Source organism: Photobacterium lucens (assembly GCF_009873615.1).
GTDB classification, from domain to species: domain Bacteria; phylum Pseudomonadota; class Gammaproteobacteria; order Enterobacterales; family Vibrionaceae; genus Photobacterium; species Photobacterium lucens.
On sequence record NZ_SSMG01000439.1, the window covers coordinates 1 to 50,394 of the forward strand.

General features: G+C 42.8%; 49 protein-coding genes and 1 tRNA gene. 34 read left to right on the plus strand and 16 right to left on the minus strand.

Annotation, left to right across the window (positions count from 1 at the left end):
* Positions 1 to 104 precede the first annotated feature (104 nt).
* Positions 105 to 189: transfer RNA gene (locus tag E5A76_RS17760), tRNA-Leu, on the plus strand.
* Between the two features lie 140 nt (positions 190 to 329).
* On the opposite strand, the gene E5A76_RS17765 is transcribed toward E5A76_RS17760, so the two are convergent.
* Positions 330 to 1,490 (minus strand): 2-octaprenyl-3-methyl-6-methoxy-1,4-benzoquinol hydroxylase, encoded by a 1,161-nt coding sequence (locus E5A76_RS17765; RefSeq protein WP_161119739.1) that lies wholly within the window; start codon positions 1,488 to 1,490, stop codon positions 330 to 332.
* A 164-nt stretch (positions 1,491 to 1,654) separates the two neighbouring features.
* Between E5A76_RS17765 and mtgA the strand changes: the two genes are divergently transcribed.
* The 7 genes from mtgA to E5A76_RS17800 all read left to right on the plus strand — a co-directional run bounded on the left by mtgA (position 1,655) and on the right by E5A76_RS17800 (position 9,027).
* Positions 1,655 to 2,374: a monofunctional biosynthetic peptidoglycan transglycosylase gene (gene mtgA / locus E5A76_RS17770; RefSeq protein WP_107167412.1), complete on the plus strand. Its 720-nt coding sequence runs from the start codon at positions 1,655 to 1,657 to the stop codon at positions 2,372 to 2,374.
* Between the two features lie 161 nt (positions 2,375 to 2,535).
* Positions 2,536 to 3,963, plus strand: coding sequence for a tRNA (N6-isopentenyl adenosine(37)-C2)-methylthiotransferase MiaB (gene miaB, locus E5A76_RS17775; RefSeq protein WP_107167413.1), 1,428 nt, complete (start codon positions 2,536 to 2,538; stop codon positions 3,961 to 3,963).
* A 97-nt stretch (positions 3,964 to 4,060) separates the two neighbouring features.
* Positions 4,061 to 5,158: a PhoH family protein gene (locus E5A76_RS17780; protein WP_045065027.1), complete on the plus strand. Its 1,098-nt coding sequence runs from the start codon at positions 4,061 to 4,063 to the stop codon at positions 5,156 to 5,158.
* Positions 5,158 to 5,622: an rRNA maturation RNase YbeY gene (ybeY, locus tag E5A76_RS17785; protein WP_008986302.1), complete on the plus strand. Its 465-nt coding sequence runs from the start codon at positions 5,158 to 5,160 to the stop codon at positions 5,620 to 5,622. The genes E5A76_RS17780 and ybeY overlap by 1 nt, the downstream gene beginning before the upstream one ends.
* Before the next feature lie 87 nt (positions 5,623 to 5,709).
* Complete coding sequence (gene corC / locus E5A76_RS17790; RefSeq protein WP_053986501.1) at positions 5,710 to 6,582, plus strand: CNNM family magnesium/cobalt transport protein CorC; 873 nt, start codon at positions 5,710 to 5,712, stop codon at positions 6,580 to 6,582.
* A 3-nt stretch (positions 6,583 to 6,585) separates the two neighbouring features.
* Positions 6,586 to 8,139, plus strand: coding sequence for an apolipoprotein N-acyltransferase (gene lnt / locus E5A76_RS17795; protein WP_161119740.1), 1,554 nt, complete (start codon positions 6,586 to 6,588; stop codon positions 8,137 to 8,139).
* 159 nt (positions 8,140 to 8,298) lie between these two features.
* On the plus strand, positions 8,299 to 9,027 hold the full coding sequence (locus E5A76_RS17800; RefSeq protein WP_161119741.1) for a lipid-binding SYLF domain-containing protein: 729 nt from the start codon (positions 8,299 to 8,301) through the stop codon (positions 9,025 to 9,027).
* Between the two features lie 73 nt (positions 9,028 to 9,100).
* On the opposite strand, the gene E5A76_RS17805 is transcribed toward E5A76_RS17800, so the two are convergent.
* The gene (locus tag E5A76_RS17805; RefSeq protein WP_008986298.1) at positions 9,101 to 9,583 is read right to left on the minus strand and encodes a zinc ribbon-containing protein; all 483 of its coding nucleotides are present in this window, start codon (positions 9,581 to 9,583) and stop codon (positions 9,101 to 9,103) included.
* Positions 9,584 to 9,754: 171 nt separating this feature from the next.
* Between E5A76_RS17805 and leuS the strand changes: the two genes are divergently transcribed.
* The 12 genes from leuS (at position 9,755) to lipA (ending at position 22,856) form a co-directional block, all read left to right on the plus strand.
* Complete coding sequence (leuS, locus tag E5A76_RS17810) at positions 9,755 to 12,328, plus strand: leucine--tRNA ligase (protein ID WP_161119742.1); 2,574 nt, start codon at positions 9,755 to 9,757, stop codon at positions 12,326 to 12,328.
* A 142-nt stretch (positions 12,329 to 12,470) separates the two neighbouring features.
* The gene (locus E5A76_RS17815; protein WP_053986496.1) at positions 12,471 to 13,136 is read left to right on the plus strand and encodes an LPS-assembly lipoprotein LptE; all 666 of its coding nucleotides are present in this window, start codon (positions 12,471 to 12,473) and stop codon (positions 13,134 to 13,136) included.
* The gene (gene holA / locus E5A76_RS17820; protein ID WP_053986495.1) at positions 13,133 to 14,158 is read left to right on the plus strand and encodes a DNA polymerase III subunit delta; all 1,026 of its coding nucleotides are present in this window, start codon (positions 13,133 to 13,135) and stop codon (positions 14,156 to 14,158) included. Before E5A76_RS17815 ends, holA begins: the two co-directional genes overlap by 4 nt.
* Positions 14,159 to 14,385: 227 nt before the next feature.
* On the plus strand, positions 14,386 to 14,703 hold the full coding sequence (rsfS, locus tag E5A76_RS17825) for a ribosome silencing factor (protein WP_023933315.1): 318 nt from the start codon (positions 14,386 to 14,388) through the stop codon (positions 14,701 to 14,703).
* Positions 14,704 to 14,710: 7 nt separating this feature from the next.
* Complete coding sequence (gene rlmH, locus E5A76_RS17830) at positions 14,711 to 15,181, plus strand: 23S rRNA (pseudouridine(1915)-N(3))-methyltransferase RlmH (protein ID WP_008986293.1); 471 nt, start codon at positions 14,711 to 14,713, stop codon at positions 15,179 to 15,181.
* A 6-nt stretch (positions 15,182 to 15,187) separates the two neighbouring features.
* On the plus strand, positions 15,188 to 17,152 hold the full coding sequence (gene mrdA / locus E5A76_RS17835; protein ID WP_161119743.1) for a penicillin-binding protein 2: 1,965 nt from the start codon (positions 15,188 to 15,190) through the stop codon (positions 17,150 to 17,152).
* Positions 17,149 to 18,270, plus strand: a complete 1,122-nt coding sequence (gene mrdB, locus E5A76_RS17840) for a peptidoglycan glycosyltransferase MrdB (RefSeq protein WP_053986493.1) — start codon at positions 17,149 to 17,151, stop codon at positions 18,268 to 18,270. The genes mrdA and mrdB overlap by 4 nt, the downstream gene beginning before the upstream one ends.
* Positions 18,271 to 19,149: a septal ring lytic transglycosylase RlpA family protein gene (locus E5A76_RS17845; RefSeq protein WP_107167418.1), complete on the plus strand. Its 879-nt coding sequence runs from the start codon at positions 18,271 to 18,273 to the stop codon at positions 19,147 to 19,149. It abuts the gene before it with no gap.
* 238 nt (positions 19,150 to 19,387) lie between these two features.
* The gene (locus tag E5A76_RS17850) at positions 19,388 to 20,563 is read left to right on the plus strand and encodes a serine hydrolase (RefSeq protein ID WP_161119744.1); all 1,176 of its coding nucleotides are present in this window, start codon (positions 19,388 to 19,390) and stop codon (positions 20,561 to 20,563) included.
* A gap of 213 nt (positions 20,564 to 20,776) precedes the next feature.
* On the plus strand, positions 20,777 to 21,052 hold the full coding sequence (ybeD, locus tag E5A76_RS17855) for a DUF493 family protein YbeD (RefSeq protein ID WP_053986490.1): 276 nt from the start codon (positions 20,777 to 20,779) through the stop codon (positions 21,050 to 21,052).
* A 185-nt stretch (positions 21,053 to 21,237) separates the two neighbouring features.
* A complete protein-coding gene (gene lipB / locus E5A76_RS17860) occupies positions 21,238 to 21,888 on the plus strand; it encodes a lipoyl(octanoyl) transferase LipB (protein WP_107167420.1) in 651 nt (216 codons plus the stop codon).
* Positions 21,885 to 22,856 (plus strand): lipoyl synthase, encoded by a 972-nt coding sequence (lipA, locus tag E5A76_RS17865; protein ID WP_053986488.1) that lies wholly within the window; start codon positions 21,885 to 21,887, stop codon positions 22,854 to 22,856. Before lipB ends, lipA begins: the two co-directional genes overlap by 4 nt.
* An 86-nt stretch (positions 22,857 to 22,942) precedes the next feature.
* On the opposite strand, the gene bamC is transcribed toward lipA, so the two are convergent.
* Together bamC and dapA are read right to left on the minus strand one after the other, a co-directional pair.
* The gene (bamC, locus tag E5A76_RS17870) at positions 22,943 to 23,953 is read right to left on the minus strand and encodes an outer membrane protein assembly factor BamC (protein ID WP_161119745.1); all 1,011 of its coding nucleotides are present in this window, start codon (positions 23,951 to 23,953) and stop codon (positions 22,943 to 22,945) included.
* 31 nt (positions 23,954 to 23,984) lie between these two features.
* Positions 23,985 to 24,863 carry a 4-hydroxy-tetrahydrodipicolinate synthase gene (gene dapA / locus E5A76_RS17875; RefSeq protein WP_053986486.1) on the minus strand — a complete coding sequence of 293 codons (879 nt, stop codon included), beginning with the start codon at positions 24,861 to 24,863 and terminating at the stop codon, positions 23,985 to 23,987.
* Between the two features lie 350 nt (positions 24,864 to 25,213).
* Between dapA and E5A76_RS17880 the strand changes: the two genes are divergently transcribed.
* Both E5A76_RS17880 and bcp read left to right on the plus strand, forming a co-directional pair.
* Entirely contained in the window at positions 25,214 to 25,753 is a 540-nt protein-coding gene (locus E5A76_RS17880; protein ID WP_161119746.1) for an ACT domain-containing protein, read from the plus strand.
* An 87-nt stretch (positions 25,754 to 25,840) separates the two neighbouring features.
* Complete coding sequence (gene bcp / locus E5A76_RS17885; RefSeq protein WP_008986282.1) at positions 25,841 to 26,305, plus strand: thioredoxin-dependent thiol peroxidase; 465 nt, start codon at positions 25,841 to 25,843, stop codon at positions 26,303 to 26,305.
* Between the two features lie 65 nt (positions 26,306 to 26,370).
* Here bcp and E5A76_RS17890 read toward each other — a convergent pair whose 3' ends face one another.
* Positions 26,371 to 27,447: an AI-2E family transporter gene (locus tag E5A76_RS17890; protein WP_043129017.1), complete on the minus strand. Its 1,077-nt coding sequence runs from the start codon at positions 27,445 to 27,447 to the stop codon at positions 26,371 to 26,373.
* The gene (locus E5A76_RS17895; protein WP_053986483.1) at positions 27,441 to 27,680 is read right to left on the minus strand and encodes a sulfurtransferase TusA family protein; all 240 of its coding nucleotides are present in this window, start codon (positions 27,678 to 27,680) and stop codon (positions 27,441 to 27,443) included. The genes E5A76_RS17890 and E5A76_RS17895 overlap by 7 nt, the downstream gene beginning before the upstream one ends.
* A gap of 165 nt (positions 27,681 to 27,845) precedes the next feature.
* Between E5A76_RS17895 and bepA the strand changes: the two genes are divergently transcribed.
* The 4 genes from bepA (at position 27,846) to E5A76_RS17915 (ending at position 30,785) form a co-directional block, all read left to right on the plus strand.
* Positions 27,846 to 29,306, plus strand: a complete 1,461-nt coding sequence (gene bepA / locus E5A76_RS17900; RefSeq protein WP_161119747.1) for a beta-barrel assembly-enhancing protease — start codon at positions 27,846 to 27,848, stop codon at positions 29,304 to 29,306.
* 89 nt (positions 29,307 to 29,395) lie between these two features.
* Positions 29,396 to 29,746, plus strand: a complete 351-nt coding sequence (gene arsC / locus E5A76_RS17905; protein ID WP_161119748.1) for an arsenate reductase (glutaredoxin) — start codon at positions 29,396 to 29,398, stop codon at positions 29,744 to 29,746.
* Positions 29,746 to 30,324, plus strand: a complete 579-nt coding sequence (gene wrbA, locus E5A76_RS17910; protein WP_161119749.1) for an NAD(P)H:quinone oxidoreductase — start codon at positions 29,746 to 29,748, stop codon at positions 30,322 to 30,324. Before arsC ends, wrbA begins: the two co-directional genes overlap by 1 nt.
* A gap of 29 nt (positions 30,325 to 30,353) precedes the next feature.
* Positions 30,354 to 30,785, plus strand: coding sequence for a DUF2069 domain-containing protein (locus tag E5A76_RS17915; protein ID WP_053986480.1), 432 nt, complete (start codon positions 30,354 to 30,356; stop codon positions 30,783 to 30,785).
* Between the two features lie 58 nt (positions 30,786 to 30,843).
* On the opposite strand, the gene E5A76_RS17920 is transcribed toward E5A76_RS17915, so the two are convergent.
* A complete protein-coding gene (locus tag E5A76_RS17920) occupies positions 30,844 to 32,007 on the minus strand; it encodes a DUF2066 domain-containing protein (protein WP_161119750.1) in 1,164 nt (387 codons plus the stop codon).
* 302 nt (positions 32,008 to 32,309) lie between these two features.
* Here E5A76_RS17920 and E5A76_RS17925 point away from each other — a divergent pair, with 302 nt between their 5' ends.
* On the plus strand, positions 32,310 to 33,563 hold the full coding sequence (locus tag E5A76_RS17925; RefSeq protein WP_107167429.1) for a uracil-xanthine permease family protein: 1,254 nt from the start codon (positions 32,310 to 32,312) through the stop codon (positions 33,561 to 33,563).
* A 121-nt stretch (positions 33,564 to 33,684) separates the two neighbouring features.
* On the opposite strand, the gene upp is transcribed toward E5A76_RS17925, so the two are convergent.
* Entirely contained in the window at positions 33,685 to 34,311 is a 627-nt protein-coding gene (gene upp, locus E5A76_RS17930) for a uracil phosphoribosyltransferase (RefSeq protein ID WP_008986273.1), read from the minus strand.
* Positions 34,312 to 34,504: 193 nt separating this feature from the next.
* Between upp and purM the strand changes: the two genes are divergently transcribed.
* Positions 34,505 to 35,545, plus strand: coding sequence for a phosphoribosylformylglycinamidine cyclo-ligase (gene purM, locus E5A76_RS17935; protein WP_008986272.1), 1,041 nt, complete (start codon positions 34,505 to 34,507; stop codon positions 35,543 to 35,545).
* A gap of 4 nt (positions 35,546 to 35,549) precedes the next feature.
* Positions 35,550 to 36,191 (plus strand): phosphoribosylglycinamide formyltransferase, encoded by a 642-nt coding sequence (gene purN, locus E5A76_RS17940; protein ID WP_161119751.1) that lies wholly within the window; start codon positions 35,550 to 35,552, stop codon positions 36,189 to 36,191.
* Between the two features lie 79 nt (positions 36,192 to 36,270).
* Here the strand turns inward: purN and E5A76_RS17945 are convergent, their stop codons facing one another.
* From E5A76_RS17945 to dauA, 3 genes are all read right to left on the minus strand, one after another.
* Positions 36,271 to 37,062, minus strand: a complete 792-nt coding sequence (locus tag E5A76_RS17945) for a class II glutamine amidotransferase (RefSeq protein WP_053986475.1) — start codon at positions 37,060 to 37,062, stop codon at positions 36,271 to 36,273.
* Positions 37,063 to 37,125: 63 nt separating this feature from the next.
* Entirely contained in the window at positions 37,126 to 37,707 is a 582-nt protein-coding gene (lpcA, locus tag E5A76_RS17950) for a D-sedoheptulose 7-phosphate isomerase (protein WP_008986269.1), read from the minus strand.
* 98 nt (positions 37,708 to 37,805) lie between these two features.
* Complete coding sequence (gene dauA / locus E5A76_RS17955; RefSeq protein WP_107167432.1) at positions 37,806 to 39,497, minus strand: C4-dicarboxylic acid transporter DauA; 1,692 nt, start codon at positions 39,495 to 39,497, stop codon at positions 37,806 to 37,808.
* 504 nt (positions 39,498 to 40,001) lie between these two features.
* On the opposite strand from dauA, the gene fadE reads away from it, so the two are divergent.
* Positions 40,002 to 42,458: an acyl-CoA dehydrogenase FadE gene (gene fadE / locus E5A76_RS17960; protein WP_161119752.1), complete on the plus strand. Its 2,457-nt coding sequence runs from the start codon at positions 40,002 to 40,004 to the stop codon at positions 42,456 to 42,458.
* 90 nt (positions 42,459 to 42,548) lie between these two features.
* Here the strand turns inward: fadE and E5A76_RS17965 are convergent, their stop codons facing one another.
* Together E5A76_RS17965 and dnaQ are read right to left on the minus strand one after the other, a co-directional pair.
* A complete protein-coding gene (locus E5A76_RS17965; RefSeq protein WP_237459003.1) occupies positions 42,549 to 43,787 on the minus strand; it encodes a TIGR03503 family protein in 1,239 nt (412 codons plus the stop codon).
* Between the two features lie 7 nt (positions 43,788 to 43,794).
* Positions 43,795 to 44,520, minus strand: coding sequence for a DNA polymerase III subunit epsilon (dnaQ, locus tag E5A76_RS17970; RefSeq protein WP_161119753.1), 726 nt, complete (start codon positions 44,518 to 44,520; stop codon positions 43,795 to 43,797).
* 51 nt (positions 44,521 to 44,571) lie between these two features.
* Here dnaQ and rnhA point away from each other — a divergent pair, with 51 nt between their 5' ends.
* Positions 44,572 to 45,036, plus strand: a complete 465-nt coding sequence (gene rnhA, locus E5A76_RS17975) for a ribonuclease HI (protein WP_161119754.1) — start codon at positions 44,572 to 44,574, stop codon at positions 45,034 to 45,036.
* On the opposite strand, the gene E5A76_RS17980 is transcribed toward rnhA, so the two are convergent.
* The gene (locus tag E5A76_RS17980) at positions 45,033 to 45,794 is read right to left on the minus strand and encodes a methyltransferase domain-containing protein (protein WP_181319909.1); all 762 of its coding nucleotides are present in this window, start codon (positions 45,792 to 45,794) and stop codon (positions 45,033 to 45,035) included. The genes rnhA and E5A76_RS17980 overlap by 4 nt on opposite strands.
* A gap of 43 nt (positions 45,795 to 45,837) precedes the next feature.
* Between E5A76_RS17980 and gloB the strand changes: the two genes are divergently transcribed.
* The 3 genes from gloB (at position 45,838) to E5A76_RS17995 (ending at position 48,916) form a co-directional block, all read left to right on the plus strand.
* Positions 45,838 to 46,596: a hydroxyacylglutathione hydrolase gene (gene gloB / locus E5A76_RS17985; protein WP_107167435.1), complete on the plus strand. Its 759-nt coding sequence runs from the start codon at positions 45,838 to 45,840 to the stop codon at positions 46,594 to 46,596.
* 71 nt (positions 46,597 to 46,667) lie between these two features.
* A complete protein-coding gene (locus E5A76_RS17990) occupies positions 46,668 to 48,230 on the plus strand; it encodes a LysM peptidoglycan-binding domain-containing protein (RefSeq protein ID WP_161119755.1) in 1,563 nt (520 codons plus the stop codon).
* Positions 48,227 to 48,916 (plus strand): YIP1 family protein, encoded by a 690-nt coding sequence (locus E5A76_RS17995; RefSeq protein WP_053986468.1) that lies wholly within the window; start codon positions 48,227 to 48,229, stop codon positions 48,914 to 48,916. Before E5A76_RS17990 ends, E5A76_RS17995 begins: the two co-directional genes overlap by 4 nt.
* A gap of 18 nt (positions 48,917 to 48,934) precedes the next feature.
* Here E5A76_RS17995 and E5A76_RS18000 read toward each other — a convergent pair whose 3' ends face one another.
* Positions 48,935 to 49,789, minus strand: coding sequence for an endonuclease/exonuclease/phosphatase family protein (locus E5A76_RS18000; protein ID WP_161119756.1), 855 nt, complete (start codon positions 49,787 to 49,789; stop codon positions 48,935 to 48,937).
* 102 nt (positions 49,790 to 49,891) lie between these two features.
* Positions 49,892 to 50,227, minus strand: a complete 336-nt coding sequence (locus E5A76_RS18005) for a DUF1904 domain-containing protein (RefSeq protein ID WP_053986466.1) — start codon at positions 50,225 to 50,227, stop codon at positions 49,892 to 49,894.
* Between the last annotated feature and the right edge of the window lie 167 nt (positions 50,228 to 50,394).

Sequence of the window (50,394 nt, forward strand, 5' to 3'; positions counted from 1 at the left end):
CTATCGCCAAGCGGTAAGGCAGCGGCTTTTGATGCCGCCATTCCCTGGTTCGAATCCAGGTAGACCTGCCATTATTTTAATTGATTGCTATCGCAGTCAATTATGCGGAAGTGGCGGAATTGGTAGACGCACCAGATTTAGGTTCTGGCGCCGTAAGGTGTGAGAGTTCAAGTCTCTCCTTCCGCACCATTATTTAGAGACCCACTCTTTGAGTGGGTTTTCTTTTATCTGCAAAATGTCATTACACAATGATAATTGTTCAGATAAATAAAAAGCCGAGTGACAATGTCTCTCGGCTTTTTGCTATCTCGATTATCAATAATTATTATCTAAATGCCCATTGCATACTTCAATACTTGCTTTTTCATTACACCAGCATGATCGGCAATACGTAATCCTGCATTTCGTAAAAACTTAATTGGCGCTAAATTATTACTAAAAGCAACGTAGAAAAAATCCATTCCCGTTTGCATCACAAGATTATCAGGACGACGACGTTGCTCATACTTATGTAGCACCTTAGTCTCAGTCCATAGCTCACCAGCAGCCTCTATTTCCTGTAGTAGTACATCTACGTCTTTAAAGCCTAAATTCACGCCTTGCCCAGCTAATGGGTTAATGGTGTGAGCTGCATCTCCTAGTAATACCACATTGGGTTTATAGTAAGTTTGTGCATGGCGACGCGTTAATGGGAAACAGCCATGATTAATTACCTTAAACTCACCTAATTCATCAGGAAAAACCGCTGATATTTCGGCATGAAGCTGAGTCGCTGTCATATGCGATAAACGTCTGATACGCTCAGGACTGTCATACCAAACCAGTGAACCTTGATGTCCAGGTAAAGGTAAGAATGAACGAGGGCCTACTGGTGTAAATTGCTGCCAAGTAATGTCTTGTTGTGGCAAGGCAGTTTCAACATTGATCAACATACAGTGTTGACGATAATCCCATGCAGTCACTCCGATCCCTGCTTGTTGGCGCACTTGAGAATTCGCACCATCAGCACCGACTAATAATCGACACTGTAATGTTTGTTTGTCTTCTAGCTCAACAATATAACCGCCTTCAGTATGCGTCGCAGATACCATCTTAGCTGGGCATAACAAAGTTAGGTTATCGATACTTTCAAACTGTTGCCACAATGCTAATTGCAAAACACGGTTTTCAACGATATAGCCTAGTTGCGCTAAGTTCATTTCATCTGCATTAAAACGTGTTCGGCATTCAGGACTTTCCCATGTTTCCAGACGCTTAAATGGACACAAGCGCATCTGTTTAACTTCATTCCAAGCGCCTAAACGTTCAAGTAAAGCAACTGAATTAGGTGAAATTGCGGAAACACGCAAGTCCATTGGCTGTGAGTCTGTATATGACTGAGGAGCAAAGCCTTCTAAAACTGCAACTTCGAGCCCTAATTTTGCTAAGCCAAGTGCTGTTGCTGCACCAACCATGCCGCCACCAGCAACAATGACATCGTATTGTTCCATTATTTACCTACCTATTACGTTCAGGCTTATTATTTGGTTATAATCCAAGAAAACATCATATTGACTCGAATTGTATAAGAAAATTCAATAAACAGGGAATGTAACCACACTTAACATTCTTTCTTTTTGTGCTGCTATTTTTATCTAAGGGAACAATATTCATCATGCTTAAGCGCTTTTTTTTAAAACTCTTTTTATTTGCTCTGTTGTTCCCAATTGTTCTCGTTGTCATCTTCAAGTTTGTAAACCCACCATTCTGGGGCTGGGAGATCAGCCGAACCTTGTTCCCACCTCAAGGTTATCCTGAGCATATTCAACATGAATGGGTCAATTTAGATAAAATCTCTAAGAATATGCAGTTAGCTGTCATTGCCTCAGAAGATCAAACCTTTCCTGAGCACCACGGTATTGATGTGCAAGCAACCCTAGCTGTATTAAAACACGCAGGCAAAAATGGCCCCGATCGCGGCGCAAGTACGATTAGCCAGCAAGCGGCTAAAAATATGTTTTTATTCCCTGTGCATTCATTTATTCGTAAAGGCGTCGAACTGTATTTCTCACTATTAATGGAAATCGTTTGGGGTAAGGAACGTATTCTAGAAGTGTACTTAAACATTATTGAGTTTGGCCCTGGGATCTATGGTGTTGAAGCTGCTAGTGAGCACTTCTTCCATATTCCAGCGAGTCGTTTAAGCGCACAACAAGCAGCACAGTTGGCTGCGGTATTACCGAACCCTTATAAGATCAAAGCCTCACCAATGAGCAATTATGTTTACCAACGTACTCTATGGATCCGTCGTCAGATGCGTCAACTGGGCATGGTAACGCTAGATAAAGTCTATAATGAACAATCACTTTTTAAATCATTCCATCTTTATCCTTAATTAAGAATAAACCCACAATTTATTCGGGGTGGTGATGATCTAGTCAGAGCGTGTTTAAAGCAGTACAATACGCGGCTTGCTACAGGTAACGACAATCTATGTCCCCTGTCAGCCCGTAATCTGAATGTAATGAAATCAACACTACGAGCGAAGAGTTAGAGATGGCGAAGAAACTGCTGATCAAAACCTGGGGCTGCCAGATGAACGAATATGATTCATCTAAAATGGCAGATCTTCTTAATGCAGCTAATGGCTTTGAGTTAACGGAAATCCCAGAAGAAGCAGATGTTCTGCTACTTAACACCTGCTCGATCCGTGAAAAGGCACAAGAGAAAGTTTTCCACCAATTAGGTCGTTGGAAAACATTAAAAGATAAGAAGCCGGATCTTGTGATCGGTGTCGGTGGTTGTGTAGCAACCCAAGAAGGCGATTCTATTCGTCAACGTGCACCTTACGTTGATGTGATTTTTGGTCCACAGACTCTACACCGCCTACCAGAAATGATTAAACAGTCGCAGTCTGATGATGCGCCTGTTATGGATATCTCATTCCCTGAAATTGAGAAATTTGACAGCCTACCTGAGCCTCGTGCAGAAGGCGCAACAGCGTTTGTTTCTATCATGGAAGGTTGTTCTAAATACTGTACTTACTGTGTAGTTCCATACACACGTGGTGAAGAAGTTAGCCGTCCACTTGATGATGTACTATTTGAAATTGCCCAACTTGCAGAGCAAGGTGTACGTGAAGTTAACCTACTAGGTCAAAACGTAAACGCATACCGTGGCGTAATGCACGATGGTGAAATCGCATCATTTGCTGAACTGCTACGTTTAGTTGCAGCTATCGATGGTATTGACCGTATTCGTTACACAACAAGTCACCCAATCGAGTTCACTGATGACATCATCGAAGTGTACAAAGATACGCCAGAGCTTGTAAGCTTCTTACACTTACCAGTACAAAGTGGTTCGGATCGCATCCTAACTATGATGAAGCGTCCACACACGGCTATCGAGTACAAGTCTAAAATCCGTAAACTACGTCAAGCACGTCCTGATATTACGATCAGCTCTGACTTTATCGTGGCATTCCCTGGCGAAACCGATCAGGACTTCCAAGACACTATGAAGCTGATCCGTGACGTTGATTTTGACATGAGCTTTAGCTTCATTTTCTCTGCACGTCCTGGTACACCAGCGGCTGATTACCCGTGTGATCTATCAGAAGAAGTGAAAAAAGAACGCTTGTACGAACTACAACAACAGATCAATACTCAAGCTATGCGTTACTCACGCCAAATGCTAGGTACTGAACAACGTATCCTTGTAGAAGGTCCATCGAAGAAGAACGTAATGGAGCTTCGTGGTCGTACTGAGAACAACCGAGTTGTTAACTTCGAAGGTTCTGCTGATTTAATTGGTCAATTCGTAGATGTGAAGATCACTGACGTATTTACTAACTCACTCCGTGGTGAGCTAGTACGTACAGAAGCAGAAATGAATCTTCGTGTTGCGATGACTCCAGCAGAAATGATGGCGAAGACTCGTAAAGAAGATGAATTGGGTGTAGGCGTTTATACTCCAGAGTAAACCGTAACCGCTTTATTAAAGCATTACGTATTACTAGAGTACGTCTTCTGCCCTATGTATATGGCCGCCACTCGGCGGCCTAAATGAGAGGCAAACCTTGAGCAAAATAATTACTGTAGAATTTACCCTGGAACCTGCCGATAACCAGCGCCTTTCCAGCCTCTGTGGCCCTTTCGACGACAATATCAAACAATTAGAACGCCGTTTGGGTGTTGAGATCAATCACCGTAGCAATAACTTTAGCGTTGTGGGAAAACCGCATACAGCCGAAGCGGCTACCAATATCATTAAAGATCTTTACGTTGATACTGCACCTGTGCGTAACAACATTCCTGATATCGAACCGGATCAAATCCACCTTGCGATCAAAGAATCCGGCGTATTAGAGCAAACAACAGAATCTTCTATCCCATACGGTAAAGAAATTCACATCAAGACCAAAAAAGGTGTGATTAAGCCACGTACACCAAACCAAGCACAATACATTGCTAATATGGTGACGCACGATATCACCTTTGGTATTGGTCCTGCTGGTACAGGTAAAACCTACCTTGCCGTTGCTGCAGCTGTCGATGCGCTTGAGCGCCAAGAAATTCGCCGTATTCTATTAACGCGTCCAGCAGTAGAAGCTGGTGAGAAATTAGGTTTCCTACCGGGTGACCTAAGCCAGAAGGTCGATCCTTACCTTCGACCACTCTACGATGCGCTATTTGAAATGTTAGGTTTCGAGCGGGTAGAAAAATTAATTGAACGAAATGTGATTGAAGTTGCCCCATTAGCATATATGCGTGGACGTACCCTTAATGATGCATTTATTATCCTAGACGAGAGCCAAAACACCACGGTTGAACAGATGAAAATGTTCCTAACCCGTATTGGTTTTAACTCCTGTGCAGTGATCACCGGTGACGTGACCCAGATCGACTTACCACGAGGGGCTCGTTCAGGTCTACGTCATGCGATTGAAGTATTATCTGATGTTGATGAAATCAGCTTTAACTTCTTCCAAGCCGATGACGTTGTTCGCCATCCAGTTGTTGCTCGTATTGTTCAAGCTTACGAAACATGGGAAAGCGAAGATCAGAAACAACGCAAACTTGCAGAACAACGCCGTCGCGCTGAGCAAGATGCGAAAGAAGCCGCGTTAGTTGCTGTTGCAGCAGCGGCAAAAGTCGAATCAGAAAAGAGTAACTAATGGCTATTTACCTTGATTTACAATACGCCACTGAAAGCCAAGATGGACTGCCAACTGAAGCAGAATTCCAACAGTGGTTAGACGCAGCCGTTACCCCTTTTCAAGCTGATGCTGAAGTCACTATCCGCTTAGTGGATGAAGCTGACAGTCATGAGCTTAACCTTGAATACCGTGGTAAAGATCGTCCAACCAACGTGTTATCTTTTCCATTTGAAGCCCCTCCGGGCATTGAATTGGAACTGTTAGGTGACTTAATTATTTGCCGACAAGTGGTAGAAAAAGAAGCACTTGAGCAGAATAAGCCACTAAAAGCACATTGGGCACATATGGTTGTACATGGCAGTCTTCATCTGCTAGGTTATGATCATATTGAAGATGATGAAGCTGAAGAAATGGAAGGTTTAGAAACAGAAATCATGCAAAACATGGGCTTTGTTGATCCTTACATCTCTGAAAAGCAATAATGTTTAATACCGCGATTCATCATAAGATGGATCGCATTTCCGTGGCATCGTCCACTTAGCTGACAAGCTATTTGCTGAAAGTAAATAATGAACGAAGATAACCCCCAAACATCTGAAGGTCCGAGTAGAAAGTCCTTCTTTGAACGTATCGGCCAACTATTTCAAGGTGAACCACAAAACCGTGAAGACTTGGTTGAAGTTTTTCGAGATTCAGAAGAAAACGATCTGATCGACCACGACACTCGCGACATGCTCGAAGGTGTAATGGAAATTTCTGAAATGCGTGTACGTGACATTATGATCCCACGTTCACAAATGATCACGATTGAGCGTTCTCAGAAGTTAGAAGATCTGATTGATTTAATCGTTGAAGCCCAACACTCTCGTTACCCAGTGATCAGTGATGATAAAGACCACGTTGAAGGCATTTTGCTAGCCAAAGACCTTCTACGTTATCTGCTTCCTGATAGCGAACCTTTTGATATGGACAAAGTGCTACGCCCTGCCGTTGTTGTGCCGGAAAGTAAGCGTGTTGACCGTCTATTAAAAGAATTCCGCGAAGAGCGCTACCACATGGCGATTGTGGTTGATGAGTTTGGTGGTGTTTCCGGTGTTATCACCATTGAAGATATCCTTGAACAAATCGTTGGCGAAATCGAAGATGAATTCGATGACGAAGAAGAGCAAGATATCCGTCAGTTAAGTAAACACACCTATGCGGTAAAAGCACTGACAACCATTGAAGATTTCAATGAGCTATTCCAAACCTCATTCTGCGATGAAGAAGTCGATACCGTCGGCGGACTGGTTATGATGAGTTTTGGTCACCTACCAACCCGAGGTGAAGTTGTTGAAGTTGATGGTTACTCGTTTAAAGTGACTTCTGCCGATAGCCGTCGTGTTATCCAGTTACAAGTAACGGTTCCTGACGAAGCGTTTCAACCGACTATTACTTCTTAAAGAATGACAAAAAAATCATTACTAACGTTGGGACAGCTGCTCGCAGCTGTTCCAGCGGGTGCAATTGCCACCCTTTCTTTTGCACCTTATAACTATTGGCTACTTGCGCCATTATCTCTCATTGCCTTTTTCTTCTTACTCCAGCATAAAACGGCTAAACGCTCTGCTTTGATCGGTTTCCTTTACGGTTTAGGCATGTTTGGTACCGGTATTAGCTGGGTACACGTTAGTATTGATAACTTTGGCGGTATGCCAAAGATCGCTAGCGTATTCTTGATGAGCCTATTAATTGGCTATCTTGCACTTTATCCCGCGCTTTTCGGTTATCTCTATAATCGTATTAACCGCCATCGTCCATTCCACCAGCTGCTGCTAACAGGCCCTGTGATCTGGCTTATCTTAGATTGGATCCGTGGCTGGTTGTTTACCGGCTTTCCTTGGCTATGGATGGGTTACAGTCAAATTGATAGCCCATTAGCCTCCATCGCACCAATCTTTGGTGTCGAGGGTATTACGCTTGCTCTCGTACTCATATCAGGCGCTATTGTTGCTGCAGTTAGCTACCGCAATTGGAAACCCTTGTTAATCCCAGTTGTGATCATTGGTCTATCATTCTGGGCTGGAAAAGCACAGTGGGTGAAACCGGATCCGAAAAACAGTGTCACTGTGGCATTAATTCAGGGCAATATCCCGCAAGAAAAGAAATGGGATCCGAATGAGCGCTGGCCGACCTTAATGAAGTACATGGATCTAACCCGTGAAAACTGGGGTTCTGATCTGATCATCTGGCCAGAAGCAGCGATTCCAGCCTTAGAAGCTCACATTCCTGTGTTCTTACAAGGCTTAGATGACGCTGCCCGTGCTAATAACAGCACAGTGATCACTGGTATTCTTGATCAGAAACCAGATGGTCAGTTCTTTAATAACATTTTAACCCTAGGTGTCGATGCTGACGGCCCGTATAACTACGACACAGCAACACGATACAGTAAGCACCACTTACTGCCTTTTGGTGAGTTCGTGCCATTTGGTGATTTACTTCGCCCTATTGCACCCTTATTTAACTTACCAATGTCGTCATTTAGCCGTGGTGCTTACATACAGCCAAACATTCAAGCACATGGTTACTCGATTGCCCCTGCATTATGTTATGAAGTGGCCTTTAGTGAGCAGATGCGTGAAAACATCACTAATCACACTGAAATGTTGCTGACATTATCGAACGATGCATGGTTCGGTCGCTCTATTGGCCCTTTCCAGCATATGGAAATCGCTCAGATGCGCGCCCTAGAGCTCGGTAAACCTCTACTGCGTGCAACCAATACGGGGATCACAGCTGTCGTTAACCACGAAGGTCATATCACTAAAAAGTTACCGCAGTTCGTCACCGGCGTACTTAAAGCAACCGTTATCCCAACGATTGGTATGACACCATACACTACCCTTGGTAGCTGGCCGTTGTACTTCTATGGCTTATGGGCTTTTGCTTTATCGTGGATCCTGATCCGTCGACAACGCGGACATTTCCGTGACACTCGAGAGTTAGAAACCGAGTAAAGTGAACAAAAAGGTGAAGATTTAGGCTTCACCTTTTTTTTAATCACATGGTATGTTGGTTGAATAAATAACCAAATACTTATAAATACAACATACAAAGAACCTATGATTCGCAAGGCACTCCCCTAAAGCCTTACGTAACCTGCAAGGATCGGATTAATGAAAACGATACATAAACTATTTATTACCTTATGTACCTGTATCATGATGCTGAGCTCGACATCTGCGTTAGCACAAGATAGTGATACACAAAAAGCACTCGACTTGTTCTATCAATCACCACAAACTCAGCCTTTCTTTAAAAGCGCTTATGGTTATGCCGTTTTCCCTTCAGTTGGTAAAGGTGGTTTTTGGGTTGGTGGTGCTTACGGTAATGGTGTTGTCTTTAAAGCGAACCAAGCAACTGGCTTTGCTAAGCTATTCCAAATATCTATTGGCTTACAGTTTGGTGGACAGGCTTACAGTGAGATCCTGTTCTTCCAAGACAAGCGCGCGTACGACAATTTTGTTAGCGGTAGCTTCGAGCTAGATGCTCAAGCATCGGCTGTCGCCTTAGATGAAGGCGCATCGGCAAAAGCTGGTACAGCAGGTGCTGGTGCTGGCTCTAACGGTGAATACGCAACACGCAGCTACATTAATGGCGTTGCTATCTTCACGAAAGCCAAAGGTGGTGCCATGATTGAAGCATCACTCGCTGGTCAAAAATTCACTTTCGAGCCAATGACCGAAGCAACACGTAATGTGAAAGGCTACGACAAGATGGTACCTCAAGGGCTACAAAAACCTGCTCAAGAAGCAAAAACAGTAAAGCCAGCTGAAACCATTAAAACACCAGCAGAAGACAATGCTGTGGTGGTTGAAACCTTAGAGCGTCCAGACGATATCTAATCAAACCTAAACACTAGATATAAAAAAACGCAGCTCTCGGGCTGCGTTTTTCTTATCGACTAAAATGAACTCTTTACGGCTCAAGCGGCTGACGACTAAATTCTTTACAGCCACATTTAATACATGGCTCAATACGAGTCACATGCGTAATGGTTTGTTGATGACCGCATTTTTCACAGACTAAATGCCCAAGCCCGACTAACTCGCCTGAGTGATACACCCCTTTGTGTTTAATATCATCCATGACTTCAAGCCACTCTAACTGGGTCTTATCAGTAATTTCAGCAAGGTGCTGCCAAATAGTTTCACTTACTAACTTATAGAATGGACTTTCTTTGAAAGGCTCTGGGCTATTTTTTGCTTCTTCACTGAAGGTTTTGAGATCACTTTTTAAATACGCTTCAATTAATGCAAGCTCATCTTTAGTCATATCGCTGGCGGCTTTACCATACAGTTCAGTCGTCTCAATAAACTTCTTAAGCTCTTGTGGGCTATTTTTTAATGTCTCGGTGACTTTTTCTAATAGCGCTTCGTAATGTGCTTTTTGTTGAGTCATGATGTTTCTCCTTAGCCTATATTGACTAAAAGCGTGCTGAAATACCGCCAAATACAAGATTAAAGGTATCGAATTGCCTTCAGCTATTGTTGACACCTTTACCTTTGGTTATTCTATGCCGATTAATTTGAATGTGTTTATATCAAACTCACAATATCCCGGATGTCATCGATGCAAGAACAATATCGTCCACAGGACATTGAACAGAAAGTTCAAGAACATTGGGACAACAAAAAAACCTTTGTTGTTAGTGAAGACCCTAATAAAGAAAAATTCTACTGTCTCTCCATGTTCCCGTACCCAAGTGGTCGACTGCACATGGGTCACGTGCGTAACTACACTATCGGTGATGTTATCTCTCGCTACCAGCGCTTACAAGGTAAAAATGTAATGCAGCCAATCGGCTGGGATGCATTTGGTCTACCTGCTGAAAATGCGGCAGTGAAAAATAAGACTGCACCTGCGCCATGGACTTACGAAAACATCGAGTACATGAAGAATCAACTTAAGCTATTAGGTTTTGGTTACGATTGGAACCGTGAGTTCGCAACATGTACGCCAGAATACTACCGTTGGGAGCAAGAGTTCTTCACTAAGCTTTACAACAAAGGCCTTGTTTACAAGAAGACTTCATCTGTTAACTGGTGTCCAAACGACCAAACTGTACTTGCTAACGAGCAGGTTGAAGACGGTTGTTGTTGGCGTTGTGACACACCAGTTGAGCAAAAAGAGATCCCACAATGGTTCATTAAGATCACTGAGTACGCACAAGAGCTACTTGACGATCTTGATCAACTAGACGGTTGGCCTGAAATGGTGAAAACCATGCAGCGCAACTGGATTGGTCGCTCTGAAGGTGTTGAACTAACATTCAAAGTTAAAGACAACGACGATCTAGAAGTTTACACAACACGCCCTGACACACTAATGGGTGTGACATTTGTAAGCATCGCAGCAGGTCACCCTCTTGCAGCAAAAGCCGCTGAAAATAACCCAGCGCTTGCAGATTTCATTCACGAATGCCGTAACAACAAGGTTGCAGAAGCTGATCTTGCAACCATGGAAAAGAAAGGCATGGATACTGGTCTAACCGCTATCCACCCATTAGATGGTCGTGAAGTACCTGTATACGTAGCAAACTTTGTACTGATGGATTACGGCACAGGTGCGGTAATGGCAGTACCTGCGCACGATCAACGTGACTTCGAGTTTGCAACTAAATACAACATCGACATCATGGCAGTTATCAAGCCAGAAGATGGTAGCGAGCTAGATATCGCTGAAGCTGCATACACTGAAAAAGGTATCCTATTCAACTCTGGTGATTTCGATGGCCTAAACTTCCAACAAGCATTTGATGCTATTGCAGCAAAACTTGAAGCTGAAGGTAAAGGTAAGAAGACAGTTAACTTCCGTCTACGTGACTGGGGTGTATCTCGTCAACGTTACTGGGGTGCACCAATCCCAATGGTAACGACTGAAGATGGTGAAGTTCACCCAGTACCAGCAGATCAACTACCAGTAATTCTACCAGAAGACGTAGTAATGGATGGCGTGACTAGCCCAATCAAAGCTGATAAAGAGTGGGCGAAAACCACTTTTAACGGTGAGCCAGCACTACGTGAAACCGATACCTTTGATACCTTCATGGAATCTTCTTGGTACTACGCACGTTACTGTTCACCACAAGCTGATGATATCCTAGATCCAGAAAAAGCGAACTACTGGCTACCTGTAGACCAATACATTGGTGGTATTGAGCACGCATGTATGCACCTACTGTACTCTCGCTTCTTCCACAAACTGCTACGTGATGCTGGTTACGTAACATCTGACGAGCCGTTCAAGCAGCTACTATGTCAAGGCATGGTGCTTGCTGATGCATTCTTCTACACCACAGATAAAGGTGGTAAAGAGTGGGTTGCCCCAACAGAAGTAACTGTTGAGCGTGATGGTAAAGGCCGTATCACTTCAGCTGTTGATACTGATGGCCGTAACGTTGAGCACTCAGGCATGATCAAAATGTCTAAGTCTAAGAACAACGGTATCGACCCTCAAGAGATGGTAGACAAGTACGGTGCTGACACAGTACGTCTATTCATGATGTTTGCATCACCTGCTGACATGACACTTGAATGGCAAGAGTCTGGCGTTGAAGGTGCTAACCGTTTCCTTAAGCGTGTTTGGAAACTAGTGCGTGAACACACTGAGAAAGGCGCAGCAGAAGCAGTTGATGCAGCAGCACTAACAGCAGATCAAAAAGCACTTCGTCGTGATATTCACAAAACTATTGCAAAAGTAAGTGATGATATTGGTCGTCGTCAGACATTCAATACTGCAATTGCTGCTATCATGGAGCTGATGAACAAGCTTGCTAAGGCACCTCAAGAGTCTGTACAAGATCGTGCAATTCTTGATGAAGCACTAAAAGCGATTGTTGCCATGCTTTACCCAATTACTCCACACATCTGTTTTGAAATGTGGACGGCGCTGGGCGAAACAGACATTGATAATGCACAATGGCCACAAGCTGACGAAAAAGCATTAGTGGAAGATGAGAAACTGATCATCGTTCAAGTTAACGGTAAACTACGTGCAAAACTGACTGTTGCAGCTGACGCAACCAAAGAGCAAGTAGAAGAGCTAGGCTTAAATGATGAGAACGTGACTAAGTTCACTGATGGCTTAACGATTCGTAAAGTGATCTACGTTCCTGGTAAGCTACTTAACATTGTAGCTAACTAATCAAGGTTACTTTTCTTTGTTAGCTCGTCTAACATAGCAATAAGCTCAAGATCCCCGCTTCTGCGGGGATCTTTATAATTACAGTCATACTTTTACTTGTTGCGCTTTGCGCACTGCTTTTTACTTCAAGGAGCTGACTTTCGTGAAAAGTTTTTTCTCGGCAAACCGCCTTACTCGACTACTTATCATCACTCTTCTCGCGCTAACAACAGCTTCTTGTGGCTTCCACCTTCGTGGTAATTACATGCTGCCTGACGGCATTGCTAAACTGTCATTAACCAGCTTTGACCCATATGGCCAAATGACGCGTATGGTGCGATACCAATTTAAATTACATGGCATTAGTGAAGTTGCACCAGCAAAAGACGTACCGAATCTAAATATCAACAGTGAATCAACGGGCGAGCGTACCCTATCGCTATACCAAAACAACGGTAAAGCGGAATACGATTTAACCCTAACGGTTAACTACTCGGTGACGATCCCAAATCAAGGTCAACAGACTTACACCACGAAAGTCACTCGTACTTTCCTTGATAACCCATTAACCGCACTAGCAAAATCGGTTGAACAAGATGAGTTAGTCAATGTAATGCGTGAACAAGCTGCACAACAGATCATGCGTAAACTGGCACGTCTAACTGCTGTCTTTAAGAAAATTGAAGAAGATAAGCTCGACTCTCAACTTAAAGAGATCTTAAACGAAGAAGATAAACAAGAATCTTCAGATGACACAGGCAAAACAACAATCACAACGTTGCCAACAAAAGCATCAGAGACTCAGCACAGCAGCCATAACACACAATGAGAGTTTACCCAGAACAACTGACGCAGCAACTTGATAAAGGGCTGCGTCAGGCCTACCTATTATTTGGTAATGAGCCACTACTCAAACAAGAGTGTGGTGATAGCATCAAGCAACTAGCCCAACAGCAAGGTTTTCTTGAGCGCCATCACTTCACCATTGATAACCAGCTGGATTGGAACCTTGTGCTCGACTGCTGCCAAGCCATGAGTCTATTTTCAGCCCAGCAAATCATTGAACTAGATGTACCTGACACAGGCTTAAATGCCAATCAAGCTAAAGCATTACTAGAGGTTATCGAGCATCTAAACCCTGATATTTTATTAGTGCTTACTGGCCCTTATTTAAATAAGAAACAAGAAGCAACTAAGTGGTTTAAAGCGCTTGATGCGATTGGTTTGTATGTGCCATGTAATACCCCTGATGCCAAACAAATGCCGCGCTTTATTCAAGCTCGTTGTCGAGTATTAGGTTTAAAGCCCGATCATGAATCAGTACAAATGCTGGCACAGTGGCACGAAGGGAATTTATTGGCGTTAGCTCAAAGTTTACACAAGTTAATTTTGCTCTATCCCGATGGTGAATTGAATATTGTTCGCTTACAAGAAGCACTCAGTCGCCATAATCACTACACCCCATTCCAACTTGTTGATGCTGTATTAGCTGGACAAGCCAAACGTAGCCAACGGGTATTACGTCAGCTACAAGGAGAAGGTGTGGAAGCCACTATCTTGTTACGTACCCTGCAACGTGAGTTAACCCAACTCTACAAAATGCAGGAAATGGGTAAAAAAGGGACACCACTTAATATTATTTTTGAGCAATTTCGAGTGTGGCAAAACCGCCGTGAAATGTATATTGGAGCACTGCATCGTCTACCACTGACACGACTTGTCGGTATTATTCGTCAGCTCACCCAATTAGAGCTCCAAGTGAAAACCGACTACGACACCAATCCTTGGCCAGCGTTAAGTACGCTATGTGCTGAAATTTGTGGTTTCGACACTCACTTACACCACGCATAACCCTCGCATCTCAACGGTCATCAGTCATTGTTGACCGTTTTTTTCCTGAATCTTCCCTTAAGCGGTCGAAAAATCATCGTATGAACCTTGTCCTTTTATCGCTGTCAGATAAGAGCATGGTATACTGCCGACCTTATTGCGGTCGGAAAACTTTTTACACCTCTAATCCAATAGTAAAATAGAACTTAACGACCACACATTTTTAAACGCTTATTGAGGGAATCCCTTTGCAAGTTCAAGAACTACACGATTTCATTGTTGATAAAATTGACGATCTTAAAGCACAAGACATCGTAACTATTGATGTACAAGGTAAATCAAGCATTACTGATGTAATGGTGATCTGTACTGGTACTTCAAACCGTCACGTTTGCTCTATCGCTGATCACGTTAACAAAGAATCAAAGTTAATTGACTTCCCTCCTTTTGGTATCAGCGGCGAAGATGATGGTGAGTGGGTTATCGTTGACATGGGCAACGTGATGCTACACATCATGCAAGAAGACGCACGCCAAATGTACCAACTGGAGAAGCTTTGGAGCTAAGAGAGTCATGAAGCTTCAATTAATCGCAGTCGGCACCAAAATGCCAAAATGGGTTGAAGAAGGTTATAAAGAATATAGCCGTCGCTTCCCTAAAGATATGCCGTTGGAACTGATTGAAATTCCAGCGGGTAAGCGCGGTAAGAACGCTGATATTGCACGTATCCTTCAAAAAGAAGGTGAAGCAATGTTAGCAGCCGTTGCTAAGGGTAACCGTATCGTTACTTTAGATATTCCAGGTAAACGCTGGGATACCGAGCAGCTAGCAGGTCAACTAGAAGCTTGGAAACTGGATGGTCGCGATGTGTCAATTTTAATTGGCGGACCTGAAGGTCTTGCACCGGCTTGTAAAGCAGCCGCAGAGCAAAGCTGGTCACTATCACCATTAACACTACCGCACCCGTTAGTGCGTGTTGTTATGGCTGAAAGCTTATACCGTGCATGGAGCATCACGGCTAACCATCCGTACCACAGGGAATAACCATAGATGAGACAAAAGCGAACCCAGATCCGCGACCATCGCGCTGAGTCGGCGCTATTTTTCCGTCGAGCTCTTGTCTCATTCATTGGAATTATTGTCTTGGTCAGCGTGTTATTGTTCAACCTATTCAACATTCAGGTTGAACAACACCAAGACTATAAAACCCGTTCCAATGATAACCGGATCAAAATTGTCCCAGTATCCCCAAACCGCGGTCTTATCTATGATCGTAACGGCATACTGCTAGCTGAAAACCGCCCTATTTATAATCTCGAAGTTACCATCGAAAAAGTGCCCGATATGGAGCGTACCTATGCTGATCTAAAATCAGTATTGGGATTAACCGATGAAGACATCGAACGATTCAAAAAAGAACGTCGTCGCACCCGTCGTTTTAAATCTGTACCGATCCTTGAAGGCTTAAATGAACAACAAGTAGCATTATTTGCTGTTAATCAGCATCGCTTCCCTGGTGTTGAAGTAAAAGCTTACCTTAAACGCTACTACCCATACGGCGACTCACTGACTCATGTGCTGGGTTATGTCGCTAAAATTAATGATCGTGATCTTAAAAAGCTCGATCAAGATGGAAAGCTTAGCAACTATAAAGCCACTCGTGATATCGGCAAACTGGGTATCGAGCGTTACTACGAAGATCTCTTACACGGTACTTCTGGCTATCAAGAAGTGGAAGTGAATAGCCGTGGGCGGATTATTCGCACCTTAAAATACGTGCCACCAATTCCGGGTAAAGATATCAAACTAAATATCGATCTCGGACTTCAACTCTATGTTCAAGAGCTCTTAACTGAACGCAAGTTAGATCCGGAAACGGGCAAAGAAATCATCAAGCACAAGCGTGGCTCTGTCGTTGTACTCGATCCAAAAGACGATGCGATTTTAGCCATGGTGTCGAGCCCAAGTTACGATCCAAACCTATTTGTTAAAGGGATCTCAGGTAAAAAGTACCGTGAGTTACTAAACAACCCTGATCGCCCTCTGGTTAACCGTGTCACGCTGGGTATCTACCCACCAGCATCAACGGTTAAACCAATGATTGCAGTCGCTGCATTAACCGAAGGCGTGGTAACACCAAAAACTACCCGTAACGATCCCGGTTGGTGGCAAATTCCTAACTCAACCAGTCGTAAGTTCCGTGACTGGCTACGTTGGGGGCACGGCCCAGTTAATATTTACAAAGCGATTGAAGAGTCAGTGGACACTTACTTTTATCAAGTTGCTTACGATATGGGTATCGACAAACTGTCTACATGGATGAACCGTTTTGGTTACGGTGAATACACAGGCATTGATATTCATGAAGAAAGTAAAGCTAATATGCCAACTCGCGACTGGAAACAAGCAAGACACAAACGTCCTTGGTATCAAGGCGATACGATCCCTGTCGGTATCGGACAAGGTTATTGGACTGCAACACCACTACAAATAGCAAAAGCAACATCTGTGCTGGTTAATAACGGTGTTGTCCATCGCCCACACCTACTGAAAGATATTGTCGATGAAGAAGTAGAAAAACCAGCTGAGTTTAAAGACTTCCCACCTATATCAGAAGTCTCACCTGAGACATGGGAAATCGCCCGAGAAGGCATGCACCGTGTACTCTATGGCACCCGTGGTACAGCACGTAAAGCGTTTTACGATACGCCTTACGAAGCCGGTGGAAAATCAGGTTCAGCACAGGTATTTGGCCTTGCTGAAAACCAAAAATACAATGCCGATGAGCTAGAAGAACGCCTTCGCGACCATGCTTTATTTACCGCATTTGCGCCATTTGATAAACCTGAAGTAGTGGTCTCTATGGTGTTAGAAAATGCCGGTGGTGGTTCAAGTAATGGTGGTCCAATTGCCCGTAAAATTTTCGACCATATGCTGATCAAACCGAACCCTGAGAATAAATCTGAGTCCAACTCAGCACTCACGGTGTCAGAAACAACAGAGGTACAACAATGAGTATTATGGCGGCAACCGGTACCAAGCGAACACTAAGTGAACGCTTACATATCGATGTGCCACTATTACTAGGGATCTTAACCCTGATGGGGTTTGCCCTGATCATCATGTGGAGCGCAAGTGGTCAAAATGTTGCCATGATGGAACGTCAAGCCATGCGCATGTTGATGTCACTTGGCATCATGGTGCTGCTTGCACAAATCGCCCCACGCCATTACGAAGCTTGGGCACCTTACCTGTTTGGTGTCGGTTTACTGTTATTATTCAGTGTATTAGCATTTGGTGAGGTATCAAAAGGTGCCCAGCGTTGGCTAAATTTAGGTTTTGTTCGCTTTCAGCCGTCGGAGCTATTAAAACTCGCTGTACCTTTGATGGTGGCAAGGTTTATTGGTAATCGTCCACTACCACCATCCATGCGAAATATCTTCGTCGCATTAGTATTGATATTCACACCGACGATATTAATCGCTAAACAACCGGACTTAGGTACATCAATTTTGGTGGCAGCATCCGGCATTTTTGTTCTGTTTCTGTCAGGAATTAGCTGGAGACTGATTATCGGTGCTTTAGTATTACTCGGTGCCTTTATTCCTGTGTTATGGTTCTTCCTCATGCACGACTACCAGCGTACGCGTGTGATGACTTTGTTTAATCCAGAGTCTGATCCACTGGGAGCGGGATACCATATTATTCAATCAAAAATCGCTATTGGCTCTGGTGGCATTAGTGGTAAAGGTTGGCTACACGGTACTCAATCTCAGCTTGAATTCGTTCCTGAGCGACATACGGACTTCATTTTTGCGGTGATTGCAGAAGAATGGGGCTTAACCGGTGTAATTGGTTTATTAACAATTTATCTCTTTATCTTAGGTCGAGGATTATTGTTAGCAAGCCGAGCTCAAACAGCGTTCGGACGCATGATGGCTGGCAGTATTGTTTTAAGTTTCTTTGTTTATGTATTTGTAAATATCGGTATGGTAAGTGGCATTCTGCCTGTTGTAGGCGTTCCATTACCTCTAGTGAGTTATGGCGGTACATCCATGATGACCCTCTTAGCTGGCTTCGGTATTTTGATGTCTATCCACACTCACAGAAAAATGTTGTCTAAGGCGACCTAAATGCGTTCACTTTTTTTATTGTTTTTTGTTCTACTTGCAGGATGTAGTTCCTCGCCAGATAAACCTCAGCAGCCAGAGACAAAAGCAGAACACGCCACACCAGGCTTATTATTTAAACCGAATACTCCAACGAATGACGATCCCAATGCTGGCCGTTATTCGTTAAAAGATGACCGAGCACCATCTGTTGTACCTGATTTTTCAAAAGTACCACCTGTAGTGCCGCACTATGAACCGTATAGCCGTGCAGGTAATAAAGATTACACCCTACGCGGTAAGCGCTACCACATAGTAAAAAACACCAAAGGTTACACTGAAACAGGTTATGCCTCTTGGTATGGCGAGAAGTTCCACGGTCATAAAACCTCTAATGGTGAAACATACAATATGTTCGCAATGACGGCAGCACATAAAACGTTGCCGCTACCGAGCTTTGTACGTGTAACTAACATGCGTAATGGTAAATCTACTATCGTACGCGTTAACGATCGCGGCCCATTCCATGATGGTCGTATCATCGATTTAAGTATGGCGGCGGCTGCAAAAATTGGCGTAATTAGCCTCGGCACAGCCCCTGTAAAAATTGAAGTGATTAATATACCGAAGCCTTCTAGCAAAGAAGCGATGAAGAATTCCCCTATTCCTCATCACTACTTTGTTCAATTAGCTGCGGTAAATAGCTTGGCGAAAGCTGAAGACATGCGTAACGCGCTTAAGCGTCAATACAATACAAATGTTGATATTGAGCAAGTGGATAATCGCACAGTCTACCGTGTACGTTTAGGTCCTTTCATGGATCATAACGATGCAGAAAAGCAACTCACTAAAGCGAAAGCTCATCACTATCCAAAAGCCTTTATCATCACGGCTAACAGATAATATGAACCTAATTTTAATTTAGGAATCATAATTACGGCTTGTATGTTCAGAGTGTAAAAACCAGAACATACAAGCTAATTTTTGTTCACAACAGCACGTTAAACACCAGCAATTGCACGGATTACGTCCGCTTAATGTCAATAAATAGGGATCTTCCTTCATTCCACTGATTGGCAGAAGGTTATCTGCTATAGTGAGCACCATTTCTTGTCTTAGATAAACTAAAGTTATAATAACCATGAAGAAAACAGCTGCGCTTTTCCGTTCTGTAGCCATTTCTGCCACTTTGCTGGCTTCAGCTACTGTTGCTGCATCACCAGCAGTCGTACCTGAAGCTCCACAAATCGCGGCAAAAGGCTATATCCTTGTAGACTATAACTCAGGCAAAATCCTTGCCGGTCATAATGAATACGAAAAACTGGCACCTGCTAGTTTGACGAAAATGATGACCAGCTATGTTATCGGTCAAGAAATTAAAAACGGTAATATCTCACCAGACGACAATGTTGTTATCAGCAAGAATGCATGGGCTAAAAACTTCCCTGGCTCATCAAAAATGTTCCTTGAAGTGGGAAAAACCGTCAAAGTTAGCGATCTAAACCGCGGTATCATTGTTGATTCAGGTAACGATGCGTGTGTTGCTATGGCTGAACACATTGCGGGTTCCCAAGAATCATTCGTTGATCTCATGAATGGTTGGGCGAAGAATCTTGGCATGAAGTCTACACACTTTGCTAACGTTCACGGTTTAGACCGCCCAGATCTATACACAACACCATACGATCTATCTATTCTGGCTCGTCACCTGATCAGTGATTTACCGAATGAGTTTAAGATCTATAGTGAGAAATCATTCACATACAACGGCATCACTCAATATAACCGTAACGGTCTACTTTGGGATAAGAGCATGCACGTTGATGGTCTAAAAACAGGCCACACAGATAACGCAGGTTACAGCCTTGTAAGTACTGCAACTGAAGGCAACATGCGCCTTGTTGCGGTTGTAATGGGCACAGCTAGCAAGAATGCTCGCCTAGCTGAAAGTAAGAAGCTATTAAACTTCGGTTTCCGCTTCTACGAAACACTGTCACCAAATAAGAAAGATCAAACCATCGAAACTGAAAAAGTATGGATGGGTGATACTGACACAGTAAACCTAGGTGTAGCTGAAAATACTTACGTAACGCTACCACGGAGCCAAGCAAAAGATTTAAAAGCAAGCTTCGTGCTAACCAAAGAGCTAAAAGCGCCAATTACCAAAGGTGAAGAAGTGGGTACTCTCACTTACCGTGTTGGCGATCAAGAAGTAGCACAATACCCACTTGTTGCGCTAAACGATGTAAAAGAAGGTAGCCTATTTAGCCGTATGGTTGATTACGTAATGATGCTAGTGCAAAACTGGTTTAAGTAATCTATTACTATTCATGCACAAATCAAAAAGGGGAGCTTCGGCTTCCCTTTTGTTTTCATAACTAAAGACAAACATTACTTTTCCAACGTCCTACAGACATCATCCACCACTTGTTTTACACCGACTGACACATTAAGATGCCTGCCTTACACTTATATTAGTCATAATAGCGGTGTTGCAAGACAACATTGAAAGCGAACCTTGGAGTTCTATATGCAAGAACAAGAGCAACCAAAACTAAGAGATCTACTTGAATTCCCTTGTAGCTTTACCTACAAGGTAATGGGTGAAAACAAACCTGAACTTGCAGATCGTGTTGTAGAAGTAGTCCAACGCCATGCACCTGGCGATTACACACCTAAAGTTACCCCAAGTAGCAAAGGGACTTACAGCGCCGTTTCAATCAACATCACAGCGACAAGCATTGAGCAAGTTGAAACGTTATACAAAGAGTTAGGCGATATCGATATCGTTCGCGTTGTACTATAAACAACGACATCAGGCGGCGCACAACGTCGCCTGTTATTTCTATCAGTAAACCTTCTTATAATTCTCACTTATTATCCATAACTCCTTCATCACTCGTTAACAATACATCTGCACCAAGTTTAGGTATAATGCCCAGACCTAGCCTTCTTTATGATTGGCATCTTCATTAATATCTGGGTAGTAAATTGCACACAGCACTTATTATTAAAAACCTTGGTCGTCGTGATTACCAAACGACGTTCGATGCCATGCATGACTTCACCAATAACCGTACTGAAGACACAGCAGATGAAATTTGGCTAGTTGAACATTCACCTGTATTTACCCAAGGACAGGCAGGCAAAGTCGAGCACCTGCTCAACACAGGAGATATCCCAGTTGTACAAAGCGATCGTGGCGGTCAAGTGACTTACCATGGTCCCGGTCAACAAGTGGCTTATATCTTGATCGACTTACGCCGGAAAAAAATCGGTGTGCGTGATTTAGTCACACACATTGAAAATACGGTAATCAATACCTTATCCCGCTTTGGGATTCGCTCTAACGCTCGCCCTGATGCCCCTGGTGTGTATGTTAATAATCAAAAAATATGCTCACTTGGCTTGCGGATCAGACGTGGGTGCTCTTTTCACGGTCTGGCACTCAATATAAATATGGACTTGGCGCCTTTTCTTCGTATTAACCCATGCGGTTATGCAGGAATGGAGATGACGCAAACGGCGTTACTCAATGGCCCAACTGAACTGACGGAAGTTCAGCCTGTACTCGTTGAAGAATTAACTAAATTACTCGATTATCCGAAAGTCGAGTGGATGACGGAAAGCAATCAACCATGAGTAAACCAATTAAAATTGAACAAGGCGTCAAATATCGCGATGCCGACAAAATGGCTTTGATCCCTGTTCGTAATGTTGCGGATGAAGAAACGCCAAAAGAAGTGTTACGTAAACCTGAATGGATGAAGATTAAGTTACCGTCTGACAGCCAACGTATTCAGGAAATTAAATCTGCACTGCGTAAAAACAAACTTCACTCTGTGTGTGAAGAAGCCTCTTGCCCCAATTTAGCCGAATGTTTTAACCACGGTACAGCAACCTTTATGATCCTAGGTGCTATCTGTACGCGTCGTTGTCCATTCTGTGATGTAGCCCATGGTCGTCCACTACCACCTAATGCTGAAGAGCCAGCGCATCTTGCACAAACGATTGCTGACATGAAACTACGCTACGTAGTCGTGACATCAGTTGACCGTGATGACTTACGTGACGGTGGTGCACAACACTTTGTTGATTGTATTAATGAAATCCGCGCAAAAAGCCCAGACATTCATATTGAAACATTAGTACCTGATTTCCGTGGTCGTATGGATCGTGCATTAGATATCTTCCGTGATACAGCACCTAACGTATTCAACCACAACCTTGAAACAGCACCACGCTTATACCGTAAAGCCCGCCCGGGTGCTAACTACCAATGGTCTTTAGATCTGCTGAAAAAGTTTAAAGAGCTTCACCCAAATGTTCCTACTAAGTCAGGTTTGATGATGGGTTTAGGTGAAACCAAAGAAGAGATCATTGAAGTATTAAAAGATCTGCGTGCGCATGGCGTAACCATGCTAACACTGGGTCAATACTTAGCACCAAGCCGTCACCACTTACCGGTTGAGCGTTATGTACCGCCTGAAGAGTTTGATGAGCTGAAACAAATCGCTCTCGATCTTGGCTTTACTCATGCTGCTTGTGGTCCATTTGTACGTTCATCGTACCATGCTGATCTTCAAGCCCAAGGTGTAGAAATTAAGTAATCAATAACACTTAATTACAGCTGACCTAAAATACAGGTATAAAAAAACCGCTTTAAACAAAGCGGTTTTTTTTATCAAGCTAATGCTTACTTTTGAAAGCCAGCTGCAAATGCAGGTGCTGCTGATTCCAAAATATCATCAGTAACAGGCTTACCTTCACTATCTGTAATATTGATAGAAGTACGGTTACCTAAATCACCAACTAGAATACGGTATTTATCATCCGTCAGTTTCATTGGTTTAGTACCTAACTCTTGCCAGAATTCATCATCTGGTTCACGGTACTTAACATCAATTAAACCTTGTGAACGGTTACGATCTTCAACCGTAAAGCCAAGCTTTGATAATACGGTTGGTAGACGCTCCCACATGTCATCGTAAGATGCACGTGCAATCAGCACTGGTAAACCACTGCGATCCACGCCTAATGAAATTGGAACATGCTTAAGCTGTTGAGCCGCGGCTAAACGTGCTTGTTCACGAACATCTTCATCGTACTTAGACATGACTAGGTTAGTCATCAAAATGCTGTAACGACGCTTATTATCAGCCGTTACTGGCATTGTTTTACCGTCTTCACGCCAATCCGTTAAGATAATACGGTAGCTATTGGTTGATGGTGACTTTTCAATGCTGTAGCGACTACCAATCTCGCTATCTTCATCTTTGTTAGTCCAACTCACCCAATCAGTATCAATTTGATCAGCACTTTGTTTAGCAATGCCAATATTGTTTTTACTGATCAAGCTCTGAGTCACTTGCCATAACTTAGAAAGATCAGAGCTACGAGGCAATTGTACAGTCACACCATCTTGATCCACGCTTGAGCGCATACCAGGAATGAGATTTAAAACCTGCTGTGGTGGTCGAATATCAACGCTAGCGCCAACTTCGCCTTTAAAATTCTGGCTAGGTATAGCGTAAGCTGCACTACTAAAAGGGGCGGCCCCTGCTGGCAAAGTCCATGATTCTAAAGGTTGAGTTTCAAGATAGTTAAAATCCTGATTTGCCTGACGGCGAGCTTCTGACCCGCTAGAACAGGCTGACAAACTCGTTACCATGAATGCAGCTAATGCTAGCCGATATTTATAATTCATTTATGCTCCTGCGCTCCTACGCTTGTGCAACTTAAAGCACACCGGCATCCAAAAGAGCCTGCTTAACAATCGGTTGCTGTGACTCGCTTAAAACAGTTAGCGGAAGTCGTAAATCACCGTTTTCAATTAAACCTAGTTGATGCGCAGCCCACTTCACAGGAATTGGGTTAGCTTCAACAAATAAGTTGTTATGTAACGGCATTAAACGCTGATTAATTTCTTGTGCAGCGTCGATTTGGCCACTTAATGCAAGTTTAAACATTGTTGCCATGTCTGCTGCTGCAATGTTTGCTGTAACAGAGATAACACCGTGACCACCTTCAGCGACAAAATCTACAGCTGTAGCATCATCACCGCTTAATTGGATGAAATCTTCACCACAAAGTTCCCGTGTTTTTTTCACACGAGATAAATCTGCTGTTGCATCTTTAATACCGATGATATTTTCAATCTTCGCTAAACGCGCAACAGTTTCAGGTAATAAGTCTACCGCAGTTCGTCCCGGTACATTGTAAAGAATTTGCGGAATATCTGTTGCTTCAGCAATCGCTTTATAATGTTGGTATAAACCTTCTTGAGTCGGTTTATTATAGTAAGGCGTCACACTTAAACATGCCGCAACACCCGTACCAGAGAAAAGCTTAGTAATTGTGATGGCTTCATGTGTGGCATTAGCACCCGTACCTGCGATAACTGGCACGCGTCCATCAACATATTCCAGTGTTTTTAGCACCACTTTAATATGCTCATCAACCGTCAATGTTGCTGATTCACCCGTAGTACCTACGGCAATAATCGCATCAGTGCCTGCATCAATATGGTAGTCCACCAGCTTTTGCAGGCCGACATAATCTACTTCGCCTGTAGCGTCTAGTGGCGTTAATAGCGCAACCATGCTTCCTGTAAACATGTCCATCTCCCCTCTTCTTATATATCCAAACGGCTCTCTCACCATCACCTTGTGGGGATCTATGCTAAAGCGGTTAGGGTATAACTTTGTCATGGTACTTTTGAGTGACTATAAACTCAAGCAAAGGCTGAGTGAAAACAGTGAACTAACGAGCTTTATCGTCTGCTTTCGTCACAATTTTCGACTTTGAAAGTTAAATCTTGAACAACAGAATAATATAGGTACTTTTTTGTTCAAAAAGCCACCAAAAACTGCGCGAAGTCTTCGCTTTTTTCTAACGAAATTTGCAATCGTTTCAGCATGACTCTGTGCTAACATGCTTAGATAATTCTTTAACACTGAAGACCAACATGGAACATTACCTTGTCATAACTGCTGTAGGTACTGATCGCCCAGGTATCTCTGATGAGATCACCCATCTCGTCACTCAATGTGGCTGTAATATTATCGATAGCCGTATTGCCCTTTTTGGTTCTGAGTTTACCCTGATCATGCTGCTATCGGGTAACAACAATGCGATTTCTCGTATTGAATCAACGTTACCGCTAAAAGGCCAAGAGCACGATCTGATCACGGTAATGAAACGTACAAACAAGCATAAGCAGCGCTTCTTCCCCTATACGGCAGATTTCCATGTTGAAGCAAATGACAGCCCGGGTCTGATCAAGCAATTTACTCATTTCATGGCAAGTCGTCATATTGATATTTCAGCATTAAGTGCAAATACACTTGAGAGTCAATCTGAAGGCGTAATGAACCAGCTAGTGCTTCAAATAAACACTAACTTGCCGGAAAACTGTAATTTAATGACGCTACAAGAAGAATTTGAAACCTTGTGCCAATCAGTTGCAGCTTCTGGTTCAGTGAATTTTATTGGTCATAAAAGCTAACTAAAACGTACATAAACTTCATTGTCAGCCTTAATTTATTCAGACACCTTGGTGTATTGAATCACAATAACTAAAAGGATATTTCTTATGAATACGCTCACAGCTGGCACACCAGCACCGGCATTTACTTTAATGAATCAAGATAACGAGCCTGTTAGCCTAAGTGATTTTAAAGGTAAGAAAGTATTGGCTTATTTCTATCCGAAAGCCATGACGCCAGGCTGTACAGTTCAAGCATGTGGTCTACGTGACAGCAAAGCTGAACTTGATGAGAAAAATGTGGTTGTACTTGGTATCAGTATTGATCCAGTAAAACGCTTACCTAAATTTATTGAGCGTGATAACCTTAACTTCACCCTATTATCTGATGAAGATCATGCCGTTGCAGAACAATTTGGGGTGTGGGGCTTAAAGAAGTTCATGGGGCGCGAATATGACGGTTTACACCGTATCAGCTTCTTAATTGATGAAAATGGCACCATTGAACATGTCTTTAACAAGTTCAAAACCAAAGATCACCATCAAGTGGTATTAGATTATTTAAATCAATAAGCATCACTTAAACATGCTCATTGATAGATATAGAAAAGGCCGCATCTTGCGGCCTTTTTCATAGGTTATACTTGCTCTACATCATCAAGTTCATCTTCAGCAGAAAGCAATGCGCCCCATACAGCTTTGACTAATGTGGCTAATGGGATTGCGAAGAATACGCCCCAGAATCCCCACAAACCGCCAAATACTAAGACTGCGACAATAATCGCAACTGGGTGTAAATTCACCGCTTCAGAAAATAAAATCGGCACTAATACATTGCCATCCAATGCTTGAATAATGCCGTAAGCTAACAGTAGCCACCAGAAATCCGGCGTCCATCCCCATTGAAATAACCCCACCATCGCAACAGGCACAGTTACAGCTGCCGCACCGATATAAGGGATCAAGACAGATAGACCAACCAGCACGCCAAGTAACACGGCATAACGTAAGTCCATCACCGCAAAAGTAACATAACTCGCGATGCCAACAATTAAGATTTCAATGACTTTACCGCGAATATAATTCGAGATCTGCTCATTCATTTCACTGCCGACTTTACTCGCTAGACGACGGTTTTTAGGTAGCACTTTTAGTAAGGTCTGCATCATTTCATCTTTATCTTTTAATAAGAAAAAGATCAGCAATGGCACCAGAATCAAATACACACCTAATGTCGCAAGGCTAACTAATGATGCCAGTGAGCCTTTTACAACGCTTTCCCCCATTCCCAGTACTTTTTCACGTAAGTTATTCATCAAATCGACAACTTGCGCAGGCTGGACAAAATCAGGATAACGCTCAGGCAGGCTTGATACATACACTTGTAAGTCATTAAACATCTTCGGCACGTCTGCCGTTAAATTCACCACCTGATGCCAAATAGTCGGCACTAAACCAAACAATGCTAAACTCATTAATCCAGCAAAGAGCAGTAAAACTAGCATCACAGAGAAGGTTCTCGGCAGCCCTAGTTTGGTTAACCTTGCAACAGGCCACTCTAATAAATACGCCAATACAATTGCGACTAGTAGTGGCGTAATTAAGCTACCAAAGAAGTAAATCGTAAGAAAACCACCGAGCAAAATGGCGACTAAGCTGACGGCATGGGGATCTGAGAATCGACGCTGATACCAGCGATTTAACATGTTCAACATGTAGAGACGTGTCCTTTTTTCACTAACATGACAAGCTGAGTATTATCGTTAACTACAGTGTCAATAATGTATCCATGGTTAAGCAAGAAACGAGGAATATCGCTTCTTGCACCGCTGTCAGAAATACGCAGTTCAAGCTGTTGTTCAGAAAGAAGTTTTGCGCACGCACGTTTTGCTAGCAACAGTGCCAATGGGCAGCGTTGTGTCGTTAAATCAAGCGATAAAATTTCCATTGCTTTGAGTGACAGAGATTTTCTATTGCCGTATTGTAACCTCAAGCACAACCAAGATGCGAGATAGATAAAGGACATGATTCACAATAACGAACCTATGGAGTCATTCGTTGTCCTAACTCTTTAGATATTAAAGATAACTTACAAGGTGGTAGTATCTTTCCCATGTTTCGATTTACCAAAGCACCAACCTATCTTTTGCTTTCTGCTCTACTTAGTAGCAGTCTTCCAGCTATTGCTAGTGATGCTAATCGCTTACCTGAAATGGGGACGACTGCCGCCTCGACGTTAACTATTGATAAAGAGCTGGAATATGGCGACGCTTATATGCGGATATTAAGTGCCAGCCAGCCGGTGATTAACGATCCGCTATTGTCTGACTATGTTCAATCACTCGGTCATAAACTGGTTGCCAGTGCAGATGATGTGCGTACACCTTTTAATTTCTTTTTAATTCAAAACCCAGAAATTAATGCGTTTGCTTTCTTTGGTGGTTATGTCGCTATCCACTCAGGACTGTTTTTGCATGCCAAAACCGAAAGTGAGCTCGCCTCTGTCATAGCCCACGAAATCGCTCACGTTACCCAACGCCACTTAGCGCGAAAAATGGAAGCCGACGCTAGAAACTCTCCGATCACTATGGCGGCATTAATTGGTTCATTATTATTAACCGTTGCTGCACCAGAAGCGGGATTAGCGGCAATGCACGCAACGACAGCTGCTGGTATGCAAGGGCAAATCAATTTTACTCGTAGTAATGAAAAAGAAGCAGATCGCATTGGGATCAAAACATTGGCAAAAGCAGGCTTTGATGCACATGCAATGCCGCGCTTTTTTGGTCGCTTAGCCGATCAATATCGCTATACCTCTAAACTACCAGCAATGTTACTCACTCACCCACTGCCAGAGTCCCGTCTCACCGATAGTCGTATGCGTGCTCGTAACTACCCAACAGTGATACTGCCACCTTCTGAGCGTTACTTATTAGCGCGTTCCCGTATCGTGGCACGTAATGCTAACTTTAGTGAGGCATCGTCACTAAACTGGTTAAATAGAGAACTGAAAAAAGCCGCGCCAAATCGTCGTAATGAACTCAATTACGGCAAAGCGCTGGTCTATCTTGATAATGGTAAATACAAACAAGCACATCAATTATTAGACCCATTATTGGCAAGTGAACCCAATAACCTGTTCTTTATTGATGCGGCAACTGATCTTGATCTGTACCAAAAGCAATATGACCGTGCAATTTCACGTTTAACAACAGCACTAAAAGGCAATCCAAACAGTAATGTACTGCGCTTAAATTTAGCTAACGCCTATTTAGAATCAGGAAAATATCAGCAAAGTATCCAAATTCTAAACCGTTATGCTTACGATCACCCCAAAGATACCAATGGCTGGACATTACTGGCGAAGAACTATGCCAAGCTCGGTAATCGTAGTGCAGAGCTTGCAGCATTAGGCGAACTACTGGCGCTTCGTGCTCAATGGGATAAAGCCATTAATAACTATACTCAAGCTGCGCAAATGGCAAAGCTAGGCTCAATGGATCAAGCTCGTTACGATGCCCGTATTGATCAACTACGCTTTGAGCGTCAACGATTTAAAGCACTACAGAAATAAATTTTAGTAGCCAGCGTATTTAATACGATTACAATAACTACATAACAATTAAGTAAAAAAACAAATCACGCATAGAATTAGGAGATGTCATGTCAGTTACTATTTATCACAACCCTCGTTGTTCAAAAAGCCGTGAAACGTTAGCGCTATTAGAAGAAAAAGGCATTACTCCAACGGTTGTAAAATACCTTGAACAAACACCTAGTGTGGCAGAGTTAGAAACGCTGTACCGTCAACTCGGTTTAGAGTCTGTGCGTAAAATGATGCGAACGAAAGAAGCGGAATATAAAGAGTTAGGCTTAGGTAACGATGATGTTACTGACAGCGCATTATTCACAGCAATGGCAAGCCATCCAAAACTGATCGAACGCCCTATTGTCGTCAATGGTGATAAAGCTGCATTAGGTCGTCCACCAGTGCAAGTATTGGATATTCTATAATGCAGAAAATCTTAGTCCTTTATTACAGCAAACACGGGAACACTCGCCAATTAGCCCGTCATATTGGTCGTGGTATTGAACAAATCTCTGGCTGTGAAGCGGTACTAAGAACGGTTGCTGATATTAATCCAAATGATCATCAGCAACCTTACACGGATCCTTTGGTCTCTCATCAAGATCTAAAAGAGTGTATTGGGCTAGCGATGGGAAGCCCTGTACGTTTCGGTAATATGGCCGCACCACTGAAACACTTTATCGATAGCACCAGCCAACAATGGTTATCAGGCACATTGATAGATAAACCTGCTTGTGTGTTTACTTCATCTTCGTCTATGCATGGTGGTCAAGAAACCACGTTGCAATCGATGCTTTTGCCCTTGTTACATCATGGCATGTTAATCGTGGGGATTCCGTATTCAGAGCCAACCCTGCATACCACGCAGCATGGCGGAACTCCATACGGTGCTTCGCACCTCAATACAGGCACCAATAAGCAATTGCATAAAGATGAAATTGAGTTAGCACAAGCATTAGGAAGACGCTTAGCACACACGGCAACGCTACTTCATCACTCCTGATATTAATGGCTTACGAAAAGGATGATTCGATGCCTCCAATGCAACCTCGCACTTTATTTGTCCACCGATTTGCACTCTGTGCCAATTTAAGTTTGATGCTATGGGTAGCCCTATGGCAGATCGTGATCTCTCCTCATCCACATTTAAATAATTGGGTAATGGCTGCGCTTTGGATATTGCCGATGCTATTACCTTTACGTGGCATGCTAGCAGCGAAACCTTATACCCATGCATGGTCGAACTTTATTTTAATGTTCTATTTCTTACATGCATTAACCATTTTGACCATTGATGAAGGGGAACGCTGGTTAGCAGCCATTGAGTTTATCATCGTCTCTGTTGCGTTTCTCAGTAACATTCTTTTTGCCCGCCTTCGAGCTAAAGAATTAGGAATAAAGTTACAACGCTTATCGCAAGTAGAACGAGAAGAGCGTGAACGTTTTGAGCCACCAAAAGAATAATTCAAAGACTAAAAAGCCCTCACACTGAGGGCTTTCTTACTGTAACGCTAAACGAAATTTAATTATGCCAAGTATAAATATTGTCTGGCGCTACATAGTTCTCGCTTTGTTGTACTGGGGGCTGTACTTGAGTTGCACTAACATCAACGGCATTTGATGAAGTACTCACATCAGTTGCAGGTACTGTTGTTACCGCTGAATTATTATTAGTTACAGCATAATCATCTGCACTAATGCGGTTATCATGACTCAATTCACGTTTAAACTCTGCCGTTGATGCTGACAAGTTCATGCGGAAAATGACTTTGTCACCTTTAATATTTACAGCATTTGCACTACTTACTGTCGTCATATGATTAAGCATGCGCTCTAACGTAAAGAAATCTTCTGTTGAGTTAACATTATCAACTTCAATATTCACTTTACCTGCAGCACTACTCCCCAATGCTAAGGCATATTTTTGCGCCAGATGATTAGCAACCTGATTCATCATATCGCTGCTTGCTTGTGCTAATGTACCGCTGGCTTTACCTGTGATGGGCTGGGTGTCTGTTGCAATTGTGCTCGGCTTTTGCGTATATAATTGCCATGATAATTCAACCTTGTCATCACCTTGCTGAATCGCCTTTACTAATAGCAATCCACCAGCGTTATAGCGCTTACTCGCACTTGAAATAGGATCGACAAAACTGCCCCATAAGTCAGATACGTGCAGTGCAGTTACATCATTAAAATCACCAATAGGGAAAGTAACAGGTACACCACGAACATTCGCAGCTTGTTTGGTGTCAGCCACTAAAGCATTAGCCGATTGATCCCACAGAATATCACGACTATTACCGTTATCATCAACCATCCAAACTAAAATATCAGGACGCTGTTCACTCCAGTAATTAGCTTTTGCTTGCGTTAATAATTGTTTAATTTGCACCTTATCAAAGGTTAAGTTTAGCGTCTGCTGACCATTGTCTTGACCATAACTAAACTGGCTAACATAACCCGAACTGTTTTTTAACGCTTGAGCTACGACAGTATTCTTAGCAATATTTTGATCACCCGTCACTTTGATCAGCACTTGTTTAAAGCCCTGCTCTCGTGCTGTTTGATCAGCATTCTGTCCATCAGCTGGCATGACTACTTGAGCCTGATATAAATTACTAACCGTCGCAGCTTTAATCGGTAAAGCCAGTAACGCTAAAAACAACAACGCAAATCGCAACATAAAGCACTCATTATTTACTAAAGTAAGTTGGCAAAAAGAAATTGAACATCAGCGAGCTCCTAAACCGATTGACGTCTTGTATAGAAACACGGCTTACCATCAATTTATCCTACAATATGTACTTTTTCCTGAACCAAAACAATACAGCCTGCAAGAAACAAACCACATGCTTTAAAAAACTTCTCTAGTCACAAATATCAGTCATTAAATAATTAGCAGTTTTTTTCTCTTAACACACTAGGTAATCGTTTGCTTTTTGTGATAGCATTGCGCGATTTTTTTATGACAAGGTGATTTTGAGTATGATGCAGGTATTACAAGGTGCCCAAATGTTATTCGTCGCATTTGGTGCTCTCGTTCTTGTTCCGTTACTTACTGGGCTTGATCCCAATGTGGCACTTTTTGGTGCTGGTGTAGGAACCCTACTTTTTCAGCTTGTTACCAAACGTTCTGTTCCTATCTTCCTAGCCTCTTCTTTCGCATTTATTGCACCAATTATGTACGGTATCCAAGCTTGGGGTGTTGCAAGCACCATGGGTGGCCTAATGATGGCGGGTATCGTTTATGTCATTTTGGGTGGCATTATCAAAGTTCGTGGTGTGGGATTTATTCATAAACTGCTACCACCTGTGGTTGTTGGCCCAGTGATCATGGTCATCGGTTTAGGTTTAGCGCCAGCTGCTGTAAATATGGCTGTAGGTAAAACAGGTGACGGTGGTGTTCAGCTTATCGCACATGACACTGCGCTATGGATTTCAGCCATTTCATTAATCGTGACTATTGGCTTAAGTGTGTTTGCCAAAGGCATGCTAAAGCTAGTACCGATTGTAGGTGGTATCACTTCAGGCTACTTAGCAAGTTTAGCGTTCGGCGTCGTCGATTTTACTCCAGTTCATAATGCGAGTTGGTTAGCACTTCCTAACTTCACTTTCCCTGAGTTTAATATTAACGCAGTCCTTTTCATGATCCCTGTTGCCATTGCACCTGCAGTTGAGCACGTAGGTGACATGCTAGCGATTTCCAACGTAACAGGTAAAGACTACCTGAAAAAGCCAGGCCTACACCGCACAATGGCGGGTGACGGTATTGCGACGATTGCAGCCTCTATGGTAGGTGCACCGCCTAATACTACTTACTCTGAAGTAACGGGTGCGGTAATGCTAACCAAAGCATTTAACCCTGTGATCATGACATGGGCGGCAATTACGGCATTAGTGTTAGCGTTCGTTGGTAAATTAGGCGCAATGCTACAAACCATCCCTGTACCTGTAATGGGCGGGATCATGATCTTGCTATTTGGCTCTATTGCAACCGTTGGTCTAAATACGCTGATCAAAAACCAAGTCGATTTACACAAAGCCCGTAACCTTGTGATTGTTGCAGTAACGCTAGTATTTGGTATTGGTGGGATGGCATTTGGTATTGGTGAGTTCAGCCTGCAAGGTGTGAGCTTATGCGGTATTGTTGCGATTGTTCTGAACCTAATCTTGCCACAAGATTTAGGTGAAAATCATATCGTTGATAATGCGCAAATTGAAGATACAGAGCATCTATAATGAATGCCACCATAGCGAGAGTAGCTTAGCTCTCGCTTACTCTTTTCGTTAATAAACACGAAAAACAGCAATAAAAAAACCGGACATCACGTCCGGTTTTTATTTAAATCTTGTTTACTAATTACTTAGTACCGAAGATCTTATCACCGGCATCACCAAGACCCGGAACGATGTAGCCTTTGTCATTTAGCTTCTCATCGATAGCTGCTGTGTATAGTTCAACATCTGGGTGTGCTTTTTCTAGTGCAGCAATACCTTCAGGTGCTGCCACTAATACTAGAACTTTAAATTGCGTACAACCGTGCTCTTTTAAAAGATCTAGTGTCGCAATCATAGAACCACCAGTTGCCAACATCGGATCAACAACCAGCGCAATACGCTCATCGATGTTTGATGCTAGCTTGTTGAAATATGGTACAGGCTCAAGTGTTTCTTCATCACGGTAGATACCAACAACACTGATACGTGCACTTGGCATATGTTCAAGTACGCCGTCCATCATGCCAAGACCAGCACGAAGAATAGGTACTACCGTCACTTTTTTACCTTTGATTTGGTCGATCTCAACTGGACCGTTCCAACCATCAATGGTCACTTTTTCTGTCTCAAAGTCTGAAGTCGCTTCATATGTCAGTAGGCTACCAACCTCAGTTGCTAACTCACGGAAACGCTTAGTGCTGATGTCACCTTCGCGCATAAGACCAATCTTATGTTTAACCAGTGGGTGTTTTACCTCAACAACTTTCATCTTCTGACTCCCGAGCAAATAAAAAATAAAATCGCATTATTATATACTAAGCCAAACGATTGCTGATAGTGGTAAACGTTTGACTGTTTACTTAATATCCAGTCAAAAAAAATGACGCAAACGTTTTCCTTTAGGCTGTGACTGCTGTTATCATACCCCTGCTTTTTTACTTTAATACGTTGAGGGATCATCTGTGAGCAACAAAAACTCTTCTCTTAGTTACAAAGATGCTGGTGTTGATATCGATGCTGGTAATGCATTAGTAGACCGTATTAAAGGGGTGGTAAAGCGTACGCATCGCCCAGAAGTGATGGGGGGAATTGGTGGTTTTGGTGCACTTTGTTCACTGCCAACCAAATATAAAGAGCCTGTTTTAGTATCAGGTACTGATGGCGTAGGTACTAAACTTCGCTTAGCGATGGATTTAAACAAGCACGATTCTATCGGTATCGATCTTGTTGCTATGTGTGTTAACGATCTTATCGTTCAAGGTGCAGAGCCTCTGTTCTTCCTTGATTACTACGCGACAGGCAAACTGGATGTTGATACAGCAGCAAGTGTTGTAACAGGCATTGGTGAAGGCTGTATTCAATCAGGTTGTGCATTGATCGGTGGTGAGACTGCTGAGATGCCAGGCATGTACCACGGTGAAGATTACGATGTTGCTGGCTTCTGTGTCGGCGTCGTTGAAAAAGCCGATATCATTGATGGTTCAAAAGTAACAGCTGGTGATGCTCTTATCGCTGTTGGTTCAAGTGGTCCTCACTCAAACGGTTACTCACTTATCCGTAAGATCATTGAAGTTTCAAATGCTGACTTAAACGAAGAGTTAGAAGGTAAAACACTTTCTGATCACCTGTTAACACCAACTAAGATTTACGTAAAATCGACGCTAAAAATGATGGAAAGCTGTGATGTTCACGCGATTTCTCATATTACTGGCGGTGGTTTCTGGGAAAATATCCCACGCGTGCTACCAAAAGGCACAAAGGCTGTTGTTAATGGTGATAGCTGGCAATGGCCTGCCATCTTCAACTGGCTACAAACGGCAGGTAATGTAGAAACTTACGAAATGTACCGCACGTTCAACTGTGGTGTTGGTCTAGTTATTGCCCTACCTCAAGCACAAGCACAACAAGCCATTGATATCCTGAATGCTGAAGGCGAAAACGCATGGCTATTAGGTGAAATTGCCAATGCTGCTGAAAACGAAGAGCAAGTTGAGATCAAATAATCCCATGAATAATATCGTCGTCCTTATTTCAGGTAGCGGCAGTAATCTTCAAGCGATTATTGACGCATGCAGCAATGGCTTAATTAAAAACAGTCAAATTACTGCTGTGATCTCAAATAAAGAGAATGCGTACGGGTTAGAGCGTGCACGTACTGCCAATATTGAAGCGATACATATCGCACCTAAACAATATGACAACCGTGAACAATACGATGATGCATTGGCTGAACGTATTGAGCAATTCAACCCAGATGTGGTGATCCTTGCTGGTTTTATGCGTATTTTAAGCGGTGATTTTGTCCGTCGCTTTAAAGGGAAAATGTTAAACATTCATCCCTCTTTATTGCCTAAATATCCAGGATTAAATACCCATCAACGTGCGATAGATGCAGGCGATACTGAACATGGTACTAGCGTGCACTTTGTTACAGAAGAGCTCGATGGCGGACCTGTTATTCTGCAAGCAAAAGTTCCTATTTTTGCCAATGATACCGTTGAAGAAGTAACGGCTCGGGTACAAAAGCAAGAGCATGCAATTTATCCGCTTGTGACTCAGTGGTTAGCTGAAAAACGCTTAACCATGGTTGATGGCAAAGCCGTGTTAGATGGTGAAACGCTTCCCCCCCAAGGTTACGCAGCCCAATAAAAACAAAAGGCGATCATCTGATCGCCTTTTCTCTTTCAGTTTATCGCATTTCAGTCATATCGATTACAAAATGACGCAGCTATTTCTCTTCAGCCACCAGCTGATTAAATACAGGCTCACCGCAATGGAACACAATAAACTCTCCTGTTGCCATTTTGTGCCAATTTTCATCATTGGTTAAAGGCTGAGTTGCAATCACTGTCACCACGTCTTTAGGTGTCGTTTCTTGCTGAAAATCAATCGTGACATCTTCATCAATAAGAGATGCTTTACCAAACGGCGCGCGACGAGTGATCCAATGTAAGTTATTAGTACAATAGGTAAGTACGTACTCACCATTACTTAATAACATATTGTAAACACCAAGCTGACGTAACTGATCACAACACTCTGCAAAATAGCTAAAAACAGGATTCAAATCATCAGGCAGTACCGGGAATTTCGTTTCAAGTTGATTCAATAACCAACAAAAAGCGATCTCACTGTCAGTATCACCGACCGCTTGATGCCTGCCTGTTTCTAAACTCTCATATCCCGTCAACTGACCATTATGCGCAAAAGTCCAGTAATTTCCCCATAACTCGCGAGTAAATGGGTGGGTATTTTCTAAATTCACCGCCCCTCGGTTGGCTTGGCGAATATGACTCACCACTGCACGACTCTTTATTGGGTACTCTTGGACAAGTTCAGCAATACGCGATTGACAGCTTGGGTTTGGATCTTTAAACGTACGAAAGCCTTTACCTTCATAAAAGGTAATACCCCAACCATCACGGTGAGGGCCGGTATTGCCCCCACGCTGCATTAAACCGGTAAAACTAAAACAAATATCGGTTGGCACATTTGCGCTCATGCCTAGCAATTCACACATATTCCTTTATGCCCTTTTGTTATTCATTAACGATACTTCTCAACGGTCAGTGCTAAGCTTGACTTATTCTGCCGCCATTTCTTTTTCAACTAGCATAATTAAAATATGGATAATTTTAATATGAATTTCTTGAATGCGATCTGCGTAACCAAAATGAGGAACACGGATTTCCACATCAGCTAGGCCTGCCATTTGACCGCCATCTTTACCCGTTAAAGCGATAGTCTTCATGCCTTTCGCTTTCGCCGCTTCAATCGCTTTTAAAATGTTGCCCGAGTTACCTGATGTAGACAGACCAAATAGAACGTCACCTTTTGCGCCCACTGCTTCTAAGTAGCGTGAAAATACGTACTCATAGCCGAAGTCATTACTTACACACGATAAGTGGCTTGGATCTGAAATAGCAATACCTGGGTACCCTGGACGGTTTTCACGGTAACGACCTGTTAGCTCTTCAGCAAAGTGCATTGCATCACAATGAGAGCCACCATTACCACAAGACAGCACTTTACCGCCCTGTTTGAAAGAATCCGCTAATAACTTAGCTGCCGCTTCAATATCAGCCATGTTCTTATCATCACTTAAAAAGCGATTTAGTACGTCAGCCGCTTCAGTTAGTTCAGCACGGATCAAATCCTGATACATAAGCATTCTCTCTATTATTCTTTAGATACAAATCAAGCGGGTAAATACCCGCTTGATGTTTTAAATACACCGTTATTCGCAGTTTACATACAAATAACTTACAGTGTCGACTCTTTAACCGAGCCATTGTGAGAATTAATCATTAAAACTTGCTGTAATTGACCAACAGAGTGCGATAAATACACATTCTCCGCTTCAAATACACCCGCATGATAGAGCTTACGTTCAACGTGAGATTGCACACCCACTAAATATACTGGTAGCTCTGATAAACGATCGAGTGCTGTTTCAAAAGCATGAATAGCCGTAATATCAATGGTTGATACATCACTAAAATCAAGCACTACTGCACGGGTTTCAGTGGTTGCATGCTCAATCACAGAAAACGCTTTCTCACTCGCGGCAAAGAACAGCGGACCATTGATATCATATACCACCACATCATCACCAAAGTTTAAATGCGGATGTTCATCATGAGTAATTGTCACCGTTGTTAATGTTGCAATACGCTGAATAAACAACACACCAGCCAATAATAGACCAACAATCACAGCCACAACCATATCAAATGCCACAGTTAGGATGAAACAAGTCATCAATACCGCAACATCACGACGAGGCGCTACTTTTAACGTATGCACAAAATGTGGTGCTTCAGACATATTCCAAGCAACCATGATCAGCAAGCCAGCTAGGGCACTCATAGGTACATAAGAAAGCACAGGTGCTAATACAATCATTGCTGCTAACACAAATAACGCATGAGTCATACCAGACACTGGAGAAAACGCACCTGAACGAATATTTGTTGCCGTACGCGCAATCGCTGCTGTTGCTGGAATACCACCGAAGAAAGGCACCACCATATTCGCAATACCCTGACCAACCAACTCAGCGTTTGGATTATGTTTCTTGCTTGTCATACCGTCAGCCACAACAGCACACAGTAATGATTCAATACAACCAAGCATGGCAATGGTTAATGCAGATGGCATTAGCTCAATCACAGTAGCCCAATTGAAAGTATCTGATTTCCATAACGCCATAAATTGTGGCGCTTCTTGTGGAATACCATGACCTACAATATCACCAATGGTGTAGCTAAATTTCTCACCAAGCAAAGTAACATGCTCAGGACCAAATTTATTTAATGCTAACGCTAAAATCGTACCAACAAGCAATGAGACAAGGTGTGGTGGAATACGTGTTTTTAATTTTGCCCAACCAATAAAGACAAAAATCGTCACAATACCTACGATGGCATCAGCATAGTTTGCGGTTGGCATTGCGTGTGCGTATGCCATTACTTTTTCAGGAAAATGGATTGGACTACCTTGAATATGTAGGCCTAATAAATCTTTAAGCTGTAAAAAAGCAATAACAAAGCCGATACCCGCCGTGAAACCTGTCGTGACTGGATATGGCACATATGCCACCAGCTGACCTAAGCGAAATACGCCCATTAATAGCAAGATGATCCCCGACATCATGGTCGCCAACATCAAGCCTGATAAGCCGTATTTTTGGGTAATAGGTAAAAGGATAACCACAAAGGCCGCTGTAGGACCTGTGATATTAAATCGTGAACCACCTAATAATGCAGCTAAAAAGCCCGCAACAATCACCGTGTACAATCCGTGTTGTGGTGGTACACCGACAGCAATTGCCAATGCCATTCCCAAAGGAATAGCCACAATACCTACCGTAATACCCGATACAATATCGGCACGAAATTTAGAGAAGGAATAACCATCCTTCCACGCTTGTGATAAAGCATGAAATAACAACACAACAAAACCTCTTGCACTTTGCGTACATTTGATAAACAGGAATTGATGTCAACCCGATGTAGGGGGTCCGGCGGGCATGTGTCAGTCGGAATCGGGAAAGGCAACAAAAGGAAATACTATTCCGCTGCGATGATTAAAGTGTAACCACCTGTAATAACGTGAACAGCATCACAATACAGCATATGTTAACGCTCTGCTAAAAATCTGCAAGTGAAAAAAATAATCACGATGATCTCGATCAATCCCAATAAAAACCTGACTCTACCGCATTTTGTATACGTAACAGTTTACTTTCATGAAAAGAATTTAATTTACATTTTGTTAAAAAACACATTACAATCAATATTGAGTGGTAAGACCTCTTACCTTAAATAATAATTACCCTACAATAATATAAGAGAATGCGTAGCAAAGTACTGAACTCCCCATAATGAAGTCAGGTCTCGCTTAACTATTCCTGATTATGTGTAAACAGTATTGCTACACAGATTAAGGAGAATCACTATGGTTACGCTTGCGTATGTCATTGGCTTTATCGGTGCACTCTGCATCTTGGCGTATCATCGCGCATCGCTAAAAACATTTACTGTAACAATTGCTGCAGCTTTAGCTGTTGGCAGCGCATTGTCGATCACCGGTCTATTTAGCTGGATAGTTTTTACAGTGATAGCGATCCCTCTTAATACTCCTTTTATTCGAAAAAAATACCTCAGTAAGCCTGCACTCAAGGCTTTCAAAGGTGTCATGCCAGAAATGTCGAGCACCGAGAAAGAAGCCATTGATGCCGGTACTGTATGGTGGGAAGCCGATTTATTTAGCGGTGATCCTGATTGGAAAAAACTCCACAACATTCCAGCCCCTACATTATCAGCAGAAGAGCAAGCCTTCTTAGATGGCCCTGTTAATGAAGTCTGCCGTATGGTTAATGACTTTCAGGTTACCCATGAGCTTGCCGATCTGCCTCCTGAAGTCTGGCAGTACCTGAAAAACAATAAGTTCTTTGCCATGATCATCAAAAAGCAATATGGCGGTTTAGAGTTTTCAGCTTATGCGCAATCACTGGTTCTTCAAAAACTAACCGGTGTGTCAGGTGTACTATCATCAACCGTTGGTGTGCCTAATTCATTAGGTCCAGGTGAATTACTGCAACACTACGGCACGCAAGAGCAAAAAGACTACTACCTACCTCGTTTAGCTGAAGGTAAAGAAATCCCGTGTTTTGCCCTAACAAGTCCAGAAGCAGGCTCTGATGCTGGCTCAATCCCTGATTTTGGTATCGTCAAAAAAGGCATCTGGCAAGATGAAGAAGTGCTTGGTATGGAGCTAACGTGGAATAAGCGTTACATCACCCTAGCCCCTGTTGCGACAGTACTTGGCCTTGCGTTTAAGCTCTCTGATCCTGAACACTTACTCGGCGATCAAGAAGATCTTGGTATTACTTGTGCCTTGATCCCAACGGATCTTCAAGGCGTAGAAATTGGTCGACGCCATTTCCCTCTCAATTTACCGTTCCAAAATGGGCCGACCAAAGGTAATAAAATTTTTGTCCCTATCGACTTCATCATTGGTGGTCAAGAGATGGCAGGACAAGGCTGGCGAATGTTGGTTGAATGTCTATCTGTAGGTCGTGGTATTACCCTACCATCTAACGCAACGGGCGGCTTAAAAACTGCAGCGATTGCCACTGGTGCTTATGCGCGTATTCGTCGTCAATTTAAAATGCCAATCGGTAAAATGGAAGGTATTGAAGAGCCACTTGCTCGTATAGTCGGTAATGCTTATGTGCTTGATGCTGCAAGTACGTTAACGGTGACTGGTATTGATTTAGGTGAAAAACCCTCAGTGATTTCTGCCATTGTAAAATACCACTGTACTCATCGAAGCCAACGGGGGCTTATTGATGCGATGGATATTGCCGGTGGTAAAGGGATCTGTATGGGACCAAGTAACTTCTTAGCACGTGGTTATCAAGGTGCGCCGATTGCCGTTACCGTTGAAGGAGCGAATATCCTCACTCGTTCCATGATCATCTTTGGACAAGGGGCGATCCGCTGTCACCCTTATGTATTAGAAGAAATGAATGCCGCTTATAACGATGATCCACAACAAGCATTAGATAGCTTTGATAAAGCCGTCTTTGCCCATGTCGGTTTTGTTATCAGCAACATGGTACGTTCTTTCTGGCTAGGTATTACCGATGGCTACGGCTCATCAGCACCACGTAAAGATAAAACGGCTCGTTACTACCAACAACTTAACCGTTACAGTGCTAACCTTGCTCTGCTTGCTGATATTTCGATGGCGGTACTTGGTGGCTCACTCAAACGTAAAGAGCGTTTATCCGCCCGCCTTGGTGACGTGTTAAGCCAACTCTATTTATCATCAGCAATCCTTAAACGCTATGCCGATGAAGGCTATCAAACACAAGACTTGCCGCTAGTACATTGGGGATTACAAGACTCACTCTACCAAACAGAAAAAGCATTAGATGAGTTCTTAAAAAACTTCCCAAATAAATTTATTGCGGGCGCACTACGTGTTGTCTTATTCCCACTTGGACAACGTCGAGTTAAACCTAATGATAATTTAGATCATGCGGTAGCACGTTTAGCACAAACACCGTCAGCAACACGCGAACGTTTAGGCCGTGGTCAATATCTTGAAGCAACAGAGCATAACCCCGTCGGTATGATGGAAACCGCTCTTAAAGATATCTTAGCGGCAGAGCCTCTTTATGATCGAGTTTGCACCGCAGCCAATGAGAAACTGCCATTTATGCAATTAGGGAAAGTGGCAGACAAAGGATTAGAGCTAGGTGTACTTGAACAAGCTGAGGCTGAGCTACTACGCCGAGCCGAACGTGGTCGCCTGCGCACTATCAATGTTGATGACTTTGAGCCACAAGCGCTCGCAGCAAAGCCTAATACTCACCCAAAGCGCTCCATTAACAACGCAGCATAGATACTATGCCCTAACAACAATTAAAACAAAGGGAGGCTCATTGCCTCCCTTTTCATATCTTGCGTTATTAAATGAAACATCACGAACGTATTACGATGGCAATACCAATTCATCTTGCTTCTCTTTACGGCGTTTTTTGAACCTTCTCCATCCCCAAATACTGCCGACAATGAAGAAAATAATCGCAATATTACCTATGATCATAATGCGTATTGTTTTCTCGCGAGACTGCTTCTGCTGCTCAATATCATGCAAAATTTGCTGGCGTTGCCTTTCCGCTTCTATTGCAGCCTGATCAACGACATGGTTTTCAGCTCGAATATTCTTTACTACGGCAAAATGGCTTTTTACTAATGGGAAAATCAGCTCTCTTTGATGCAATCGATCTGTCCCATACACCCAGCCACTCCATGCATATTTTCCTGTCACATCGTCATTAGGTAATGCAATAGACAACTCATTCTCAGTCGGTAATGCCCGCTGTTGAATGATCTGCTGTTTATTCTTAGGTGATGAATATTGAATGTAAGAAGCCAAAGAGCCAACCACTAACGCATCATCTTGGGGTAACACCACCAGCTGATGAGGATCTTGTGAATTATGACTTTTAATTAAAGTGGCAGAAAAAGGCTTAGGATAAACCAGTACTTCCTGCTCTAACGCCCGAGAGAATACGCCATTCATCGATTTGATCACCACACGGTATTTACCCGGATCAACATTAACAGGTAGCGATAGAGTAAAAATACCGTCTCCAGCTTTTTCATCGCGATCTTGTCCATCATCTGCAAAATCGCCAATCACTGTCGGCTCTGGCTGCATATTGTTAGGCAACACCTGCTCATCAGCAATGAATGGATAAAACAAAATCCGCAATTTCACCCGATCCAAAAAGTCACGAACCGTCAACGGTTGTTCGTTTTGTAATAACTTGGCAGAGAATTTCAGAACCTCAGATTGATATAAATTTTGCGGTAAAGTATCAGCGGTTAAGCGAAGGTTCGACAGCAAAGTAATACGATTATCTTGCGATACTCGCCCAATAGCTTGCCAAGGTCCAGCCATTGGTGAATCAATAGAAATAATGTCGAGATCGTCTTCTGAGTACCAAGAAACATTTTTCGGATGGCGGCTTGAATAATATTTCGAGCCATCAGGGGCAACTAAAATAACAGGACGACTTGGCTCTTCACGCTTAACCATGAACGAGACTTGTTTAATAGTAGGATCAACACGAAAGCGGTTATCAAGCCACGTCATTTGATCATTGCCTTGCGCCCAAGCAAACAATGGCCAAACAGCCAAACATATCCATAACCGCTTTAGCATAACTCTCCTACAGACGCCAAAGAACGTCAGCTTTTTTACCGATCAAATCAAGCCTTTCTTCATGTGCAGTTAGTTCATCGGCAGCAGCAAGGATAACCTTTAATCCTTTTCGCTCCCCCGTTAAACGCTTAATCGCAAATTCTGTACCGCTATCACCTTCACTGTCGCTACTTAACTTTAATGATGTTTGACCACCGGTCATCATTAAGTAAACGTCAGCGAGGATCTCGGCATCGAGCAAAGCGCCGTGCAGCGTTCGGTGAGAGTTATCTATGCCATAACGAGAACATAAAATATCAAGGTTATTTCGTTTACCAGGGAATAAGCGTTTCGCCATTTCCAAGGTATCGGTCACCTTACAGATATCTTCGGTCTTCTTAAGATCAGAGCCCATTAACTGGAATTCATAATCCATAAAGCCGATATCGAACGACGCGTTGTGAGCGACAAGCTCTGCGCCATCGATGAAATCAATAAACTCTTGGTGGATCTCAGCGTAACTCGGTTTACCGACTAAGAATTCATCAGTAATACCGTGAACATCAATTGCCTCAGGATCGATAGGACGATCTGGTTTGATGTAAACGTGGAAAGTGTTACCGGTCAATTTACGGTTGATGATTTCAACCGCACCAATTTCAATAATACGGTGGCCTTCGTAATGCGGGCCGCTCATATTCATACCTGTGGTTTCTGTATCGAATACAATAATGCGTTGGTTAGTGGCTTTCATAGTGGCTTATGTGTCAGACTTAAGTTTTTATCTAGGGCAATACTACCAAATATGATGAAGCAGGTAGAAATTTTCACAGACGGTTCTTGTTTAGGAAATCCAGGCCCAGGTGGCTATGGCGCGGTGCTGAGATACAAACAACATGAAAAAGAGCTCAGCGACGGCTTTTTCATGACAACAAATAATCGCATGGAGCTACTTGCAGCCATTGAAGGACTAGCAAGCCTTAAAGAATCTTGTCGCGTTGATCTTACCACTGATAGCCAATATGTACGCCAAGGAATTACCCAATGGATCCATAATTGGAAAAAACGTGGTTGGCAAACAACAGATAAGAAACCGGTTAAGAATGCGGATTTATGGCAACGGTTAGATAGAGAAACCCAACGCCATCAAGTGCAATGGCATTGGGTAAAAGGACATGCGGGTCATCCTGAGAATGAACGTTGTGATGAGCTTGCAAGAACTGCAGCTGAATCTCCCAATCACACTGACGAAGGCTATCAAACAAGTTAATTTAACGACGACTCTTGCTTTACTGCTTCACTTCTGGCTTCGGTACGACAATTAACTTGTAACGGAGCCAACTGACGCCTCACTTTCCATTTCGGTTTTATCGGCTTTAATGGAAACGTGCGCTTTCGAGCCACAATAAAATACATGCTACCAATTGCTGATAATGGCTCAGATAGCATATTTTCTAACCAAGTTGAACACGCGAGATGACGAGTAGCCGGTAAAACGGCAAACGTTTCGTGATAGATAACTTCATAATTTAACACCCCTAACCAATCAATCACTCGTGACGATAAATACATCCGACCATTCCAAGGGGCTTTGTTACGATTCCACGGTAACAGTCCGAAAATACCATTAATACTCAATGGATTATTGCCACTTAGCAATAAATAGCCATCATCAACCATTACTCTATCTATTTCACGCAACAAGCGATGGGGATCAGATGAATAATCAAGTTGATGAATAAGCAAACAGGCATCAAATGACTTTTCAATAAAGGGTAATTCAAAAGATTCAGCTTCTACGCTACGATAAGTACTGAATTTATCTACACTAATTTGATGCTGGATATTACAATGACCACTGGTCAGCTCTGCACTTAAGCCACCAAGCTTTAACATATGGTAACCAAACAGCTTCGGACACCACTCATCGATTCGAGCTTGTAATAACTGTGCCACCCATTCTCCATTGGTCACATCAGACCATGAATAAGGCACCTCGATATGTGTTACTGTACGCGCTGGCTTCATAATAGTACTGCTCAACACCTGAATAAGGCTGGAGAAGAAATTCATGCTAACAGTTAAAAGCATACCCGCATTTAATGACAATTACATCTGGCTCATTCACAACAAAGAAAATCATTGTGTTGTCGTCGATCCGGGCGATGCAACCCCGGTTTTTGAAGCATTAGAAAAAAATAATCTTACGCTGGACGCTATTCTTATCACCCACCACCATTCTGATCACATCGGTGGGATCAGCGAATTAAAACGCCGTTTCCCGACAATCAAAGTCGTAGGCCCTGCAAGCGAGCCAATCCCTGGTATCACCCAACCTGTCGAAGATGGCGACCAAGTCGATATTTTCGGTGAACGTTTTATGGTCATGAGCGTACCAGGCCATACACTAGGGCACGTTGTATACGTGGGAGATGAGAAACTATTTTGTGGTGACACACTTTTCTCTGCTGGCTGTGGTCGCTTATTTGAAGGCACGCCTGCCCAAATGTTCGATTCACTACAAAAAATTGCGGCACTTCCTGACGAAACAGAAATTTTTTGTGCCCATGAATACACCGCAAGCAACCTTGCTTTTGCCCTTGTTGCTGAGCAAGACAACCCTCATTTGCAGAAATATCGCGATAAAGTAATTCGCCTTCGTGCAAATGGGGAAAGTACGTTGCCATCAACATTAAGCTTAGAAAAGTTGATCAATCCATTCCTTCGTTGTGATCAGCCAAGCATCAAACGTTCTGTCGCAGACAAAGCGTATGACGACTCTGATCTTGAGACATTCGCAGCACTTCGACGCTGGAAGGATAAGTTTTAATTGACGAAGTCTTGTCACTAAGGTGGTTGGACAAGTATTATCTCCAGCCACTTTATAAAAAGACGACTGTCATGAAATCACGAATTCTATTAGCAAGCGTGCTTTTGCTTGTCGGCTGTGAAACCACGCAGCCCCCTGCAAAAAAAGCCGATACTAACGATACGAGTACTGTCGTTGAAAAGCCTGCAACAGTAACCCTTCCTCCTTTGTTTGAAACTCAACCAAATAAGGAAATCCCTGAGGTAAAAAAAATCACACCTCAGCAGCAAAAAGATGTCTGGGATCGCATTGCCATGCAAATCGATACCCCAATCCCGAATAACAAACGTATCCGTTACTACCGCAACTGGTACTTAAAACACCCACGTAATTTAGAAATCATTGCCGAGCGTGCCCAGCCATTTCTGTACTACATCACAGAGCAAGTTGAAAAACGTGGCATGCCGTTAGAAATCGCCCTTCTTCCTATTGTAGAAAGCTCCTTTGATACCAATGCTTACTCTAGCAGTGCTGCAGCAGGTCTTTGGCAGATCATCCCTGATACTGGTCGCCGTTTTGGCTTAAAACAAAATAGCTGGTACGACGGTCGCCGCGATATTGTTAAATCCACAGAAGCTGCGCTGAAACTACTCAATTATCTTCACGATAAATTTGATGGTAACTGGCAATACGCATTAGCTGCCTACAATACTGGTGAAGGCAGAGTATTTAGTGCAATAAAGAAAAATAAAGCTCTTGGTAAACCAACGGATTACTGGTCATTAGATTTACCTCAAGAAACCAGTAGCTATGTACCAAAGCTATACGCTATCGCTGATATCATCAAACACCAAGACAAGTATGGCTTGCACTTGCCTGCAATCAGTAATAAACCTGCGGTTGCGCTCGTCAAACCCAACACTCAAATGGATTTAGATATTGCGGCCAAATTTGCAGGTATTAGTACAGCGGAAATCAAAGATCTAAACCCAGCTTATCGTCGTGGTGTTACCGCTCCTAACGGTTTAAATCACTTACTGCTACCGATTAATCACGTAAATGAATTTAATCGTGCATTTGCCAATAACAAACGTAAATCATTAAGCACACTGACAACGACTTATACGGTTAAATCTGGTGATAGCTTAGGTGTGATTGCAGAGCGTCATAACACCAGCGTGGCTGCGCTTAAACAAGCAAACCACCTAAAGAGCAGTCATATCCGTATTGGTCAGAAGCTAAAAGTGCCATCATCGTCAACCTCTCTGGTTAACGTACAACACCGTACGGCAATCAAACAGACCCATCATATCGTGGGACCTGGCGATACTTTGTGGGCGATTGCTCGTCAATACAATACTTCAGTTAGCTCGCTTGCAAAAGCGAACCAGCTATCAACGAAAGCCACATTACGCTTAGGTCAAAAGCTAAAAGTCAGTACGATGTCTTCGGCAAAAAGTAATATCAAGCCGACGAGTAAATCCAAAACGATTAGCTATAAAGTGAAAAGTGGTGACAGCTTGAGTGTTATTGCTCAACGTCACAAAGTTACGGTAAAACAAATAGTAAAATGGAATAATCTCGATAATAAAAAGTATCTAAAACAAGGCCAAACACTCAAACTGGTCGTAGATACAAGCAAGGTTAAAGCATGACACCCTCGAAAAATCCATTCATCGCTCTCGTTGATCTTTTCCGCTCACCGATTGATTGTTTTGCCGCGGTACATGAACGTCCTAAATGGGCGTTCTTACCCTATCTGATCATTATTCTTGGCTCATTTATCTTATGGGGCGGGTATTTTAATCACGTTGATCTCGCTTGGTTACAACAAGCGATGCAAAGCCAATTAGGCAGTGTTAACGAAGAAGTTAAACAAGCATGGCTAACAAAGGAAGTGCTATTAGCAGGTGAAGTCTTTAGTGATTTTATCGGTAGAACGGCAGTTATTTTTCTATTAGCGTTATGGCTGAAAATGGCAACCAAGGGCAGTCAATATCAACATAGCTATGGTAAATGGTTAGCAGCATCTTGTTTTATCATGCTGCCTTCATTTATTGGTGATATTGCCAGTTATATTAACGTGCTCTTTAATCATGCCAATATTCTACCGAATGCCGCTGATTTAAATAGTATCAATGGGTTATTAAAACTGCCGTTAAATAATCCTTGGGCGCCGTTTGCAACGACTATTCCACTGCTAGCGCCGTGGTATATCGCATTAACTTATGCAGCTGTAGGTGCTTGGACAGATTTTGATCGCTCTCAAGCTATCATCGTTGCTGTACTACCTTGGCTTTTAACACTGATTGTTTGGCCACTTTTGATCCTTGTGGCCTAACACAGCAAGCTAAAATAATTAGTGATTTAATCTAAACGTTGCTAATAGTGGATTATGATCAGAAGCATCCGTTCGTGGTGCTTCTGATGCCACTAACCTCAAATCTCGATAATACAAATGATCCAACGGCTTACCTAATACACGAATACGTTGATCATCTGCAAAACTCACTTCTTTTAAGCCTAACGAATGGGCAAATGACTTCAACACTTTGATCCTGCCTTGACGCCAAGTGTTAAAATCCCCCGCCAAAATAATGGGTCCAGTATGGTTTGCTAATACTGATTTTAAGCTATTAAGCTGCGCTTTATATTCATCCAATCCCAACGCAAAATTCACCCCGTGTAAATTCACTACAGCCAATGTTTGTCCATTTGACAGTGAAAATTCAGACAGCAATGCTGATTTTGGCAAGCGAAGCCAAGGCTCCATCGCTAAATAAGCACAAGTTTGCTTTGCATCCACACGCGATAAATTCATTACACCTGCTGGTGTATCAAGAAAACGAAACGCATTCGCCATTCTCACTGTCCAGCTATTCGCATCTAAATACGATTTTAAATCCGTATTTAAGCTTGCTTCTTGCAATAAGACTAAATCCGTTCCATGCGCATACTGCTCTAACGCACTACGCCAATTACTGCGCTGTTGCTTATAAATATTCCAAACAGCTACCGTTAACTCACCATCAATGTCTAATGGTGGTGCTATCACGCTTTCCATACAACGATATGAAAAATGAGGAGCAAAAACCTCATTGGTAACATCAGGCTGAGTGGATACATCAAATGATGCATTAAACGCACCTAAACCTAAGGCACCAGCAACAACCCCGACACCAGCAACAAGTTTTGTTTTTGTATAACGTGCCATATTAACCCTTAAACAGAGCAAGCCAGCCCATCAAAAATGAGCTGACAAAATAAGAAAGTGAAGAATTAAAAACGTGACATTGCCTGTTTGAGGAGAAAAGGATCAGTAATGTTGTCCATTATCGTAATAAGCAGTTGCTGTTAACGCAGTGAAAATCACAGCTACGTCTTGCTCTACATTATCTACCGCTTTACGAACGGCTGCGGTAATTACAGCAGCGACTTTATCTTGCGTCTCTTGCCCACGATCAAACCATAATACTTCAACAAACGGGTAAGCATCTGATACTTCGCCATCGAAGATAAATGAAGCAGGAATGTGCTCTAGTGTAAAATCTTCTCGAGGGCATGACATTAACGGCTGTAAATCATCAACCAATGCCGTTGATAGTGCTTTTACCGTATCAAATTCAACAGCACGAAAACGAAGATGAGGCATAAAATATCCTTAATAAGTTAAGTTAGCTGAACTAGATTACCACTTAACATAGCCTAAGCTCGATAGTTAATTGTTAGTCCCCCGTCAATCCCATCACTCGGATCATATCTCTTTAGGTTATTTCTCACCATAACAGAGCAGAAAAATAACTATTCAAACCCGGTAAA

What these genes read in the sequence shown, in the direction of transcription:
- miaB (WP_107167413.1), top strand. Translation starts at nt 2,536, where the DNA reads ATGGCGAAGAAACTGCTGATCAAAACCTGGGGCTGCCAGATGAACGAA.
- holA (WP_053986495.1), top strand. Translation starts at nt 13,133, where the DNA reads ATGAGAGTTTACCCAGAACAACTGACGCAGCAACTTGATAAAGGGCTG.
- E5A76_RS17850 (WP_161119744.1), top strand. Translation starts at nt 19,388, where the DNA reads ATGAAGAAAACAGCTGCGCTTTTCCGTTCTGTAGCCATTTCTGCCACT.
- arsC (WP_161119748.1), top strand. Translation starts at nt 29,396, where the DNA reads ATGTCAGTTACTATTTATCACAACCCTCGTTGTTCAAAAAGCCGTGAA.
- dapA (WP_053986486.1), bottom strand. Translation starts at nt 24,863, where the DNA reads ATGTTTACAGGAAGCATGGTTGCGCTATTAACGCCACTAGACGCTACA.
- E5A76_RS17895 (WP_053986483.1), bottom strand. Translation starts at nt 27,680, where the DNA reads ATGGAAATTTTATCGCTTGATTTAACGACACAACGCTGCCCATTGGCA.
- E5A76_RS17920 (WP_161119750.1), bottom strand. Translation starts at nt 32,007, where the DNA reads ATGTTGCGATTTGCGTTGTTGTTTTTAGCGTTACTGGCTTTACCGATT.
- E5A76_RS17805 (WP_008986298.1), bottom strand. Translation starts at nt 9,583, where the DNA reads ATGACTCAACAAAAAGCACATTACGAAGCGCTATTAGAAAAAGTCACC.
- mrdB (WP_053986493.1), top strand. Translation starts at nt 17,149, where the DNA reads ATGAGTATTATGGCGGCAACCGGTACCAAGCGAACACTAAGTGAACGC.
- ybeD (WP_053986490.1), top strand. Translation starts at nt 20,777, where the DNA reads ATGCAAGAACAAGAGCAACCAAAACTAAGAGATCTACTTGAATTCCCT.
- ybeY (WP_008986302.1), top strand. Translation starts at nt 5,158, where the DNA reads ATGGCTATTTACCTTGATTTACAATACGCCACTGAAAGCCAAGATGGA.
- upp (WP_008986273.1), bottom strand. Translation starts at nt 34,311, where the DNA reads ATGAAAGTTGTTGAGGTAAAACACCCACTGGTTAAACATAAGATTGGT.
- leuS (WP_161119742.1), top strand. Translation starts at nt 9,755, where the DNA reads ATGCAAGAACAATATCGTCCACAGGACATTGAACAGAAAGTTCAAGAA.
- bepA (WP_161119747.1), top strand. Translation starts at nt 27,846, where the DNA reads ATGTTTCGATTTACCAAAGCACCAACCTATCTTTTGCTTTCTGCTCTA.
- fadE (WP_161119752.1), top strand. Translation starts at nt 40,002, where the DNA reads ATGGTTACGCTTGCGTATGTCATTGGCTTTATCGGTGCACTCTGCATC.
- mrdA (WP_161119743.1), top strand. Translation starts at nt 15,188, where the DNA reads ATGAGACAAAAGCGAACCCAGATCCGCGACCATCGCGCTGAGTCGGCG.
- E5A76_RS17890 (WP_043129017.1), bottom strand. Translation starts at nt 27,447, where the DNA reads ATGTTGAACATGTTAAATCGCTGGTATCAGCGTCGATTCTCAGATCCC.
- lnt (WP_161119740.1), top strand. Translation starts at nt 6,586, where the DNA reads ATGACAAAAAAATCATTACTAACGTTGGGACAGCTGCTCGCAGCTGTT.
- corC (WP_053986501.1), top strand. Translation starts at nt 5,710, where the DNA reads ATGAACGAAGATAACCCCCAAACATCTGAAGGTCCGAGTAGAAAGTCC.
- rnhA (WP_161119754.1), top strand. Translation starts at nt 44,572, where the DNA reads ATGATGAAGCAGGTAGAAATTTTCACAGACGGTTCTTGTTTAGGAAAT.
- E5A76_RS17800 (WP_161119741.1), top strand. Translation starts at nt 8,299, where the DNA reads ATGAAAACGATACATAAACTATTTATTACCTTATGTACCTGTATCATG.
- lpcA (WP_008986269.1), bottom strand. Translation starts at nt 37,707, where the DNA reads ATGTATCAGGATTTGATCCGTGCTGAACTAACTGAAGCGGCTGACGTA.
- lipA (WP_053986488.1), top strand. Translation starts at nt 21,885, where the DNA reads ATGAGTAAACCAATTAAAATTGAACAAGGCGTCAAATATCGCGATGCC.
- E5A76_RS18005 (WP_053986466.1), bottom strand. Translation starts at nt 50,227, where the DNA reads ATGCCTCATCTTCGTTTTCGTGCTGTTGAATTTGATACGGTAAAAGCA.
- E5A76_RS17880 (WP_161119746.1), top strand. Translation starts at nt 25,214, where the DNA reads ATGGAACATTACCTTGTCATAACTGCTGTAGGTACTGATCGCCCAGGT.
- dnaQ (WP_161119753.1), bottom strand. Translation starts at nt 44,520, where the DNA reads ATGAAAGCCACTAACCAACGCATTATTGTATTCGATACAGAAACCACA.
- E5A76_RS17915 (WP_053986480.1), top strand. Translation starts at nt 30,354, where the DNA reads ATGCCTCCAATGCAACCTCGCACTTTATTTGTCCACCGATTTGCACTC.
- E5A76_RS17845 (WP_107167418.1), top strand. Translation starts at nt 18,271, where the DNA reads ATGCGTTCACTTTTTTTATTGTTTTTTGTTCTACTTGCAGGATGTAGT.
- bcp (WP_008986282.1), top strand. Translation starts at nt 25,841, where the DNA reads ATGAATACGCTCACAGCTGGCACACCAGCACCGGCATTTACTTTAATG.
- mtgA (WP_107167412.1), top strand. Translation starts at nt 1,655, where the DNA reads ATGCTTAAGCGCTTTTTTTTAAAACTCTTTTTATTTGCTCTGTTGTTC.
- E5A76_RS17765 (WP_161119739.1), bottom strand. Translation starts at nt 1,490, where the DNA reads ATGGAACAATACGATGTCATTGTTGCTGGTGGCGGCATGGTTGGTGCA.
- wrbA (WP_161119749.1), top strand. Translation starts at nt 29,746, where the DNA reads ATGCAGAAAATCTTAGTCCTTTATTACAGCAAACACGGGAACACTCGC.
- purN (WP_161119751.1), top strand. Translation starts at nt 35,550, where the DNA reads ATGAATAATATCGTCGTCCTTATTTCAGGTAGCGGCAGTAATCTTCAA.
- E5A76_RS17965 (WP_237459003.1), bottom strand. Translation starts at nt 43,787, where the DNA reads ATGCTAAAGCGGTTATGGATATGTTTGGCTGTTTGGCCATTGTTTGCT.
- bamC (WP_161119745.1), bottom strand. Translation starts at nt 23,953, where the DNA reads ATGAATTATAAATATCGGCTAGCATTAGCTGCATTCATGGTAACGAGT.
- E5A76_RS17980 (WP_181319909.1), bottom strand. Translation starts at nt 45,794, where the DNA reads ATGAAGCCAGCGCGTACAGTAACACATATCGAGGTGCCTTATTCATGG.
- E5A76_RS17925 (WP_107167429.1), top strand. Translation starts at nt 32,310, where the DNA reads ATGATGCAGGTATTACAAGGTGCCCAAATGTTATTCGTCGCATTTGGT.
- E5A76_RS17945 (WP_053986475.1), bottom strand. Translation starts at nt 37,062, where the DNA reads ATGTGTGAATTGCTAGGCATGAGCGCAAATGTGCCAACCGATATTTGT.
- rlmH (WP_008986293.1), top strand. Translation starts at nt 14,711, where the DNA reads ATGAAGCTTCAATTAATCGCAGTCGGCACCAAAATGCCAAAATGGGTT.
- E5A76_RS17990 (WP_161119755.1), top strand. Translation starts at nt 46,668, where the DNA reads ATGAAATCACGAATTCTATTAGCAAGCGTGCTTTTGCTTGTCGGCTGT.
- E5A76_RS17995 (WP_053986468.1), top strand. Translation starts at nt 48,227, where the DNA reads ATGACACCCTCGAAAAATCCATTCATCGCTCTCGTTGATCTTTTCCGC.
- gloB (WP_107167435.1), top strand. Translation starts at nt 45,838, where the DNA reads ATGCTAACAGTTAAAAGCATACCCGCATTTAATGACAATTACATCTGG.
- E5A76_RS18000 (WP_161119756.1), bottom strand. Translation starts at nt 49,789, where the DNA reads ATGGCACGTTATACAAAAACAAAACTTGTTGCTGGTGTCGGGGTTGTT.